This is a genomic window from Bradyrhizobium sp. 195 (assembly GCF_023101665.1).
Taxonomy (GTDB): Bacteria; Pseudomonadota; Alphaproteobacteria; order Rhizobiales; family Xanthobacteraceae; genus Bradyrhizobium.
In genome coordinates this window covers 1598932-1656417 of sequence record NZ_CP082161.1, presented here as the reverse complement: position 1 = coordinate 1656417, position 57486 = coordinate 1598932, and the positions used below count along the sequence as shown (strand labels likewise).

Sequence of the window (57486 nt, the reverse complement as noted above, 5' to 3'; positions counted from 1 at the left end):
CTTGCGACCGTCGCCGCCACACAGCGGATCGCAACATTGGGCTACATAGCGGAAGCTCTCGGTTCCGGCGAGCGTCCGCTCGGCGCTGCGCTGCTGGGCTGGGGACGGGTCGTCGGCCATGTGATCGGTGGCGCGGTCTGCCTCCAGCTGATCGAGATTGTCGGTTGGCGTCCGGCCTTGCTGGGCTTAGCGCTGCTGCTAGCCGTTTTCGCTGGATGGGTGTTCGCGATTCCTGAACCGCTCCATTGCATGAACCGAGTGCGCTCACCGCAGCGCCTGTCTATCTTCCCGATCCTTCTCAACAACGGCATGTGGACAACGGCTGCATTGATCGCGCCCGGCGTTATCGGGATCGCGCTGGCGTTTGCAATGGTGCAGTTGCGGCTCGTCGATCTCGGCTTTGCCGCGGCAGATATCGGATGGATCGGAGCGCCCTCGAACGTAGTCACGTATACTATCATCGCGCCAGTGACCAGCGCGATCCTGACCCGAATGGCGCCGAACCGGGGCGTGATCTGGGGTTGTGCAGTCCTGGCCATCGGTTTTGGAGCGCTTGCGATTATCGATCGCTATGTCGGCGTTCGCGTGAGCGCCGTCGCGAGCGTTGGGATCGTGTTCGCGGCCCTCGCAGTCCAGCATGTTACATTCACAAACTGGTTTCTCGCGCTCGCCCGGCCAGGCAAGGCGGGGACAGATGTCACGTTCCTGACTTCGGTGATGTCGGCGTTCGCATTGATAGGCTTCGCGGCGAGCGGGTTTATCGCGGCGAGATTTGGCTACAGGGTCACGCTGATATTGCCGGGTCTCGGCTATGCTCTCTCAGCCTTGCTCGCTGCGGCATTCATCCGCGCCGCCAATCTGACACCGCAGCGCGTGGCGAGAGACTGATGATCGGACTCACGCACTAACCAGTCTTCCTGAGTCAGAGCGTCGCGGTCGACAGCAATCATACATTTGAGGAAACTAGAGGCGGCCCGGCGATTGAGCACCTGGATTGCCCTCGAGATCATCCAACCTGCGCGGATTCGGATCGCTGGCGCTCTGATAGCCTTCCAGATTGCCTTGCAGAAACAAGAACTCGGTCTGTTTGATCGATGATTGCCTCATGGCCAGCATGAGATCCACATCCGAGTCGTCTTGTCTTGATGTTCACATTCATTACGACCGCAATACTGCTCATGATCCGTTCGGGCGTCCAGATGGCCCTTTAGGAACCGTACAGGCATGCATAGTCGAGGGACAGCGGCAGCTTTTTAACCCATTGCGGCGCGCTTTTGGACCATAGAGATGCACGCGCGTCGTTGATTGCGGAAGGTGTGCGCATAGCTTTGCTAGTTCGAACGCCGTCCGCCCACCATGACAAGCGGCGAATAATGGACGATTGTCTGGAGGGATACCTGTTGCCAGCTTAGGGCGCCGCGCGGCCGCCGGAAGACACTACGCTTGGGCTGTTCGTGCCAGCCTGATTTTACTTAGAACTTTGAAAGCTGGGCAGAGTAGCCGTGGCGCATCGGCCACGTCGAATCCACCAGCCCCCCCTCCAGAAGGAGCTCGTCGACCGGGTTTACAAGCTGGTCTTTTGATCGATTCATACCTGTAAGTTAGCATATATTCGAACCAGTAGCATTTTTAAACTCACGAGAAAAATCTACTGAAGCAAACCGATCAGCTCGAATCAAACAACCGATCTTCATTGGCGCCTACAGCCACGATCGGCGACTGAAAACCTCACGTCCTACGAACACCTGCAAATGCTGGACTCCCTAGCCGGACCGATTCTAACTTAACGCTCCAAAGCATGCCCGGGACCAAGCACGTAGTTGCCGTATACAACGTGCGCGCTAGGAGCAAGTGGCTTCGTCACATGGCAGGTCGAGCTTGCTCAATGCCTTGACGAACGATTGCCCATAGGATCGATTTTTGTCTTCACAGCAGTTTTCAGACGCAAACTGGCTTCGATACAATCATCGTCCATCAAGATGCTCACGCAGCATGGACATCAAAAATAAGATTGAGGCGGATCGCCACAATGACGGCTTGGATCCGGCTGGTCGCGCCCAGCTTTCGCATCGCGTTCTTAAGATGAAAGTTCACCGTATTCTCGCTGATTTGTAATATCCTCCCGATTTCCCATGACGATTTGCCCTCTGCCACCCACCGTAGACAATCTAGTTCCCGCTGTGATAGCGCAACTCTCATATTGCAGTTATCTTCCGCCGGGCGTGTGATCTCCACACAAGCGATGTGAAAGTGCCAGGCTAGTGCGTTGAGATGGCCTTTGGAATGTTGAGGATCGGCATCGTCGAACTGAGATGCAAACGACACGACCGATAATCGACCCAATGGCCCAAACAATGGTACACTCATGCCGTGCTTGAGACCGGCCTCTCTGGCCTCATCAAGTACGCGCCTTTCGTCGGGCTGTAGTTGATATTGGTCGGCGAGTTGATCCCACAGAAACGGCCGCGAAAGCGTCGGTGTCCGCCGGACCACCGGATCGATTTTGTGGTACTTTCGCTTAAAATAGCGTTCACACCATTCGGGCGGCCACTTAACGGCCACGGCGGGCGGCGGATACTCCGGTAGGCGAAGTGGCTCCGCGAAATTGAGCGCTCCGTAAGAGACTTCGCTGAAGCCTTCGTCGCTGGCACAGCTCACAAGAAGCTCGAAAAGCGATCGGAGGGATTGCGTTTGCGTCGCGCATTCGGTGAAGCTGAAAAGATCCATTTTGGGCGCCTCAGCGGGCTGACCCAAAAGGTCAGTATTGCGCCGCTCGATTGAGCTTGTTTTAAGCGGCGGCGAGTTCCAATCCGTCGCCGAGCTGCTCCGTGATCCCGAGCTCAACGAGCCCGGTGTCACCGCAGATGTTCGGCTTGCCGGCGAGCATGAAAAGACGTGGGCCACGGTCGTGCACGATCTACGGATCTGCATCGTCAGGCCGCAACTGATCTTCACCGCGCCGGCGCCCACGAGAGCCCGGTCGATGAGCAGCCCAACAGGCTCCTCGCGCAAGTTTGGCTCCTTGCATGAACAATGCGCGGCGTCTGGGTGCCCTAGTCGGACGCCTCCGAGGCGAACAATTCTTAAGGGTTGAGCGCGACCGGCCCTCGTGGTGCATGACGATGTTCGTCGGGGGGATACCCCGATATGCCGGCAGTCGGAAATTCTGCTTGCAGAGGGCACTTTGCATACGCATCTCCGGAAGCGAGAGAACCTGGGGATGAGAACAGCAAGTGTCGTACCAGTTGCACCGCTCCAAAAAATTGGGTTTAACGACAATGACTTGAGAGAATTGGGATACATGCCGCGGGCGCGTGCGTTGAAGAATTCGCGACATCAGGATGAAAGCCGACAGCGCCATTTGGCTTAATTGTTCGTGAGGATTGCCTGATTGGCTTTTTCTCTTGACGTGTGATCGGTGCCCCCTTGTGCAAGGCACCGCTGAATCGCTCATTATTGCGTGTCGCTTGCCAGGAACCTGAAAACAAGCGGAAAAGTTCCAGGACAGCGCATGCAGGCTATCTGACTCCTCTGTGAGCCGAATCCGCTCTGACCTACCAACACATGCAATTCTGAGGCACCGACAGGAGATGAGGCGCAGACGCTCGTCTGTCCACTTGCGCGCCGACGCTTCAATCCGTCACTGCGGCTGTTAGCGGCTTAGCGACGTTTCTCAGGACAGCGGCGCGGCAGTTGACAAACATCTGCTTCGTGTAATTCCCGCCGAAGTAATCCAGTACGAAGGTGCCGGTATAGTCCGGATCATCGCCCACGCTGCGGATTAGGCTGTCGAGAATCTCGCCGATTTCGGGAATGCGCTCGCAGTAACGGGCACGGAGAACACTAACAGCGTTCATCGAGTGAACTGCCTCGTCGGCAACCACCTCTCTCAGGCAACGAAGGAAGCTGCTGCCAAGTCCGGCATAGAACGCTCTATCCGCAGCATAGGCGCGGCAAGTACACATCTCATCAAATGCGATCATAACGATCAGAGTGAATTCGTCCTTCAAGTATTCATTGATTGCAGAAAAGCTATGCGATCGAGCTTCCAATCTGTCTCGAAGATCTTTTTCGGATTCACCAGCGACAAGCTCCATGATCCGGATGAAACTATCGGTGTGACGCTCTTCATCCGCGGCCCAGGCACTAATGAACGCCTCAGCTTCGTTGGTGGCGATCAGATTTCGGTTGAACAATTCTTGTTTTAAGTGCCTCGCGTCGTATTCAGTATACAACTCTGGCCACAACTTGTCCCGACGTGCGCGCACAGTCGATGGTCCGGCCGTGAACATCGCCGGCGTCAACTCATCGAAAAAGTCTTTTGGATTCCAGTTCCGTCGAATCGGCGCAATCATCCGACTGTCCTTCTCTGTGAGCGGCCTGGCAGACGGACGCTCGCAAAGCATACTTGCTCCACACCAAGTATGCTGTCGCCCCCTTGTTTTGGTAGGCAATTTCGAGACGCAGCTCATCAAACGGTTTGAAACTCGCGATCAGCAACAGAAGCTCATGGGGGACCGTCAACGTTTTGGAGTTCGCGTGTAGTGTAGGCTGCGGTATCCCATCGCTTTCTTTGCAAACCGCTCCCTTTGATTGGTAAGCCCCCGGTGAAGCTTTCAATTACCCATAACGTTGTCCACTCGAACTGATCCGCTGATCGGCGAAATCTTGAATCGAAAGAATCACTTGTGATTCCTTGCGAGCACCTGATTCGCGAGGGGGTGCTCTATGGGACTGACGTTGAGGGATCGATCGGCAAAAGGCGGTTTGCGATTTGTAGGCGGTGGATGTTGGATTGATCGAGAGATTAGTGGATGCCAGTTCAGGGACGCGCGGCTCGGCGACAGATTCCGCAAACTGCTTACGCAGATTGGAAGCGCCATGGGACAAAGTATTCCGCTCGTCTGCCAGGATTGGGCGAATACCAAGGCAGCCTATCGCTTCTTCTCTAATGACCGGGTCAGCGAAGCGGACATTCTGGCTGGCCACTTTCAATCGACGCGTGAGCGCACGATCGGCACCGGCGGTCCGGTTCTGGTGCTCCATGATACGACCGAGTTCAGCTATCAAAGAGAGAACTCAGACGCGATCGGGATCACGAAGAGCATAAACAGCGGCCGGGACAAGGCGGGCCGCCTGAGATCGCACACGGTTTGCGGCATCCTGATGCACTCGAGCCTGGCGGTGACGACTGAAGGGCTGCCGCTTGGACTGACAGCCGTCAAATTCTGGACCCGGAAGAAATTCAAGGGGACCGCTGCGCTCAAAAAGAAGATTAATCCGACGCGCGTTCCCATCGAGAAGAAGGAGAGCATTCGGTGGCTGGACAATGTCCGGCAATCCACGAAGCTGTTGGGCGATCCGGAACGATGCGTCCATGTCGGTGATCGCGAGAGCGACATCTATGAGCTGTTCTGCGCGGCTCAAGAAGCTGGAACGCACTTCGTGATCAGGACTTGCGTTGATCGTTTGGCTGGGGAAGGAGATCACACGATCGCTGACGAAATGGACGAGGTCGCCGTCAAAGGACTGCATTGCATCGATGTCAGAGACAACAACGGTGATCCCGACCAGGCCGTTCTTGAGATCAGGTATCGCAAGATTCGCGTCCTGCCACCGATCGGAAAGCAGAAGCGCTACCCGGCGCTGATCTTGACGGTGATCCATGCCGAAGAGCGCGTGACGCCGAAGAACAGAAAGAAAATCGAGTGGAAGCTGATCACAGATCTGCCTGTTAGCTCCCGCACCGGCGCCATTGAGAAGCTCGAATGGTATGCTTTGCGATGGAAGATCGAGGTGTTCCATAAGATCCTCAAATCGGGCTGCAAAGCTGAGGAGTCGAAGCTCAGGACCGCCCAGCGTCTGACCAATCTGATCTCGCTTTTTTGCATCCTGAGTTGGCGGGTCTTCTGGATGACGATGCTCAACCGTTCCGCTCCAGATGCACCGCCAACCCTCGCGTTGACCGCGACTGAAATCGGCGTACTCGATCGCCTCATCAACGACAAACCAAAAGCGAGACAAAAAACGCTCTCGCACTATCTGATCAAGATTGCCCGGCTCGGCGGCTATCTCGCCCGCGCCAGCGATCCGCCGCCCGGCAATACCGTCATGTGGCGCGGGTTGTCACGCCTCACCGACATCGCGCTGGGCGCCACGGGGGAATTTGTGGGTAATTGAAAGCCGGTGAAGGCCGCCTTCCCGGATCGTGCTCAAGCGTAAGATGCTTTGCTCATTAATTTGCAAACAAATGAGCAAACGTGACGACGGTAACGGTTCTATCCGGTCCAGAGCGGCGACGGCGATGGACCAGTGCCGAGAAGCTTCGGATCGTGGAGGAGAGCCTCGCGCCTGGGGCCAGTGTCGTCGAGGTTGCTCGGCGACATGATGTTCACCGCAATCTGGTCACGGCCTGGCGGCGGCTAACTAAGATGAACGATGCTTGCACTCACTGGCTTTGATGCGCGGCGGAGCACAACGAACACCACGCCCGAAATGGTTGCCCGCCTCCATACCACTCGACAGGCAAGCCTCTTGTGAGGGCTGCTGAACAACAGATCAAATTCGTTGGCGAATATGTAATAGGGCCTGGAAAGGCGAGCGCCAAATGCGTTGATGTCGCGCACTACGCACGGATGGAGCCCCATAATTCCATCGAACGAGAGCAATGCCGGCAGATTGATGATCTCGCGCGGCAGAGCGCGACGTTCCATTGACCTTTCAATCATGGCGAGAACTCCGCACAAGCTTCTTTGCTTCAGTTGCTGGTCCCGCCGAACCTCGTCAAACAAGATAGTTCGCGCACTCCGCCAAACAAGCAGTTCTGCTGTCTAACTACAGTTGACTCTAATTCTTCTATTAAAGCGAAGAACAGACGGTTCAACAAAAATTAGCGCGATACACGAAAACGCGCAGATCGACGCTGCCCAGGTGGATGAATTGAGAAACGCTTTTGCCAGCTGTTGGCCCGTAGCGGAAGTGCTCGCACGCACCTGCAAGGCCAGCATTTAAGAGCAAAGCGGACATCACACCCTGCCGCTCCAGCGCTCGAAAATCCTCACAAATGTGGAGCGCACCACAAGTAACTGCATCGGATGTGGAGCCCTCCACGTCGTCGGTCTACGCAAATCATGTTGCTGCGGCATACACTGGTTTCATGCGCAACCCCTTCCGAAAAGCTCTCATGCAGCAACTCGAAACCACCATCGTCTCGCTTGCGAAGCGCGGCGAACAGCTCGTCGCCAAGCGCGTCACGGCGCAGGCGGCGCTGGACCAGGCAATTCAGGCTCGCCGGGATACCCTCCTGTCGGCGGACCTCGAAGATCACCGGGAGCTCGACAAGCAGCAGGCTGCCGTGGTCGCGGCAACCTCGGATCTCGCGGGCATCGACGACGCCCTCGCCGTTCTCGCGCACCAGAAGGCGGAAGGCGAGCGTCAGCTCGCTGCGGAAAGCGAGCGTATTAAGCGTGCTACGGCAGCAGACAAGTTGGCAAAGCAGGTGACCGCCATCGAGGCTGCGTTGCCGGGCTATCTTGAGCAGTCGCGTGCTCTTACCGATGCCCTGTCCGAAAGCGGGCTTCCTCCAGAACACCATGGGCCAGATCGAAGTTGCCGCCAACTTCACCCTCGCGGAGCTGAAGGCGATGCCCGACGCGATCCGGCAGGGTCGGCAGGCGATCCCGCTGCACTCGTGCCTGCGAAGGTCGGGGTGGCTGAGCCGCCGCTCACCATGACAGGCTTTTGATGATGTCTGAAGGAACTCCGTCTGAGGAAGGCACCATACATCCTGCGACCTCTCTCGGCGCCGCGGGGGTCGCTGCTCACGTCGATGGTGGCGATAACGGCAGCGACCCCAATGCGGAGGTCGATGAATACGACAGGCTGCTCGCCAAAATCGGCCGCACTTACGACCAGGACTGCCGGGTCGCAATTCACGAGGCGGGCCATATCGTGGCTGCGCGCCTACAGGGCCACCCGCTGGGCGGCGCCACGGTGGACCCGGGTTCGGGCTTTGAAGGCGGCGTTTGGGGCGAGGGACACGAGGAAGCGTTCGCGGAAGGTCGCGGCGATGCCTCCGATGTTCGGGAAGCACTTGCCCCACTGATGCCCGAACCGGGCGAGGCCGTCAGTTCCGTTTCTGACGTATTCGCGAATGTGCAGAGCCATTGCATCGAGCTGGTAGCCGGTCGGGCCGCTGAGCGCATGCTGTTGGGTGACGACGACACTCCGTCTGCGGCCGATGATCTGCGGCAAGCCCGCGAGCTGGCGCTGCTCATTTGCAAGAGCGAAGAAGCAATGGCCGCGTTCCTCACATACTGCGAGATCGCGGCGCGCGATTTGCTGTTGCCCTATGGCGATCTTATGATGGTGCTGTCTACCGTCTTGCGCATCAAACGCACGCTGGACGCCGTCGAGATCGACGAGATTATTTTGGACGTGGAGACGCAAAAAGCGTTGGCGATGGAGCATCGGCGCCGCGCCGAATGGCGCAAGAGCGAGCTAGAGGCGGCTCGTTTCCGGGCCGAATGTGAACCGTTTCCGGCTGCACGGTTGCAAACTTGTTCTCATGATCAAGTGTCGTAATCAACGATGCTTGTGATCTGAAGGCGCGGCGGATGTAACTGGCCTGATGATCTTGAATGGCCCCGGCGTGCAATATCGTCGGGGCCTTATTCATGGTCCCAACGAACGGATCACGAACGCAGAGAGGTCCATCTAAGAACCAACATACCGAGCTCCGAGTTTACACAGGCGGGTAGGTTCGTAGAGATGGGTTATGCGTCATGGCGCGCATGCTGTTCATACGAAAAGCCTCGTTAAAGGCTCAGCTTGACCTACAAGCTCAACAGCTACGTGAGGAAGCGCGGTCATGCCCGCCAGGACACAATCGAGGCAGTCTGCTTAGGAAGGCCCGGCAGAACGAAATCACGTCTCAGATAGCCGAGTGGCTGACCTTGCCAAGATGGCAACCACCCAGGTAAGCCACTTCAGAATGGTCAAGATGGATTGGTGGCGGGGCAAATTGTGCCTATGCCAGTCGCTTTCGCGCTGGCGCTCTTTGATTGATCGACGCAGCTTTGCGGGCCGCTGCCGCAATTGCGCCGCCGTCAGCGCTAGTTCAGCCTTCCTCCGTTAGCCGGGCCACAGGTTGACAGCTCACGCGGTCGAGTACGTGGATCACCTCATCTCTGTCCAGAACGGCATGCAGGCGCTCCACCGTGTGTGCCGCATCGAATGAGTTGGAAATCACACACTCTCTGATGATATGCCGAGCATCCTGCACAGCTCGGAATAGCACTTCCAAGTCAGGATTGTTCATCGCCTACTCCAGTAAAAGCAATTGCGCACTGGGGACGCATGTTCCTGCGGCAGATCACGACATTAGTAGAACTGCCAATTCGGGAAAAAATGGAAACCTTCGACATGATCGCGAGTTGCAACCGGAATTTCAGGGCACGGGAGCGACAATGGATGATGAGATGCTTCCGACGGTCGCGGCTAGTAGAGCGTGGACGTTGTACCTAGCGGTGCAATGATGTTGATCCACTGGACGCACGTCGCTGCACGCTCGAACGATATCTATGGCAACGATGGCAAGCTGGGGAATGCAACCCAGAAGAGCTGACATGCCTAGACTTGGCGCATCTCTCTCTCGTTCCGGGCGACACTTGGTAAATACGATGGGGGAGCTGAGAAATTTCGTCAGGCGGGTTGTAACTACGAGTGCGCGACCTGACTTGGTTCTTGCGGCAATTGCCGGCCTTGTCTCTGGGATGGTCGTTCTGGCTCTGCGGTTTGTTTTCGGAGCGTGTCCCTGACGTGGCGTGATCGGACAACTCCTAGTCGCTTCTCAATCGTCGAACGACGCGAGAAGAAAAGCCCGCGCGGGACCGGCGGGCTTTGAGGGGCTACCACTTCTGACGACCAAACCAATCGTTGAGTTCTTTTTTGGCTTGATCCTTTTGGTAGCCGTAGCGCTGCTGGAGCTTTCCTTCAAGCTGGTCTTGCTTTCCGTCAATGGCGTCTAAGTCATCGTCCGTCAGCTTGCCCCACTGCTCCTTCACTTTGCCCTTTACCTGCTTCCAGTTTCCTTCGATGCGGTTCCAATCCATAGCTTCCTCCTCCGGTTGGGAGGACAATCCAACGCGCCGGCACGAGCCGAGTTCGAACGTGAAGCCGATTGTGTCGCACCGCATAGGACGACCTTCGAGGAAGCCCCCGAAAAGGAAGATGACTAAGCTCCCGGCGGAACGTCAGGAGCGATCTCGGAATGGCTGTCGCCAAGAGCCCGCTCAACCTCGGACGCGAGCACGGTCAAGTGCTCGGCAGGTTTCGCGAACAGCTCCCGCTTTTTCGGGTCCGTCGCCAGATTACGAATGAGGGCACATTCGGCGGCGTCGGTGCGGAGCTTCTCCAGCCGGACTGGCATGTCCTTCATCGGCGACCTCGCTGTTCCTTTGCTGGAACATTACAAATACCCTGCTTCCGACCACAAAGTGAACACGGCGATCATCTGATCGGGATTAGCGTGCGGGGCGTGGCGGACGTCCCGATCCGCCGGCCCATCGGACCGCCGGCCCGTAAGCGCGATTTTCCCCGCACGATGACGCCGGCGGTTTTGATGGATTGCCCTAGTATCGGGCGATACCGGGCCGTTCAGGCAGTGGCGGCTTTGTGGAAGTTGAAGGGCAGCAGGTCGGTAATATCGGCGTCGCCGGCGCGCTGAGGCGATTCGGTGAGGACGTGGCGCAACCACGCTAACGGCTCGACACGTGAGGCGCGGCAGGTCAGCATCAGGCTGTAGACGACGGCACTGGCCTTGGCTCCGTCCACGGTATCGCTGAACAACCAACTCTTCCTGCCAGTTGCAAAAACCCTGATGTCGCGCTCCAGAAGATTGTTGTCGATCGGCATGCTGCCGTCCCCGGTGTAGCGCGTCAGATATTCCCATTGGTTTCGGGTGTAGGATACGGCGTCGCCGAGCTTGCTGTCAGGCAAGACCTTCGGGGCCATGTCATCGAGCCATACCTTGAGAGCATTGAGGATGGGGACACTATGTTGCTGGCGGAAGCGGCGAATGCAGTCGGCCTGTGTTTCACCCTTCTCCGGTATTCCGTCCCGCGCCTGCCTTTCAACCCGGTAGAGCTGGTCGAAGAACCGCAGCGCCTGCTCGGGCGGACCGCCGCCCTTCTTCCTCGCCCTGAGGGCATCGACAAAGCGCCGCCGGGAGTGGGCCATGCAGCCGATGTGGGTGGCCAGTTCCAGCGTGCGCCATGCGGTATAGCCGTCACTCATCACGATGCCGCGGTAATCGCCGAGGAAGGCCTGCGGGTGGATTTGGCCGCGGCCCGGCTGATAATCCAGAAGAACGATGGGCTCGTGACTGCCCTTGCCGCTGCGATAAGCCCACATATACGATGTGCTGGTGGCCTTTTTGTCCTTCTCCTTGAGGACCTGAACCGTCGTCTCGTCGCCATGGATGAGAGGCTGCGATCTGAGCCGCAGCTTCAGGGCGTCATAGATGCGGGAGAGATGTTTCTCGCTCGAGCCGATCACCCAGCGACCCAAAGCGCCGCGGCTGACCGGAACACCGGCGCGTTCGAAGGCCTGCGCCAGGCGGTAGAGCGGCGTGCCATCGACATATTTATGAACCAGCGCGAACGCCAGCGTTGAGGCCGTGGCAACGCTGCCCGGCAGCGGCTGCGTCGGCATCGGCGCGGTCACGACAGGGGCGTTGATCCCGGTGCGATCGCAATGGCGGCACGCATATTTGAAGCGTACGTTCTGTAAAACCTTCGCCTTCACCTCGATATGAAGTTGCTCGGTGACAGCCTCGCCCATGCGATGCATCTGGCCACGGCAGCAAGGACACGCCTTCTGATCGTCGGGCAGGTCATACTCGACGCGCTCACGCGGCAGGTTCGCCGGCAGCGGCCTGCGGCCGCGCTTCTTTCCCGTTGTGTTTTCGACGGGTGGCAAGCCCGTGTCCGGAAGTTCGGCGATATTGTTCGTTTCACTGCCGGCGTCATCCTCATCGGCGGCCTGCTCGGCTTCATTGAAGAGACGATCGACGTGCTTTTCGCTGCGTGGCGCAAAACGATGCAGGCGTGCCAGCGCCAGTTCTTCCTCGAGTTTGACGACGCGGTCGGCGAGTTGATGGTTATCCGCCTGCAGCGCAGCAATGCGCGCCAACAGCACTTCAACACTCGGATCGCCGGTTCGATTCATCGGATTCTTGAATCTGAACCGTACCGACGCGTCAACCGCTCAACTCGAGAGCTCAGCCGGCAACCTGATATTGCCGCACCGGATGGCGGACCATCGCATCGATATCGATGCCGTCAAGGATCCAGTGCAATTGCTCGGTCGTCAGCGTGACGACCGCCTCCTGGCGGCGCGGCCATCGGAACTTGTCCTCGGTCAGCCGCTTCAGGACCAGCACAAAGCCGGACCGGTCGAAGAACAGCAACTTCATCCGGTCGCAACGGCGATTGCAGAACGCAAAAACCGCCGGAGTGAATGGATCGAGCGCCATCGTCTCCTGGACCAGGACCGCAAGGCTGTTGATGCCAGCCCGGAAGTCGATCGGCTCACGGTGCAGATAGACCTGCAGGTCACCGCCCAGTCTGAACATGGCCCAGTGCTCCGATGATCGCCGTCAATGCATCCACATCGCCGCATTCCAGCGCGAGCTTCACGCCGTTCGGCAGCGACACGCTCACTTTGGCCGGAGAACAAAAAGCTGGAGTCCCTTTGGGTTCCGAACCACGCATTTCATCGCAAGTCGCCGGCAAATCCACCGTCGCCACGCTGTCTTGCCGCGACAGGGCTCGATCGGCGGACCCCTCAAGCTGAACCGGGATGAACGCCGGGCGTGAGGACGGCGGCAGCGACCTGGTGGCGGTGTGCTTCTTGATCCACTTCCGAAGGAGGTTCGCGTTGACCCCATGTTCGAGTGCAAGCCTCGATACCGAAACCCCAGGCTCAAGGCAGGCCGTGACAAGACGCTCTTTCGATGCCGCCTCGTAGCGCCGGCGACCGTTCCGGCCAACAAGCCTGACCCGCAGTTTCTGATCATCCGCTGCCATCACAAGGTGTCCACCTATTTTGGTGGACACCTCATGCATCAGAGCACTCAAAAGCAAAAGGTGCGGAGAAATTCGCGCTTACGCCGGCCCCGCTGTCCTCTCCAACCGCCGCAAGGGGCCGGCTGGCCCCAGGCAGACTTTGCGCAACATCAAAAGCGAGATTGGCTACTCCGGATAAGCTGGACGTGTAGCCGAACAACCTCTTGTCAGGCTGCTGAGGTTATGAGGCCCCGGGCTCCAAGGCACACCGGGCCTCGCCCTAACTGCCGATCCGTCTCGTGCCATGGCGCACTGCGTGCGAGGTCTCCCTCGGGTCGAGGGGACAGGAAGCTGTACATGTCCCCCAAAGGGTACGCCGATGATCTCACCGCGACCGTGCGTTATGCGCCAGAGACAACTCGAGCAATTGCGGTCTGTCCCTTCGATTCTGATGTAACCATCCGCGTCGGTGATGATGCGGCCGAAAGCCATGCCTTCGAACGCGCCAAACGGATCGTTAAAAGCGACGGTACGAATTGGGGTCCAAAGGCGCTCAATGAAGAGATTGGTCGGCAACTCAGCGAAGCGGCAGATGGTGAATGGCCCGCTGCGTGTCGCATTGAAGTGATGCAACCGTGCGATGCGCTAAGGCTTGCGCACGAGATCAGCCGCGCTAGTGCGGCTCGCGACTGTCGGCTATCTCGCGCGCCGCCAGATTTAACTCCAGCTCTCTGAGATGTTCGATCAACTGCTCTAAGGTCGCGCCCACCGGGGCGCGATCTTTCTCGAAGTTCGCCAGAATTCGATCAGAAATTCATTGCTTCTCTTTGATAACGGTCGTGCTGCTGGTGCTGCTACCAACGGTACCTTCCTCGCAGACTTTGGTCTGCTTGATGCGGTCTTCAGCTTCGACGCGGCTCTTGAAGGCCATCGGACCGATCTGCGTCACGACTTCCTTGTCCGCCGGGCGCGTGGAGGTAATCGTGCAGTTGTGGCTAGGACCTTGCACGACGTAGAACTCATCAGCGAGTGTTGGGGCGGCGCATCCGACGATGAGCGCGCCAGTAAGAAGAAGGGATGCTTTCATTGTCACCTCACTGTTCAAATACTGCCCAATAAAGAGGGACTTACGGATAAACAGAAATCCAGCATGCTATTGCGCGCACGATTGCATTACCGCTTACCCAAATCCTCTTCGGTTCTGTAACTCACCCGAGATTTCGAGGTTCCGCGGTTTCTGGTACAAACACAGGCCAGCACCAGGTCGAATTGAAGTTGGAAGTGTAACGGGTGTCTGATGCGTAATTCCAGAGGGGCGGCCGCATGTCCGCGTTACCCCAACGGAGCCGCGCATCCACACATCGCGCCCTTGTTCGTCGTTAGGATCACCGGCATCGCCTTCGGATGGATCGGCGCGACTACCGCATTCGGCGTAGTCGTCAGAAAACCATAGACAAGATGCGGCCCGGGTATCTGGCTTGGACTCCGCCCGGCGCCGACAGTGCGGTCGCGATGTGTGTCTGTGTCCTAATTCCCACACTTGCGACCAAAAGCGCATCCGTTTGTCGCCTTTCGAACAGACGGGCCAAATCCACTCCGCTCCAACTTCACTATTGGAAGCAGTCATCGGTTGGGAGGCGAAATGGAACGTTCCCTATTAATTGAGATGACGCGCGACAAATATGTCGAGCGGTGCAAGCAGCGGGCTTTCGATCATCTCGACCGAGGGGATCTTAAGAACTCCGTCGCCTCGTTTGTCGGCAATATGAACGCGCGTCCCGATTGCGAATTGCCAAACTACTTGGCAACGCTTGGCGGTTCGCTTCTGACGGCGAACGATGCGCTCGGCTGGAGAAAGCTCATTGAAGGATCGAGGTGATGGTCCGATGATCAAGCCAGCCAGGGTCTGGGCCCGGTCAATTTGAAGGAACAACCCGAGCACATCGACCGGACACTGATGGATGAGCGCGGACCTTGGGGGGTTGGATGGCGCACTACCGAGCTTACCTTTTGGATCAGGACCGCCACGTTATAAGCGTGGCCAATTTGCAGTGTGCCGACGAGCAGGAAGCACGGGAACGTGCTCAGCAGCTAGTTGATGCCAACGACATCGAGCTATGGCAACTCGACCGGCGTATTGCGGTGTTTGAAGCCGTCACAAGCCGAACCTCGCACGCGGCAGGACAGGAAAGACCGCGGCGCCCTACAGACAAATGAAGCGTGCGTGAAAGTTCAGCGCGCGTCTCAGTCCTAGGCTTCGGTTGGTTACGGATCACAGGCGCAGGATAGCTGGGGAAGACGCCCGGCATGGGCTGCAAGTTGCCCACGTAGCGATTGACCACTTTGAAGAGCGCGAGGATGGCGGCTCGGTTGGTGGTGTGATTGAATATAGGTTGCACGTTTCCATAAGAACTTTGTGTGGCCGTCTCCGCGGTTCTCACCACATTGAATTTGCTTCTCTGAATTCGTCTCTTCCACGTTGCATGATGTCACCCTCAGCAAGAGCCAACTTTGCCCATAGGGTGTAGTTGTCTAGCGCTGCAATGCTTTCTTCCAGTGATAGGTTGTCGGTAAGTTCAGCGGTGATCGGCCTGCTGCCAACATCCTCCTGAAAGTTTGGCAGTAGCGCCCAACCGACTTGTATCCAGTTACGCGCCTCATCAGTCTTCGCCCCTAACCCATACAAATTATTTAGGCGACGCGGGCCTCTGCGGATTGAGACACAACTAAGGACACAGCAGGCCCATTTCGTTGATTTAACTTATCTTTTTCATTCGCGATCTCCCTGCGTAGGGCAACACCGGGGGGCACGTCGCCAGTGATGGTGTAGCTCAGTAGAGAAAGGCCGCCCGGACGCGCGCCACGGCCTGCACGAAGTTCTTGGCATGGATATCGGTCCCTCCGAAGCAGAGACGTTCTGGACGGCGTTTTTGAGCAAGCTCGCCCGCCGCAGCTGCGCCGTCAAGCTGGTCGTGACCGACGCCCATGAGGGCATCAAGGCCACCGTCGCCAAAGTGCTCAACGCCACCTGGCAGCGCTGCCGCGCGCACTTCATGCGCAACGCGCTGGCGCACGCGGCAAGAGCGGGCGGCGCGTCGTCTCCGCCTTCATCGCACCGCCTTCGCCCAGGACGACGCGGCGTCGGCCAGCGCCCAGTGTCGCCGGGTTTCCGCCGAATCTCCGGCTCAACTAAACCGCGCCGTGCTTCGATGCCCCGAAGGAAGCGACTCCATAATACCCCCCAGCGCGAACATCATTCCGATCCTCGCATTAAAGCTGGCTGAAGAGCTCGCCTCAAGTTCGGGGAACTGAGCCACCAATTTTCTGAGTATGCGACCGAGGCGTCTCCCGCCCTTAGAAAGCGTCGGTCGCGATGGTATGCCGCCGCTGCGGGGATCAGAATTTGGCGCACTGCGCCCTCCCCAAACCTTGAAGGCGCGCGTCCACAATGAATTCGCGCCCTAACTTGCTTAAGCCCGAACTCTCTAGATGCCATCGACTTCAGAAGCCTTCGCGCAGATCGCGCAGTCTCAAAACCGTGTCGACAAATGCAAGATCGATGATGCAGTCGTCGGCGCCTAGACCAGAGCACAGCTGTGCTTTCCATTTGCGCCATCACTCAAATGACCGGCGGAGCTTAGCAATGACTCTTGAGCACTCCGACACGGAACAGGTTTGCGGGCCCGGTCAACTACCAACCCTCGTAATTGATCTAGATGACGCAAGCATGTCACCTATCGATTGATCAAATCGGCCGGTCTACACGTTGGGCCGGTCATCACAAGGAATTGGCATGCAAGACCGATTACCATCTGTTCTCGCCAACGGCCCTGATCAATCCGCCGGTTCTTCACGTGCTGACATGCTGCGCGCCGAAATCTGCTGCCGCAGAGAGCTATCGTTCCTCATGGAAGCGCATGATGGTCTCTCCGCCGCAATCGCTGAGCGCGCAGGGTTCAAAGGCCTCTGGGCGTCCGGCCTGTCTGTTGCCTGCTCCCTGGGCTACCGCGATGCCAACGAAGCGTCGTGGAGCCAACTCGTAGACGTAGTCGAGCGGATCGTGGACTCGAGCGAACTACCTGTGCTCGTTGACGGAGATGGCGGCTTCGGGAATTTCAACAATGCGCGCCTCGTGACACGCAGGCTCCGTCAGCGTGGAGCAGCCGGCGTCGCGCTCGAGGACAGCTGCTTTCCGAAGATGAACTCGTTTGTTGGGCATCGGCACCCCCTCGCCGATATCGACGAATTCTCTGGCCGCCTCCGGGCAGTGAAGGACACAGTCGCGGACGACTTGATCTTGGTTGCAAGGATCGAGGCGTTGATCGCTGGGCATGAGATGGACGAAGCACTTTCGCGCGCTCACGCCTACGCCGACGTGGGAGCCGATGCGATCCTCATTCATTCGCGAGGGAGCACCGCGGACGAAATCCTTTCGTTCGCGCGCGCTTGGCAGAACAGATTGCCGGTCGTGATCGTTCCGACGAAATACTATCGAACACCAATCTCTGTATACCGCAAAGCCAGCATCTCAACGGTGATCTGGGCCAACCAGTCTATGCGAGCGGCAATAGCGGCAATGCGTCAAGTCTGCGGCCGCATCATCGCTGAGGAAAGCACCGCGAGCATTGAGCCGCACATTGCTACTCTCGAGGAAGTCTTCGAACTGTTCAAGTACGACGAACTCGCCCGTGCGGAAACGCGATATTTGCCGCCCGACGCTGAACTGCGCAAATAGGGTTTCGTCGACACAGGAGCGCATATTCGTTGTCGAGGACCTACTGTCCTGGACTTCCTAGCTGGCCAGGTTCGACTGCAATCTCAAATGCCTAATCATTGCACTGAGATGTCCTTAGATGGCGTAGCACGCCTCACTCAACCGAAATGCGCACTTTGCCATCTCGGCAGCTCGAGGCAGCGGATCCAGCGCCTCCCTTCTCTCTGGAGAAAGGACCGACGAGGACCATTTGTCTGCCTTCACGCTTGGGCCCCATTTTCAGATGGCTCCGGCAGACCTGATGTCGCTTCAACATGCCTAAGCTGGCGCCGAAGAAGTCGATGGGTGTTTCACCTTTGAGGCGCGACGAAAAAGGAACTAAACGGTGACCGATGCTCCCAAGAACGCCGTCATTCTCGCCGCTGGCTGCGGCTCTCGCCTGCGTCCTCTGACAGATCTGCGGCCGAAGTCGCTGGTCGAGGTCAACGGCACTTCGATTCTTCACAACGCTCTGCACAATCTGGAATCTGTCGGCGTGGAAGAGGTGACGATCGTGGTAGGTTACCGCAAAGACGCCATTCAATATGCCTGCGGTAGCCACTTTGGCGAACTCAAAATCAAATATGTCGAGTCGACGGTCTTCGACCGCACCGGAAGCGCCTATTCTTTGTGGCTGGCGCGCGACGCTCTCCTCTCCGGAGATTGCTTTCTTCTCGAGGGCGACGTCTTTTTCGAAGAGGATGCGCTGCGACACTTGATGGCCTGCCGGGGGACTGACGTCGCTGCAGTCGTTCCCTTCGATGATTCAATGGAAGGGTCGGCCGTTCTGTTGTCGCAGAACTGCTTCATCTCAGGTTTTCGATTGATGCAAACCGCGGCAAATCTTGTTGCGGATGGCCCAAAGCTTTTCAAGACGATGAACCTCCTACGGCTTTCGGCGCCGACACTCAAGGCAACGATCGTTCCGACGCTGGACGATATCATCGCCGCTGGAGCTAGGCAGACCTACACCGAAGAACTTTTGAGTTATCTGATAGAGAGGCGAGGCCTACAGCTCGCAGCGGCGCGATGCGATGGCCTCAGCTGGTACGAAATTGATAATGCTGACGATCTGGAGATTGCCGAGCGCATTTTCAAGGACCGAACGAATACCTACGCGGCGAGACGTGATTTGCAAACGAGGTGAGAGTTCAATGCTGAACACCTTTGGGATCCAGCGAACGCGATAACGATCACAGGTCTTCTCTTTTCCTCCGCCAGCCTGTTTTTAGCTCTCTCTGACCGCCTTGAGCTATCTGTGGCAGCAGCGCTTTGGGCTGTTCTATCGGACCACCTGGACGGGGTTGTGGCAGGTCGCACCAAAGGTCGCGATCCAGATGTCGCAAAAATGGGAGCGAGCCTCGACGGGTTTGCAGATATCGTCTATGGAGCCGTTGTGCCTGCGGTAGTTGTGGTACAAGTCAGCCAAGCTTCACAAGTCGCGCTTGCGATCGCAACCGCTCTACTGGTGACGGGAGCAATAAGGCTTAGCTACTTTGCGAACTTTGGCAGGTCGCGTGACGGACGCTTCTTGGGTGTCCCCTTGTCATACGACGTGCCGCTCCTGGCGCTTCTATTTCTTTTTAAGTCTCTTATTCCTGCCGAAGCATTTCCTGACGTCGTGAACATTGCCTTCTTGCTGCTCGCTATAGCGCATGTCGCGCCTTTTCGCGTGCCACCACTCAGCGCAACAATGTACACGGCAATAAGCATCTTCGCCGTCGCGTCATCGGTGGTTTTAGCCAGTCGCTCCTTTTGATTGCGGATGGAAGTATGATCCAGCGAATGGCCTTCTCGGGCTTGCAGGCTTCACTCCATGCAGGTCACATGATGACGTGTAGTCTCGCGAACCGCGGCGTGCCCCAGACTTGTTCGAGAACATTTCCGCACGGACCGGCACTGCTCGATACTTGTTCGCCGGGAGCTTGTCGAGAGATCGCGACCATCTTGCAATTTTCGTTTGTCCTGAAACGTTGAGCTAGTCGCACTCATGAACAGCGCAGCACAAATGGACGTATCCCTTAGGTCGGACGAGGTCTCTGACCTGGTCAACCGATTCCCCGGCGGCTATTGGAAATATGACATCAAGGACTTCGTCCTTCTGGTAAATCCGTATTTTCCACCGCAGGCGTTCCTTGACGAACTTAAGAACGCTCTACCGGGGCTTATTACTTGCTATCCCTCTCCTAATGCGCAGATGGTCCAGCTTCTTGCGGATGCGGTGAAGACGCCGGCGAATAATCTTGTCATTTGCAATGGCGTGGCTGAACTGATTCCCATCCTCCTTGGCCGACTGGGTATGAGGATTGCTGTCCCGGTCCCAACCTTCAATCCCTATGAAACCACCGCCTTGCCCGGGCGGTTGTCACGCTTTTTCCTGGCACCGCCAGATTTTGAACTCGATGTGCACCGCTATGCAGCATTTGCGCGTACAAATGGTGTCGACGGCGCAATCGTGATATCGCCGAATAATCCCACTTCGCGGATGGTTCCCTATGCGGATTTACTATATCTCGCTTCCGCGCTTCGAGCTCAACAGCAACTCCTAATGATCGATGAGTCATTTATCGAGTTTAGTGAGCTCGGGCGAAGTGCGAGCCTGGAAAATCACTTGCTCGAATTTCCCAATGTGATCGTTCTCAAAAGCCTGGGAAAGATTTACGGGACATGCGGTTTACGGATGGGGTATGCGGCATCAGCAAATGTACAGACGATGGACGAAATTAGAGCCGCCCTCCCCACGTGGAATGTCAATACGTTTGCTGAGTTTTTTCTAAGCAAGCTTCCTCACCTGGCGCACGCGGCAAAGCAGAGTTGGGTGAGGGTAGGCAGCGACAGGGACAAACTATACGCAGACCTGCGCCGCATCGACGGAATGAGAGTTCTGAAGCCCGACGCAAATTTCGTGTTCTGTGAACTCCCGCCCGATTGGCCGGATGGAGACGTGATCGCCTCAAAACTCTTAAAGGATAGACGGATATTGATCAGGCACAGTGGCGGCAAGACGCTTCAGAATGGCAAACGATTCTTGCGCATCGCAAGCCGCACTGAAGACGACAATAGGCTTTTGGCGGAAGCACTGAAAGACATCTCTGATTAGCGCAACCGACGCCGGTACTGAGCCTTCTCATGGCTGATCCAGAAGGAAGAAACTTTAGTTGGGCGGCCAGAGCTGCAATCACAGAAAACTCCATTACGCTTTTCTTCTATTTGGCCGTCGAGCGGAATCAAAGCAGATCAAGGCGCCGCGGCAACCACATCGTGGTTCTCTTCGCGCAGACGGCGACCACGATCTTCCAGCGCGGATCGGCTATGTACAGCACGGTGGCTGATCTTCATGCTTACCTAATCTGGTATGTGACACAAGAGCGCGTCCGCGCAGGCGGACCGAAGTCCGCCACGCTCGAGTAATAAGGCGCGAAAATTGCCTCATCGGGTCACATGCCCATCCTCAAGCCACGCACACTGAGTCTGGTGTCCAAGTGCGAGCGTCGTCCTCCCGGGGCAAGCCTCATCATTTCCGCCTTCGCGATGTTCGACCTCGCCCACCGGGCGTGGACCGTCTGAAAGCGGGTTCTCCCGATTCCCGGAACGACCGTATCTGCATTAAATCGTGCCCTCGCCTATTGGTGTTGCCATCTCGTTGTCGGCATGCCTCATGCCGCCAGCTCAAACTTCGGTTCCTTGTATATCTCTCGCCTCCGACAATCGATAATCCTTAGTAACTCCGCTGTCCCGTTGCGCCCCTTGGCCGACGCGATGCCGAGTTCGGCCAGGTGCCCGCGCAGTGCATTGCTCAACATTGGTACGCTGGCGCACCAGCGTAAGCGATGTTTTGCGGCCACCTTCCGGATGACGTGCTGATCTGCGAGTCTGCGGTTTGGTTTTGACCGTTGGGCTTAGAATGGACACAGTGCATAGTGCTATCATGGAGCCGGTCCGGCGGCTGGAAGTCTTCACTGGAGCTGGTCGGCGGCGGAAGTGGAGCGACGAGGACAAGGCACGGATTGTCGCGGAGATCGAGACGAGTGGGGAGTCAGTCTGTGCCGTGGCTCGGCGCCATGGTCTGTCGCCGCAGCAATTGTTTGGCTGGCGCCGTCTACTGAGAGAAGCTGCGGCCAGGCAATCTGAAGCGGAAGAATTGCAGTTTGTGCCGGCGGTGGTCGATGTGGACGCATCGACGCCCGCGCTTCGCCGGCGGCGCAAAGCACCGCGATGCAAGTCCGAGGCCGATGTCGGAATGATCGAAGTTGAGGTCGACGGGGTGACGATCCGGGCCAGCCGCGGCGCGGACGCCAACACGATCGCAGCCATCGTCCGGGCGCTGAAGGCGAGCCGTTGATCGGCCCAACGGGTCCGGTTCGGGTGATGGTGGCGACCAAGCCGGTCGACTTCCGCAAGGGCGCCGAAGGGTTAGCCACACTGGTGCGCGAGCGCATGCTGGCCGATCCGTTCTCGGGCACGGTCTATGTGTTCCGAGCCAAACGCGCGGACCGGATCAAGCTGATCTTCTGGGATGGAACGGGTCTGTGCCTGTTTGCGAAGCGCTTGGAGGACGGCATCTTCCGCTGGCCGAAGATCGAAGACGGCGTGATGCGTTTGTCGGCGGCTCAATTGTCGGGGCGGCGTGTCCATGAGGCACGGGAGACGGCAAAGCCAACGCAGCCCGGATAGCTGTTGGCAGCACTGCGGCGAAGTGAATCAGGGCGGTCGAGATCGTCGCAAAGTTCCGGCGAATATGATCTGATTTGTTGGTGCCGAGCGACGCCCTGCCTGATGACCTTCAGACGCTGAAAGCGATGCTGCTCGCCGAGCGCTGCGAGAGCGAACGGCTGCGTCAGATCATCAAGGAGCTGCAGCGACATCGCTTTGGCCGCCGGGCCGAGACGCTGCCCGAGGAGCAGATGCTGCTGGGTCTGGAAGACGTCGAGCAGGTCGGAGCATCCGGTGAGGCAGAGCAGGACGAAAGCGCGCCTGATGCCCGCGCGGCGCGGGCTCGCAAGCGCCGCATTAATCGTGGAGCACTGCCGCAGCATTTGCCGAGGATCGAGGTCGTCGTCGATGTCGACGACAGGACATGCCCCTGTTGCAAAGGCGAACTGCATCGGATCGGCGAGGATAGAAGCGAGCGGCTGGACATGGTGCCGGCGCAGTTCCGGGTGCTCGTCATCCGGCGGCCCAAATACGCCTGCCGATCGTGCGAAGACGGTGTCGTGCAGGCGCCTGCTCCGGCCCGGCTGATCGAGGGCGGATTGCCGACCGAGGCCACTATCGCCCAAGTGCTGGTATCCAAATATGCCGATCATCTGCCGCTGTACCGGCAGGCCCAGATTTACGCCCGCCAGGGCATCGATCTCGATCGTTCGACGTTGGCGGACTGGGTCGGCCATGCCGCCTGGCACCTGCGTCCGCTGCACGAGCGTCTGCTCGGCAAGCTCAGGCAGAGATCAAAACTGTTTGCCGACGAGACGACGATGCCGGTGCTCGATCCCGGCCGCGGCCGCACCAAGACCGGCCAGCTCTGGGCCTATGCCGCTGACGACCGGCCATGGGGCGGCGCCGATCCACCGGGCGTCGTCTATGTCTATGCACCCGACCGCAAGGCCGAGCGGCCGATCGCTCATCTCGACGGCTTCAAGGGGATCCTGCAGGTCGACGGCTATGCCGGCTACCGCAAGCTCGCCGAGCGCGGCGACGTCCAGCTGGCGTTCTGCTGGGCGCACATGCGGCGCAACTTCTATGAACTTGCCACCCCTGGCCCGGCGCCCATTGCGAGCGAGGCGCTCAAGCGCATTGCCGAGTTTTACGCCATCGAGAAGGACATCCGTGGTCGCAGCGCCGAGGAGCGGCGTCTCATCCGGCAGCAGAAAAGCCAGCCACTCGCCAACGCATTCGAGCAGTGGCTGCGCGCAAAACTCGGTCTGATCAGCCAGAAGGGCAAGCTTGCGGAGGCTATCCGCTATGCTCTCTCGCGCTGGGAGGGACTGACGCGCTTCATCGATGATGGCCGTATCGAGCTCGACAACAATGCCTTCGAACGCTCGATCCGTCCGATCGCGCTCAATCGGAAAAATGCGCTGTTCGCGGGCTCCGACGGTGGCGCCGAGCATTGGGCCGCTATCTCGTCTCTGATCGAAACGTGCAAGCTGAACGACGTCGACCCACTCGCTTACCTCACCGACGTCCTCACCAGGATCGTCAACAGCCATCCGAACAGCGAGATCGACCAGTTGCTTCCCTGGGCCTACCACCGTCAAGACTTCAAAGCCGTGGCCTGAAAACGACGCTTACGCACCAGTGATTGTCGGCTCCGGTGCAGTATCAAAACGGCCCGCCGGCGAACTGCGCCTTGCGGCAATGCCGCTTCCACCACCGCAGGCACGAACTGCGGCGCCTCGCTGGCAGCGTCCGCCCCGGCAGGTTGCCGTGCCTGGCGGCGCAACGTGAACAGCTGCTGCGGCGCAAGCCCATGCCGCCGCGCAACTTCCGACACCACCGCACCCGGGACAAGCGTCTCTTCAATCATCCGGGCCTTGTCGTCTGCCGAGAACCACCGGCGACGGCCCGTTCCCGTGATAACCTCAAGCCGGCGCGCCGTCGTTGCCTCCGGCTTAAGCGTATGGTCAAGCGTAGACACAACACGATCTCTCCGATTCAGAGATCGTCACACTCGCCGATCGTAATCTTCAGGAAAAGGTGCGGTCAAAACACCGCTTACTTCGCCGCCCCACCCGCTCCTTGAATATAAACGCTTGCGCCAGCGGGATCGAGCGACTGAGATTTCAGTCCTGCTACAAATCCCAGGCCATCAAAAGTCTCTCCTTCCCAAGCCCCATCAGACGTTTTACGCAACGCATCTACCGAGCCTCAGATCTTGGCTATCGGGCCCAACCGATCGCACAGTGCCAACGTGGCTTCCTTGTGTGGGATTGTCAGGGTTGAAGCCGGCAGGTTACGCCATACTTTGAGGCCCGGCACAAATGTCGGTAGATCGCCAGGTCGGACATGAAATGGAACGAAGACTGCCCCGCTCCCGCGGTCGGCCATGATCTCATTCATTGAATGCGGCGTTCTTACCTGAGCGATGGGATCGGCGATAATGCCATAGATCTTCGTGTTGCCGTCGATTACGCGCATGCGTCATACCTCCAACCATTGGCGCCGGACGTCCTCACGAGAGCGCAGCTCGTTGGGCGTACCTTCGTAACGATCTTGCCGTGGCCCATGATGGTTACGCGACCACTGATCTCTAGCGCGACCGTAAGCTTCTGCTCGACGAGAACAATACCGACGCCGCGGCGCTTCACGAAAGACCTGCTTCGCCGCCACAACCGCTTTGCCAGTTTGGGGCGATGACCGAAGGCGACGGTGATACCGTGACGGGCAAAGCAGCTGCAATTTGTTCGCCGACGTTGGCGTATTTCGTTGGATGCTTCAAGACGGTTCTCACAATTGATCCGGTTTGGTGCCGTCAAGGGGCGGCCGGAACTCCGGCGGCCTTCCTGCTTAGCGCAAAGTTTCTTGGTTGCCGCATAGGCTGAGCGATTGGCCCGCCTGCATCAGAGACTATGAACTGGATCATCTCCGCAATTTCCTGCGGCGGAATCATCCGCCGCAAAGAGACCAGCTTAAGCCATTGCCGCTCCATCTCGTCATACGGCAAGTTCTCCGCTTCTGCCTTCGCCGCAATGACGCGCTTTATTCGCTCGCCGTAGACGACCTCCGGCATGATGGCATTGACGCGCACGCCATCCGGACCGGCCTCAATCGCCAACGTTTTCATCAGTCCGACCAGTGCCCACTTTGATGCGGAATAACGAGTGCGGAGTGCGAAGCCGAGTCGCCCGGCTGTTAACGAGACAAAGATCACCGATCCGTCACGCTGCTTCCGTAAGTGGGGAACGACGACCTTGCAGGCGACGAAATGACTCTCAACGTTCATACGAAAGACATTGCTCCAGTCGGAAATATCCACGTCTTCGATACGCGCTGTTGGGCCCGAAATGCCGGATTATTCACAAGAGCGTCGACTCCGCTGAACGCTCAATCGCGCTTTCTAGAAGGCGCGTTTGCATAGCTGCCTTGCCCACATCGACGACATCACTGTAGTTTCCAGGGAACTCCTTGCGGAGGCGCTCGATGGATACCTTCCTCGGAAATGTCACAGGTCGCGACTTCGGCTCCAGCAGCGACCAATTGCCTGATCACGGCTTGTCCAATACCGCCCGCTCCGACCGTAATGATGACGCGCTTCCCTTTAACCGCAGTACGCGTGCTTCAAGCCTCCTCGCGAGCCGCCCACTCTTCCACTACGTGCGCGAATTGTTTAAGAACGAGCGCGTCTATCTTCACGTTGGCCAGTTCTACGCCCGCCCCGTCGTTCTTGTCGCCGCAACTTGACGTTGCAGTTGACGGTTCGTCGCGTAGCAGCGCCGACGCTTCAGGTGGCTTCGAAAACCTCGGCAGCGCACGTTTTGCCTTGAGCACACATCACCCACGATGACACCATGCATAACGATGGCCTCGCCGCTGGTTCCCTGTGCAGTACGATGAGAATGAAGCCTGGACGATTCTGTCGCGCCCTAAGTCCCGCGATAACGTATCCGGATAATCAGCGCCAATATGGAACCGTACGAATACCGCCCGGTTTCGGCGCTCGGCGGTGGTTTTATTGTCTCGGGTAAAGAGTCGTCCGTGAACAAGGCTCTAAGCGACTGAGCGGGAGTCTGTTTTTCGGATTTGGCGGCATTTGAGATTGCAGGGACTGGCGGCTTGAGACCCCTGAACCCTGCAATTTCGTTTTTGGATTCCCTTTGCTTTCGGACCATGATTCTGTGGTGCATCGGAGGGAACGATGCGGCCGAAGAAGCACAAGACGACGGGATCGAACGATCTGTTCCGAGCCAGGCTGGACCAGATCATCAACATGAAGCACGAGCTGGCACTGCTTGCGGGCAAGATCGATTGGGAGTGGATCGACGGTGAGATCGCGCCGCTCTACAGCGAGAACGGCCGGCCCGGGATCGAGACGCGCTTCATGATCGGGCTGTTGTTGCTCAAGCACATTTACGGGCTGTCCGATGAGGGTGTGTGCGAGCGCTGGATCCACGACCCGTATTTCCAGTTCTTTACCGGGGAAGAGTTTTTCCAGCACGTCTTTCCGCACGAGCGAAGCGACCTGAGCCATTGGCGCAAGCGGCTCGGCGACAAACTGGAGCTGCTGCTGGCCGAGAGCCTGCGGGTGGCGCACGAGGCTGGCGCGTTGCGCGGCCAAGACCTCAAGCGGGTCACGGTCGATACCACGGTGCAGCCGAAGGCCATCACCTTTCCGACCGATGCCAAGCTGCTGCATGCGGCCATAAAGGGGCTCAACCGCCTGGCGATCAGGCACGGCGTCAGGCTGCGGCAATCCTATGCTCGCATCGCCAAGGCCGCCGCGATGATGGCGGGCCGCTACGCCTATGCCAAACAGTTCAGGCGGCATCAGCGGCAGTTGCGTATCCTGCGCGGCCGGCTGGGCCGGATCATCCGCGACATCCGCCGCAAGATTGAGGGCCAGCCAGCACTGGAGGAAGCGTTCGCCCTCCCGCTTGGCCGGGCCACGCAGATCCGCTCGCAACAGCAGCGCCAGCGCGGCTGGAAGCTTTATTCCTTCCATGCCCCGGAGGTGGAATGCATCGGCAAAGGCAAGGCCGCCGCGCCTTACGAGTTCGGCGTGAAGGCCTCCATCGTCACCAACAACCGCCGGGCTCCCGATGGCCTGTTCGTGCTGCACGCCAGGGCGCTACCCGACAACCCCTACGACGGTCACACCTTGCGGGACGTCATCGACCGCACCGAGGCACTCACCGGCTGCGCGATCGAGCGGGCCTATGTCGACAAGGGCTACCGCGGCCACGACGCACAAAATCCCCGTCGTGTCTTCATCTCCGGCCAGAAGCGCGGCGTCTTCGGTGTCATCAAGCGCGAGCTGCGCCGTCGCTCCGCCATCGAGCCCATCATCGGACACCTCAAGGCCGAGGGCCACCTCGGCCGCTGCTACCTCAAAGGCCGCGCCGGCGATGCCGCCAACGTCGTCCTCTCAGCGGTCGGCCATAACTTCCGCCGAATCCTCGCATGGCTCAGGGATTTTTGGCGCCTCATCCTGACCGCACTCATCGCAGCTATCTGCGTTGAGTCAGCCCTCAAATCAGCTTCTTAACGGACGACCAAAGATGCGATCAGTTATGACGCCATAGTCTCCGCAATCGCCGTCCATCATGCAGAAACTCATCATACCTCCAGCCACTTCCGCCGAACATCATCGCGAGTGCGGAGTTCTTGCGGGCTGCCTTCGAAGACAATTGTCCCATGCCCCATGACAGTCACGCGATCACTGATTTTGAGCGCCACGGTAAGCTTTTGTTCGACGAGAACGACGCCGATACCGCGTCGTTTCATCTCCAAGATCAACCCTACAACCGCCTCAACAATCTTAGGTGCGAGCCCCTCTGTGGGCTCATCGATAAGAATGGCGTCGGGATTGCCCAGCAACGATCGGCACATCGTCAGCATCTGCTGCTCGCCGCCTGAGAGCGCGCCGGCGGCGACGTCGCGACGCGTCGCCAGGTTCGGAAAGATCGACCAAAACTCATCGGGGTGCCATGTGGCGACAGCATTTCGTCGGCGCTGGATCCCGAGCATCATATTCTCGCGGACCGTCAGGTTGTGAAACACGAGCCGCTCTTCGGGAACGTAGGACAGACCCGCGCGAACAATTTGATACGTCTTGAGATTATCGACAGAACAGCCATTGAGAATGACTTCGCCGGCGCTGGGCTTTACGATCCTCAGCAGCGCCTGCATCATCGTTGAGCGCCCGGATCCGTTACGACCGACGAGACTTACGATTTCAGCGCCGCTCAGATCGAAGTTGACCCCATTGAGGACGTTCATGCCATTGTAGCCCGCTCTGAGACCGTGCACGCTTAACATGCCGCCGCTTCCTGACCAAGATATGCTTCCTGCACTTCCGTGTTTCGTTTGACTTCCGCTGGCGTATCGCTGGCGATGATCTGGCCATGTACAAGCACAGACATGCGGTCGGCGAGCGAGAAGACCACGTCCAAATCGTGCTCCACGATCAGGAGCGTCCGCCCTTCTGTGACGGCCCGGATTAAAGACGTCGCATATTCCGCCTCTTCCCGCGACATACCTGCCGTCGGTTCATCGAGCAGTATGACCCGAGGGTCTGTCGCCAGGGTGAGCCCGAGCTCGAGAGCACGTTGATCGGAGTATGCCAAGTTGCCCGCCAGTTCGGATGCTACGCGCTCAAGCCGAACAAGGCGAAGCAGGCGGTCGGCCTCTTCATTCGCCTTTCTGAGCCGGTTGGCTGTGAAGAAAATATTGAAACGGATGCCGTAGCGGGCGAATGCACCGATGCGTAGGTTCTCAAAGGTCGTAAGACGCGGAAAGATGCTGGTAATCTGGAAGGACCTGGCTAGTCCTCGTCGATTGACCTCTGCAGGTTCGAGGCCATTTATGACGGTCCCGTCCAAAAGAATCGCGCCAGAGGTCGGCGCAAAAGCCGACGACAGGAGATTGAACATCGTAGATTTGCCAGCGCCGTTCGGGCCAATTAAGGCATGCCGCTCTCCTTGTCGTATATCGATGTTGACTCCTCGAATAATCTCGGTCGGTCCAAAGGACTTCCACACGTTGCGTGCAGCGAGCGCGATTCCCTCATAGCTGTTCGTCCCGATCACTGAAGACTGTCCCCGCTGTTGTTCATTGCAAACCATGTGACTTTTGCCCGTTTCGTCGCGACAATGACTCCGAAAAGGCAGAGGACCAACAACGCAATGGCCGCCGACCAGATTGGTTTGGATGTTGCACTGAATGTCCAATCGAAGAGGGTCAGCGTTCCATCCGGCGCGAGCTTGGCGATGGGTGATGTGCCCATCAACCGATTACCGATTTCGGCCATCCAGACGCTGCTCAGCACAAGCCCGACGCACGCACAAAGAAACATGGCGTAGTCCGCGACGAGCAAGCGCCAAGACGCGAGATTGAGCTTGGTATGACGTGAGATGATTCCGGCCAACCCCTCGGGGGCGAACATCACGACGGTGACGAAGATCGCGCCCATATATAAGAGCCAAAGCCGAGTGGCGTTTGATGCCAACTCCGCGAAAAGCGTCAGCCCCATGCCTCCCACAAGAGGTCCCAGGAAAACGTCTGCGCCGCCCAGGAAGGCGTGCATGACCGGCATTGCCGAATTGGCACCTCCGAATAGTTCGAAGCTGGCGCTTTCCATGCTGAATGCGATCAAGCCACCAGCAAGGCCCGACACCGCGGCGGAAAGCGAAAAGACGACCGATTTTACAGCGTGCGTCCGATAGCCCAAGAACTGGAGACGCTTCTCATTATCGCCAACCGCAACCGCGATCTGCCCGAGAGGCGTTGCTGGAAACCAGCGCAGCAGCAGCAGACCCAAAAGGCACCAAATCAGGACGACGATGTAAACCTCTCCGACAGTGCCGAATGTGATTCCGGCCCATGGCATCCGCATGGACGATAGCCCCGATTCTCCACCAAAGACGGCCTGCCATTTGGGAGCAATGGAAGACAGCAATTCGCCAACAGCCAGGGTGATCATGGCGAAATACGTGCCGCCGCGAATGGTAGCGAGATAACCGACTACAAGCCCGGCAAGCGCGCCCGCAAGCAGGCCCACGATCGGGATTAACGGCGTCGGAACGGCCAGACCGCCATGCTCGGATAGAGTGAGCGCGTGAATGACGGCAAAGGCGCCGATCGCATAGTAGGCGGCATGTCCGAACGACAGCAATCGCGCATGTGACCACAGCAGATTGAATGCAAGGGCGAACAGGCCCGCGACCATCATTTTGATCGCATAATTCAGAAACACCGGTGAAATAAAGAGGGGTAAAGTAAACAGGAGAACCGTGACGCCGATCATCAAGAGTAAACCGATACCCGGCGCTTTCCTTGCACGCGTCCGGTTGGTTTGCTCAATGTTCAAGTCTGTTACAGTCATGCTCAGGTCCTTTCACCCATGAGGCCGGCAGGACGCAGCAGAAGAACCAGCAGCATCAGCGCAAACGGCAGAGTTCCAGCGCTCGCCGAAAGTGGCACCGTCAATAAACCGCCGATGTCTTTTCCCCAGTTTCCAAGCCCAAAAAACGCGAGCGCGTCAGCTAGCGTTGTATCGATTCCAACAAGAAGCGTGGTCAAAATGCCGATCAGCAGCGAGGCTATAAAGGCGCCGCCCAAAGAACCTAAGCCTCCCACCACGACAACCACGAATACGATTGTTCCGATTTCGGACGCCATGGCCGGGCTGGTCGGATAGAAAGCGCCGGCGACTGCGCCTGCCAAACCAGCCATCCCCGCGCCAACGGCGAATACCAACAACATGACCAGTGGAACGTTATGACCCAGCGCTTCGACCATGGTTGGTTTGTGCACGGCAGCGCGCACCACCAACCCCACCCGAGTGAAACGAAGCATGAAGACCAGAACACCGAACAATCCTATTGAGACCAGCCCTATAAAGAGCCGATAGGCCGGGTACGCCAATGAACCGATGCAAAAGGCCGAAACACTGAGCACCTCCGGGACTTGATAGCTGACAGGGAAGTAGCCAAAGAAACACTTCACGACCTCATCAAAGACGAAAAGGAGACCGAAGGTCAGCAGCAGCTCGTGCGCGTGTCCATGTACATGGACCGATCGCAGCATGTATCGTTCAATGATCGCGCCAATCGCCGCAACGATCAAGCCGGCAACCGCGAGACCCGGAAAGAAGCCGACCCGCGTTGACAGAACGTACCCCGCATAAGCGCCAAGCATGTAGAATGAGCCGTGAGCAAAGTTGAGCACGCCCATCATGCCGAAGATCAAGGTCAGGCCCGCCGCGATCATAAAGAGCAACAAGCCATAAATAGTGCCGTTGAGCAGAGAGACGGCGAACATTTCCATTGGCACCTCCAAGAAGTTACGGCACAAAGTCGCTTGGTAACATCGAACGCGCTTGGTCAACCGGCGCGCACCGTGTCCGCAGCGAGTTGCGTCAGGATGGTCGCTGTAGCTTGCACGTACTTTGAGGCGGCGTGATCGCGTCCGGCCCCTCGATTTTGACCAACGGCTTGAAGCCGAACGGCGAATTCTCGACCTTGATCATAGCGTCACGTGAGACTTTCGTGATCGCGATTGGAAGCAGCGCTTGATGATCGTCGGCTCGCATGGTGATCTTTCCTGCCGGGCTGCCGAAGGTCACCTTCTCCATGGCTTCCGCAATCTTTTTCATGTCAATGGAGCCATTTGCCGGACCGAGCTTGAGAGCTTCACCCAGGAACAGCAGGGATAAGGCCGTGTGGGCTGCATTGTTCGCCAGCGTCGGTGCTTTGGTCCGTTCCAAGAAATCTTTTTGAAATGCGATGCCACGCTCGCCGTTAGCTTCAGCGTTGAAGACATCGAGAAAGATATGGCCCTCTGCGGCATCGCCTGCGCTCGTAATAATTCCCGGAACATCGAGGAACATCGTGATGAACTGGGCTTTCAACTTGGAATCAGCCGAAGCGCGCATAAGGCGGGCAAGATCCGTGCCCCAGTTGCCGGTAATCACGCTGTCCGCGTTTGTTGCTCCGATACGGGCGATATACGGAGTAAAGTCTTGGATGCGATTGACATCATGCAAGACAGCGTCAACAACCTTATAGCCGCCTTCGTTGGCGTGGCCTTTGATGGCCGCCTCCATGTCCCGGCCCCAGGAATAATCCTGGTTGATTGAGAAAACATTGGAAGCTCTGACTTTCCCGTCATGGATCGCCTTGGCGACCGCTCGAAGCCGCATTTCGGCGTCAAGCGCGAACTTGAAATGATAGAAGTGGCATTTCTCACCGGTAAGCTCACGTGCCTCCGCGGCCGAGTTTAGATAGATAACGGGTTGTTTCGAGTTGCGAAGATTGTACCGGCGCACGTCCTCGGTGATCTGGCCGGCAATTGCCGACGACGCGCCCTGAATGATAACGCTAACGCCGTCGCCGATGGCGGCTGTTACCTGCGCTGACGCGCCCGTCGGCGTGCCCTGATTGTCGTATGTCAAGAGTTGAATAGGCTGACCATTGTAGCCGCCGGCAGCATTCAAGCGGTCAATCGCGTATTGTGCGGCGGGTACATAGAGTGAGCCTGTGGCAGCCTGACTTCCTGACAGGCTCTCGATCACCGCCACTTTGAGCGCGGGACGGCTTTGCGCTGCGACCGAAGCCATTCCCAATCCGAGCGACAGGGCGGCGGCCGCGCCGATGCGCACGATCGTGCTGAAAGATCTTTCAGACATGGATATCCTTTCCGGATTAGACGTTGACACAAGAAGACGCAAAATATTCGACGCGGGAAACACAGCCCACGGTCTGCAATCATTGAGGCCCAAGACCTCGCCCCTCATTTTGTACGCCGGAAACCGCGGCTGCCGCCAACGCACGATGGCGATCGCAAACACGAAATGCTGAGTCAGAGCTCGCGCTGCCAAATCGACATGAAGGTCCGATCACGTCTCCCTCCCAGACAATGTGTTCTTGCGACCGCCTCGGACTTCGGGGACCGAGCGTCGGACGAGTTTGTTTCTACAAGGGGTCGACAAGCCGACCTCTCTCGGAATCAACTGTAACGAAACGATCTTCCCTTACTGACTTGAAAATCGCTTCGAGCGCGCCGATGCCCCTCACGACATCATCGATAGGAATCGGATACTCTGTCCGATTGAGAACGAATTTCGCGAAAGCTTCGAGCTCTGCGCGTTCGGTATCTACGGCATCGAACCGCGTCGTTTCCGTATCCTGGCCAACTGGCGCGAACGTAAGTTGCTGATAGCCGTGCATCTCGGCCCAGCCCGTCGTTCCGAATACCTGCAACCTCCAATTCCGCGCGGTTGCCGTCACAGTACTTAGGTAACCGGTACATCCGCTTGCAAATTCGATTTGGGCGTCAGTGGTATCGTCCATATCTATCTGGAGGAATTGCTTTCGTGACCTTGCTCTTACGCCTGCGATGGGACCAGCGAGACCAATCATCGCATCCAAGACGTGGATACCCATCAACGTCATGCCGCCGGCGGGAGTTTCGGACTGGTGCGCGCGCCAATCCTCGGGCGCGAAATGCAGGCCTTGTGGCGCCGAAAAATTGCCCTCGATGTGCAAGACACGCCCCAATCGACCGCAGCTTGAAGTGCAGACAGCTAGCAAGCCGACCACCGACAAATTCGGATCGTCAGACAACCTGGAGGCTACGACACTCCCGCCCGAACCTGAGCCAATCACGATATGATCGAACTCTGATTTCACGCGCGCTCCAAATCTTCGGCCTTGTGACCAGTCCAACCGTCTGCTCAATCGGATCATGTGATCCAAGGCTTGTCAATATGGATTATATGTTTCTATGGTCCTCAACCCGCGCGTTTGCGTCAGACTTCGGATAGGCCCCAACCGTAGAGGAGATGCGGAAACGAACAGGAGTTGCCTACCCCGTGCGTTTCCGAAGCGCAGGTGATCAGCGTTTCGTCCAGCACGATGCTCGTTCTAGAAGGCGGATCCCGCAGATCGCGCAAGTTCGGCACGGTGCCGACACCGACGATCATCAATCGGCGAGTTGCATCCATCTATAGGGGAGCACAACCTTTGAGCGTCCTTTCATTCGCGTCGGTACGCTCAACCGTGGCGCTCTAGACGCGCGCGCCCGAACGCTCGTCGACACCGATTGCGGAGATGCGGAACCTTCAACGTGCCGCCGGTAGTTAGGAGCAGTCGTTCGTAAGACAGTGCGCCCTCGTCTGAGCCCCGGCATGTCGCAAAATTGCTCCGAACAAGCTGAATGCAGTTTATCGATGGGTGGGCTCAGCAGTCGTCGCAGCAGTAGGCGATTGGTCGAAGCGGCGATCCGGAGCCGTGTTCAGCTCACTCGCACGCGACCGCGCAGTCGAGGCTTTGAAGTTGGTGCGGCTGGGAAGGGCTCGGCGATAGACATCCCTCGCAGCTCTCGGGCGGCCAGCAACAGCGCGTTGCGCGCGCTCGTTTTCTAACCGGATATCCTGCTCCTCGACGAGCCGCTGGGCGCGCTCGACCGCAAGCTGCGTGAGGCGTTGCAGATCGAGATGAATCAACTCCAGCGTACCCTCGGCGTCACGATCCTGGTGACGCACGATCAGGAGGAAGCGCTGTCGCTTTCCGATCGCATCATGGTGCTCGGAAATAGGACGCACGCAGCAGGTGGCGACGCCGGCCGAATCCTATCTGAAGCCCGCCAATCGTTTCGTTGCGGAGTTTCTGGGCATCGCTAATTTCATCGGACTGCAGGATGGCCGCAGTGGCGTAGTGCGCCCCGAGCGCATATGCCTCGCGGCCAACGGCGAGGGCAAGGCTGCGCGCGTCGTCGAGGCGATCTATCGGCCAGATGGTGCGCTATCATCTGGTCGAAGGAGGAGAGTCCCTGCTGCAGTGCCGTTCCTCGGTTCGACCTTCGCGAAGAACGAACGTGTGGTTGTTTCGTGGGATCCCGCCAACCTGTGGCCGGTGGCATAGTTCATATCGGAGGGATGGAGATGATCAATCGTGGTCGTGTTGTGGGCGCGGCTACGGTCGGACTGCCGGCTCGCACCTTTCACCAAGAAGACCGGGATTAAGGTAGTGCAGGAGAGCCCCAACTCGCTGGGAAGGCTGCACGCGCTGGTTGAGGCCGGCAGACCGACGTCGTATTGTCTACCGGTATCGCAGCGGCGCCAGCTCTGCCATGCCCTTCAGATGCTTCGGACTTTGAAAGAGAAATATCAATTGATCCCGGAGCTAAGTGGATCATTTGCTTCGACAACAAGCCGACCACTAGCGTTGCTAGAGTTATCGTTGCAGATCGCTATATTTGAGCTTTCTCGGCTGCCAGTATGGGATTAAGTTCGGTGCTTCGTTCTGCACGCGAAACGCACAGCGCACCGTTCCCTTAGTTTCCACTCGATGCTAAAAGGGGCCTGTGTCGTCTTAAGAATGTTTCGGACGTCCAATACGCCAGCCTTTGAACTCTCCGCCCGTAGCTTCATTCAGGTTAAAAAAACGGCTACTTTTCTGATGTCGTTCAATTCGTGCATTCGAACTCCATGGATTCAGGTTCTGACCGGCGTGTGTTTTCCTGATGCGACCGGATGAGCGCGCATCTTGATGCCGGCTGCTCATGCGTGCAGCGTTACGAACCTATCCTCTAATTTCTTCGGTAAGCTCCGGAACCGCCTGGTAGAGGTCGGCGACCAGGCCGTAATCGGCGACCTGGAAGATCGGCGCGTCCTCGTCCTTGTTGATCGCGACGATCACCTTGGAGTCCTTCATGCCGGCCAGATGCTGGATCGCGCCGGAGATGCCGACCGCGACATAGAGCTCGGGGGCCACCACCTTGCCGGTCTGACCGACCTGCCAGTCGTTCGGCGCATAGCCGGCGTCGACCGCCGCGCGCGAGGCACCGACGCCGGCGCCCAGCTTGTCGGCGAGCGGCTCGATGTACTTTGCGAAGTTCTCGCGACTTTGCATGGCGCGGCCACCGGAGACGATGATCTTGGCCGAGGTCAGCTCGGGGCGGTCGTTCTTCGCGACTTCCTCGCCGACGAAGGACGACAGGCCGGGATCGGCCGCTGCAGCCACGCTCTCGACGGGCGCGCTGCCGCCTTCACCCGCGGCGGCGAAGGTCGAGGTACGCACCGTGATGACCTTCTTGGCGTCCTTCGACTTCACCGTCTGGATGGCATTGCCGGCATAGATCGGACGCTCATAGGTGTCGGGCGCGACCACCTTGATGATCTCCGAAACCTGCATGACGTCGAGCAGGGCTGCGATGCGCGGCATCACGTTCTTGAAGCGCGAGGTCGCGGGCGCGACGATGGCGTCGTAGCCGGGCGCCAGCGAGACGATCAGCGCAGCCAGCGGCTCGGCGAGATCGTGCGCGTAAAGCGCGCCATCGGCGAGCAGCACCTTCTTCACACCTGCGAGCTTGGCGGCCGCATCTGCCGCGGCTTTGGCGTTCTCGCCGGCGACCAGCACCTCGACATCCGCGCCGAGCGCGGCGGCCGCGGTCAGCGCCTTGTTGGTCGCATCCTTCAGCGACGCGTTGTCGTGTTCGGCAATCAGAAGCGTCGTCATCAGAGCACCCCGGCTTCGTTCTTGAGTTTCGACACCAGCTCGGCGACGTCCTTGACCTTGACGCCCGCCTTGCGGCCCGCCGGTTCCGTCGTCTTGAGAACCTCGAGACGCGCGGTGGCGTCGACGCCGTAATCGGCGACGGTCTTCTCCGCGATCGGCTTCTTCTTGGCCTTCATGATGTTGGGCAGCGACGCGTAGCGCGGCTCGTTGAGACGCAGGTCGGTGGTGACGATCGCCGGTCCCTTCAGCTTGACGGTCTGGAGGCCGCCGTCGACTTCGCGGGTGACCTTGAAGTCAGAACCTTCGACCTCGAGCTTCGAGGCGAATGTCGCCTGCGACCAGCCGAGCAGCGCGGCCAGCATCTGGCCGGTCTGATTGCTGTCGTCGTCGATCGCCTGCTTGCCGAGAATAATCAGGCCCGGCTGCTCTTCGTCGGCGATCTTCTTGAGAATCTTCGCGACCGCCAGCGGCTCGACGGTACCGTCGGCCTTCACGAGGATGCCGCGGTCGGCACCCATCGCAAGACCGGTGCGGATCGTCTCCGACGCCTGCGCCGGTCCAATGGAGACCACCACGACCTCGGTGGCCTTGCCACCTTCTTTCAGGCGCAGGGCTTCCTCGACCGCGATTTCGTCGAACGGGTTCATCGACATCTTGACGTTGGCGAGTTCAACGCCTGATCCATCGCCCTTGACGCGGACCTTGACGTTGTAATCGACCACCCGCTTTACCGGCACCAAGACCTTCATCGATCCTCCTAACTTTCGCTTGTGCTTGCGATTCTGACCAGCAGTGCGAATTTCACACCAGCCGGGCCAGCTTTTCACTCTTACCATCGTTGAGGCAGAGCTTAAGCGGACCTCGGGCAAGATCCAGCGCAGCGCTGCTTTGGCCTGCCACCACGTCTACCCCGCGGGAGGACGGCGCCGCGTCATCTGCAGATTACGCCTGCGAGCGACCTCCTAGTCTGCCGAGGTCGAGACCAGAGCCTCACAGAGCGGTCCCTGCGATACATCGTCAATCAGGATCTCGGCGGTCATCAGCCTTCGCCGCGGATCGGCCTGAGATGGTGCAGTCGCACTGAGCACTATGTCGCCCCGCTCGCCAGACTCAAGCGTGATGCTTTCCACGCCTCCATGCGCGGTCCACCTAAATGCCGGTAGCAAGCGGGCGCTGAACACGGCCGTGCGCTCAAGGTTGTTACGAATCTTGATCGTGTAAGCGACTTCGCTGTTTGGGCGCGCTTTTGAGAGATATGGCAGCATTCGTGCCCAGAATAGGTCGATGAAATGGTTTGCAGGTTCATCGACGACATTGCGGAATGCGACCTCCTTGCGTTTGATGTAGTCCATGTACTCGGCGACCCTCGACCGATCCATGGGGATCAGCTCCCCGTGTCCGGGGCATACGAGATCAGGGTTCGCCGCCCGTATCACGCTCGCGCAGCGCCGATGCATTTCCAACTGAAAGCTGTTGCGCATGACCGTAGACTGGATGGCGATCTCCCGCTCAATCCCCCCGGCCTGAGGATTGAAGAGAAGCAGATTATCCCCACCAAAGACGATCCGCTTTCCATCGATCTTACCCAAGATAGCTGCGTGGTATTCTGTTTGACCTGGGGCGTGATAAATCTCGAAGTCGAATCCTCTCCAATGAAATGCCTCACCGTCACGTAGAAGCCGTTGCACTTCGATCGGTTTGTGGAAGCAGCAGGGCGTGCTTGTCCACGCAGCGGGATCAGAAATGACCTCGGCGACGCAATCGAGAGCCCAGCACTGCGTGTCGAACTGTCGTTGGAGGAACGGTATTCCGCAAACATGGTCGTCATGAATATGCGTGGGAACGACGAGTTCAATATCCCGTACCCCGTAGTCGTCGCGCAGCTGATCGATATGATGCTGAACGAAACGTAGAGCTTGATATCCACCGTGATCGTTGGAAAAATGGAGATGAGCGGAAGAAGTCAGTCCGTAGTCAATCAGCATTGCGTGGCCGCTTCCACTCAGCACGATGTAGAAATTGGAACAGGTGTAGGGGCCGGCCCACAGCAGATGCTCCGTAATCGGCTGGAGCTTGCTCTCGCGGATCGTCTGCAGGTCCTTTCCACTGGTACTCCAGCCCGAGGTAAAAAGCCTGCCTATCCGAGCAAGTGCCTCAAGCCTCGTTTCAAGCCTTCCAATGTCCCGGCTCACCTCACAAATGGGCGGACCATGCGATGGATAGGCGACATCGACATTTTCTTTTTTCAGGGCGAGGATCGACTGCATTGTAAATTCAATGCCGAGCAGGTCGCCATAACTATACTCCATTGCGTGAAGTTGATAGAGCTTCCCCCCGCTCGTCATCAGATCGCCGATAAACGCGACTTTCCCGCCGTCTACCTCTGCTATCAGGCTGATCATGCCGTATGTATGACCCTTGGCCGGTAGGATGCGGAACTCATACTCCTTCCACGCAAAGATGCCGTAATCTTCCAGGACTGCATCGACCGGAAGATTGGTCCCTAGTGAGAAGAACTGGTTGCTATCGTTGTAGTTGCCATAGAGTCGCTTGGTCTGCCAATGCGCCTCGACATTGTCGAACAGGTGACGCTCGAATTCCGGTACGGCAACTCGCGCCCCCGCCTTCTGAACAATAGGCGTTCCCCAACACTGATCCCTATGGTGATGGGTATGCAGAACCCAGTCGACTCGCTCGATACCGATGTCGGCAAGATGCTGCATAACGGCGCCGGACCCTGTATCGATCAACAGGCAGTCCGCGCCGCTTTTCAGGATGTAAACGTTACAAGTGTCTCGAAACTCAAAGAGGTTCTCGGAGTGTTTAATCAGAGACATTCAATGCTCTCCACGGATATATCAACGGCAGGAGGGGCCGAATTGCACACGGCTGGGTGCGACCGTCGCTTCGAAGCAAGCATATGCCTTGGTCAATCGGCATTGGCGCGGGGGCCGCCGCTGAAGACCGCAAGCTCCGCATCGTGAGAAGGAAGATTGCGAGTCGCGTACCGACTTGCTTGCCTTCGATCTATCACTAAAGTGTAGCTCCCGCCGCAGATGAGTTCTGGAATTGCGCACAAGAGTTGGCCTGGGTCGCTCTTGCAATTGATTGCACCAAATCTTTGGCGAAAAGATTGATGAGGGGCTCCATTACGGAAAAAGCCCCCTGGCCCGCTTGGCTGACTGTACGACACTCACGCCAATCGCCATGGCCGCCATGCGATTCGAGATGCGATCGCGCTTGGCGCGAGCGATGACTTGCTGAAACGAGCGTTCGAGAATTCGGTACAAACGATCGAATACCTCGGCTTCCTCCCAGAACAGCCGCTGCAGATCCTGTACCCATTCGAAATAGCTGACAATAACTCCTCCAGCATTACACAGGATATCGGGCAGCACGAAGATCTCGTCGCCCCGTTGCTGTAGGACGGCGTCGGCTTCCGGCGTAGTTGGACCGTTGGCGCCCTCGGCGAGGATGCGGCAATCAACTCGGGACGCGCTTTCGCCGGTGATGATCCGCTCGATCGCGGCCGGCACCAGAACATCGCACTTTCGGACCAACAGCTCGGACGGCTCAATGAGGGCCTGAGCGGAGAAGCCGGCAAGCTGCCCGTGTTTGGCCATATGGCGCTCCAACCCGGCAAGATCCAGGCCAGCGGGATCATGGTAAGCTGCGGTATGATCACTGACGCCGATGATCCTGACGCCTCTGTCGGCGAGGCAATAGGCCGTCACGGACCCAACATTGCCAAACCCCTGGATGATGGCTGTGGCGCTGTCCGCTCGGATCCCAAGATGGTCAAGCGCACGGCCGACGAGGTACGCTACCCCACGGCCGGTCGCTTCGCGGCGACCAAGCGTGCCTCCGGCTGAGACTGGCTTTCCGGTGACGATCTCGTTGATCGTCTTGCCCTGATACATGGAATAAGTATCCATGAACCACGCCATGACCTGCTCGTTGGTGCCTAGATCGGGGGCCATCACGTCGGTGTGCGGACCGACGAACGGGATCATCTCCTGCATGTAGCGCCGCGAGAGCGCCTCGAGTTCGCGCGGAGACAAGCCGTAAGGGTCGACGGTAATGCCTCCCTTGGCTCCCCCATAGGGAAGTCCCGCCAACGCACATTTCCAACTCATCCAGACCGCCAAGGCGGCGACTTCGCCGATGTCCACCGATGGCGCAAAGCGCGTTCCGCCCTTGGTCGGCCCCAACGTGAGGTGGTGCTGCACTCGGTAGCCCTGAAAGACTTCGGTGCGACCGTCGTCTCTGTGGATCGGACAGGATACGGCTACGGCTCGCTTCGGGTAGAGTAATCGGTCCCGGTCCATCTCTTGGATTTGCAGGTGATCGGCGACCTGCGCAAATTGCTGCCGGGCCATGTCGAATACGGGACCACTATAGATTGATCTGCTCATTACCGGTCGTCCAATTTGATCTACGTACGGAGCCGAGAGCTCCTCGGGCGAAAAACGGCCGCCCCAAACAAGGGCGGCCAGTGATGATCCGTCGCGGGAGGAAATTGCGACGCACATCAAAAGATCGCCCCCAAAGAAATCGCCCAAAACGAACTCGAGTCGGCGGCTGCTTTACAGCAGCGCCGAGCGATAACCGTCTTCACATTGTGCGATCCGCCGGTATTCCCCTGTGGCTAGTGTTCTCGGTGCCTTGATTTGGTCGAGACGATCGACTTGCGGTCTGCTGAAATCTCGACGCCATAGACGGCCAGAGCAGCTTCTGGTGAAACGAGTTCATCACGGATGTCGCGCAGGACTGCACCCGGATCCCGCTTGTGAGGATCGCCCCAACCGCCTCCCGCGGACGATTCGATGACGATGCGAAACGGCTTGACTTGCTGGACTCCGTATTGCGGGCAATAGAACTCCTCCCCCGTCGCCAAATCGAAGCCTTTCAGTGAGCCTTTGGCGCCCCAAAGCCCGCCATTGACGCCTGCGCCCGTCGGTTTACGAGCGCCCTCACTGCGTAGCGCGTGCTCTCCGCCGATCAAGACGTCAGCAACATAGTCGACCCCTGTCCCGCCCCGATATTGGCCGGCGCCCGCAGAATCGGTGCGCATCTGATAACGATGGATGCGGATCGGATAACTCTGCTCATAGGTTTCCACATTAGGAATGAACATTCCGCCTAGTGTCATCTGATGGCTGCTCGTCGGGAAACCATCGCGCCCGTTCACCGCTCCGCCGCCTGCACTGCCGTGCCAATGGTAGAGGACGAAGACCTCGCCCGTCGCCTTCTTTCCGGCCGAGCTGCTATGGACGGACTTGCCCCAGCCCGCACATGCGCGACTTGGCTCCGCCTGTGCTAACGCACGCCAACAAGCGTTCATGATATCAATCGCTGGAAAAACGGTATTCATCGTCATTGGAGCCGGCGGCAAGGCATTTACGATCGTGCCTTCCGGAGCAATGATTTTTACGCAACGATAGACACCTTCATTATGTGGAATATCGGGATCCAAGAATGAGGAAAGAGCGCAGTAGACGGACGAGTGCGTGTTGGCGATGCCGCTGTTCTTGAATCCTTTGATTTGCGGCGAAGTGCCGGTGAAATCGAACGCGATACGGTCGCCTGCGATGGTCACCTTCACTCGCGTCTCAACATCGACGCTTTCGAAGCAGTCCGTGTCGCTAACGTCGAAACCTTCCCAGGTGCCGTTCGGAAGCGCCAAGATCGCTTGGCGCATTCTCCGTTCTCCATAATCCAGAAGAGACGTCAGATATGACGTTCCCGTCTCGACACCGAGCTGACCGACGATCTCGGCCATCCGATGGGCGCCGACGCGCGTGGAACCCAGCATCGCTCCGAGATCACCCTCCATCAGATCCGGGCAACGAGAATTCAACAGCAGCATTCTCCAGAGGTCGTCTCGACGCTTGCCTCGTTCTATAAGTTTGAGAACAGGCAGCCGAATTCCCTCGTGAAAAATCTCGGTAGCAGCCGAATTGTAGGTCCCAGCAGCGCCGCCTCCAATATCGGATTGATGAGCACGGTTGCTGCAGAATCCTACCAACTCGCCACCGAAAAATGCCGGACGGATGAGAGTCCAATCGGGCAGATGGTTGCCGCCGGCAACATACGGATCGCTGAGTATGAAGACGTCGCCATCCTCGATCTGGTCCGCAAAATCCCTAAGAACGGCGCGAACGGCGAAACCGCCGCCGCCGGAGTGAACCGGCAGTCCGTCTGCCTGCGCGACCGTCTCTCCCGTTGCATTGCTTATGAAGCAAGAAAAGTCGTGGCTCTGGCTAAAAATGGGGCTGCGCGCCGTGCGGGTCATAATTGCGCCCATCTGCACACTGATGTGGTCAAGCTGCTTCTGCAGAATGGCCAACAGAACAGGATCGTTAGTCGCCGCAGTGCTCATGGTTTCACCTATCATTCTTGCGCCAACTGGCGGACGAGCCCATCTGCATCTACATTCAGCTCGCCATTCGGTCCGCCGGCCACAACCTCGCCAGTCACAGCCCTTGCTCCTTCATCGCCTTATGCTCGAGCGCCGGCGTGAGCGATGGACACGTGATAATTACCCGCTTCAGTCATCGTGACCCGATCGCCTGGGCCGACGAAGATCGTGGTGGTGGCCTCCTCGATCACCGCAGGGCCAACCAGTCGCTGACGCGGCGTAAGGATTGTGCCGTCATAGACAGGGATAGTGGCAAATCCAGTCTCTCTATCGATCCACACGTGCCGTCGGGACTGCGGCACCGGATCTTCAGCAGCTGGGCGAGCGCCAGTGATCTCGAGCGGATCCAGCCTGCCAATCGCCGCAACGCGCAGGTTTACGATCTCAATTGCCCCACCGGCCTGCACGTATCCAAATAGACGCTCATAAGCGGTCTCAAAGTTGGCGCGAACGATTGCCGGATCGGTCGAAGGACATTCAATAGCAACTGTCCATTGTTGGCCGAAGTAGCGCAGATCGTAGCCACGCCGGAGAACTGCGCGAGTCCCCTTGAAGCCTTCCCGTGTCAGGATTTCGCCGGCCGCCGCCTCAATCTGTTGGAACCCGTGCTCAAGCGCGTCTCGTGACGAAGCGGTCTTGCTGTCAAGGTCCTGCAGCCAACTTCGCAGATGGTCATGGCGAAGATCCGAATTGCACATGCCGAAGGCGCAGAACACGCCCGCAAGACGCGGCACGTACAAGCTTGAACTACCAAGCAGTCGAGCTGCCGCTGAGCCATGCAGAGGCCCCGCGCCACCGGCCGCCACAAGCGTAAAACTCCTCGGATTGTAGCCCTTCTCGAGAGAAGAACGTTCCACCGCGTGAAGGATGTTGCGTTCAACCAGCTGGAGGATGCCGGCGGCGGCGTCTTCCACGCTTAGCTTCAAAGGCTGAGCGATATGGATTTCAATCGACTTCTTCGCCTTGTCAAGATCCAACGTAATGGCGCCCCCGGCGTACGGACCGGGCTTAAGTCGACCCAACACCAGCTGGGCATCCGTCACCGTTGGACGTTCACCGCCGCGGCTGTAGCAGGCGGGGCCTGGCATCGAACCAGCACCTTCTGGCCCAGCTTTCAGAAGGCCGGCGCCGTCTACCGAGGCGATGGTCCCGCCTCCCGCGCCGACCGTGTGAATGTCGACCGCGGGAATATTCAGATGGTAGCCGTCCAGCACGATCTGGTCGGTCATACTGACCTCACCGCGCTGCATCAGGGTGACATCACAGCTTGTGCCGCCGACCTCTATTGAGATCAAATGGTCCGAATCAGCATCCTTTCCGAAGAACCTAAGCGACCCAACGCCGGCTGCAGGACCTGACAAGACCAGATTTACTGGCGCATGGCCAATCTCGTCGACTGAGATTGCACCGCCGTTCGACTGGATCATCAGCAGCTTGCGCGCCAGCCCCAATGCAGTCAGTCGCTCGGCCAAGCGTTTTAGATAAGGAACAACCCGCGGGGCCACGTATGCATTGACGACGGTCGTCGAGGTTCTTTCGTACTCCCCGATTATTGGAGCGATCTCCGACGATGCGGTCACCCATACTTCGGGAAGGAGCTTCTGCAGTTCGGCCTTCGCGGCCCGCTCATGTGCGGGATTTACATAGGCATGCAGAAAGCAAATCGCGACCGCCTCTACCCCTTCCTCCGCAAAGACGCGCGCAGCTGCCGCGACGGATGCGGGATCAAATGGAATCCGGACCGTACCATCAGCCTCTATCCGCTCAGTGACCGGCAGCCGAAGATATCGAGGAACGAGGACTTGCGGAAACGGCCGACGGTGATCCCAAACGTCTTCTCGGATTGACCGACGGATCTCCAAAGAGTCACGAAAACCATCGGTCACCAACAATCCGACCTTCGCTCCTTTCTTTTCCAGAAGCGTGTTCGTGGCAACGGTTGAGCCATGAACGAACAAGCCTGTGTTTGCGAGAAAGGCCTTAACGCTACTATTCAGAGATCGAGCAGCCAGCTCAACTGTCGCGAGGACCCCCTCCGTGGGATTTGTGGGAACTGATGGCGACTTGAATGCCTCTACCCTCCCTCGAGCGTCAACGAGAACAAGATCGGTAAAGGTGCCACCAACATCAACTCCAACTCGAAAAGGCGCAACTAACATTGAGTGGGTTCCATAAAGCAATCCCGATTCTAGCCTTGGCCGCCAAAGTGTTGCATTTGCGCTTGCGGCCGCCGATCAGCTTCCAGCGACGCTTTCATGCCCCGCCACTTCCTTGGCAACGACAGCGACCAACTTGTCCGCGATAAGGGAGATCTCAGCCTCCGTCATAGGGGTCGATAGCGCGCCGGAGCAGTTCGGGGTGAGCAAGATGCCTTGATCCAGCATCGCAAACTGTATCCGGCGAACGAGTTGAGCTTTCTCTGGGTTGGCATAGGCCGTCCTGTAGCCGGTGACATTAGTGGCCCCCAAATGAAGCCTGAAAAGCGACCCCATTCCCGTAAGGGTGGCCTCGACACCAGTTGCAGAGAAGCCGTCTCCTACCTTACTGCGGAGTCGATCGCCCAATCCGTTCAGCCGCTTGATAGCTGACTGCGAGTAGTGCGTAAGAGATGCGAGCCCCGCCGCCATGCTCAGCGGATTGCCACTGAATGTGCCCCCCATCGAGACTTTCGGTTTGCCCTCGGCGTGATTGAAGACCGACATTCGATCGGCAGATCCAGAGACGGCTCCGATAGGCAAACCTCCGCCAATGATCTTTGCGGTCGCGGTCAGATCCGGTTCAAGGCCGAAAGATCGGGACGCTCCATCGAATGAAAGACGGAAGCTGATGACCTCGTCCGCGATCAGCAAAATTCCATCACGCTGACAGGCCTCGCGCAAAACAGCCGTCGTCTCTCTCGACATTGGCACCGTTCCCGCCCGAGAGGCGAGAGGATCGAAAACGATTGCGGCCAGAGATCGCCCCTCGCGGCGAAGAATGTCGGCGCAACGCTGAGGGTCATCGTAGGGCAACACGACCGTTTCGCGCAGAACCGACTCTGGCGCCCCCACACTAGACCGCACCGAAGCGGGATTGCCGTTCTCATCATTCCAGTTGGCTGGCGTCGGGTCGAGACTGACCTCCATCCAGTCGTAGGCGCCGTGATAGCAACCCTCGAATTTTGCGACCCTCTCTCTTCCAGTGATGGCGCGCGCCCCCTTTAGTGCAGCAAGCACTGCCTCTGTTCCGGAGTTACAGAAGCGCGTCTGCCCCATCCTTGGATTGCGAGCAGCCAGCGCCTCGGCAAGCAAGATCTCGCCCTCAGTCGGCAACCCGAATGCCGTACCTCCGGCCATCGCGCGGCGCACCGCATCAAGGATCGGGGGAAACGCATGACCGTGAATAAGCGAAAAGAAGTTGTTAGCACAATCGAGTATTCGCCGCCCGTCTATGTCAAAGACCCAGCATCCCTCACCACGCGCAGCATAGGGAGGGTGCGGCTTGAACCATTGAGCGGCGCGCATTGATCCGCCCGGCACGACCCTGGCTTCGCGTAAATAGGCGGCGGCAGACCGCGACTGTGCTTGAGACGCAAGCACCCCTGCGCCAACTCCTCGACCTGGACCCGTCATTCGCACTCTCCGGAAAATCAGATGAGCCAATGAACAACATGATCCATGTTTATGTCAAGTGGATCATCTGATCCACAAGCAACAAAAATCGACCTACTGCAGCGCCGAAGCCCCACCGCTCGAAGTGATCCGCGGGTTGGGCTAACGCTTTTTCCGTTGATATTTTGCCGCCGGTTTTCGCAAAACCGCGGGCGCCGGACGCCGGCGCTTGATAAGTTTTCCAGAGAGGAGATATTCGCCAGATGCGTGCAAGAACCGCTCGTTTTCGCGAATCCTGGTTTGCGCAGGCTCACCTAGACGGCCGATTGCTAAGGCGGCGAGAAGATTGGCTATGGCAATTGCCCCGAGGTTCGACTCTGGAAATGCCTGTCCGGACGTTTGCGCGACAAAATGCAGACCTTCAAGCTCGCTCACAGGCGCAGCGAAGCTATCGGTAATTGAGATTATGTGCCCCCCCGATTGCGCGGCCTTCTCAGCGAGGCGATGAACTACCCGATTGAAGGGTGCAAAAGTTACCGCCACAAACGCATCGCCGGGCAAGAGGTCCTCTAGAAGACTTTCGGGTGCTCCTCCCGGGCTGTCTAACAGGATCACGTTTGGCCGCGCCTTTCGTAAGGCATATGCCAATGTGTAAGCTGGAGTGAATGTAGTCCTTCTGCCACAAACAAATATCTTTGGCGCATTCGCCAGAAGACCGACTGCTTCGGTGACCTTCTCCTCGGACAGATGCGCACGAGCTCGCCTTACAACATCGAGCTCCGCTGCGAAAAACGATTCGATGATGTCATTCAATCGGGCGCCTTCGCCCATTTTATGGATTAACGATCTTGCGGCTTGTTCGTTGCGGGTTGTGGACAGGCGATCCCTCTGCTGACGATCGCGCATCGTGTCGATGAAACGCTGCCGCAGGTCGCCGTAGCCGGGCAATCCCATGCGCTGGGCCAGCCGGACGAGGCTCACGGGCGGTACGTTTGCCCGCCGAGCCATCTCCCGCATCGAGTGGAAGGCCGCTTCATCCGGATTGTTGATGAGATAATGAGCCGCCTCGACGGCCTGACCGGACAAATCGACGCAAATTTCCTTGATTTCCTCAATCAGATCCACTGAACCCACGCGGCATCTCCTATCCCGCCAATCCAACTGACCGGGAGGCATACTCTAGCGATGCCTTTCGGATATGGCCATCCGTCTCTTGTCACACCACGTAGACGCGCGGAACACTCTTCAGCGTAAGGCAGTTACGCCGGGATCATCAGTTTGGCTGTTTGGCGCAATCACCTCTGCAAGCTAACGGCCCCGCTCATTCAAGAGAGACGTCCGAATCGCCAAGAAGATCGACACGCTTAAGCCGGTTTCTCAGCTCCCCCAAACCTGTCGCGCGTACGATAAGCTCGTCACCTTCGACCAGGAAGATTGGCGGAGTGCGAGCAAAGCCTACGCCGCTTGGTGTGCCCGTTAGCAGTACGTCTCCAGGCCTCAATGTCATCCCGAATGAGAGCTCCGCAATCAGCTTTTCCAGCGGAAAAGCCATCTGGGAAACCAGAGCGTCCTGGCGAACTTCTCCATTCAACAGGCATTGAAGTCTCACTGTACCGAGATCCACTTCGTCAGGGGTCACGAGGTATGGGCCGATTGGCATTGTCCCATCGATGCTCTTGCCCTTGAGCCACTGTCCGCCGTGCCGGCGCTGCAAGTCCCGCTGCGAAACATCATTTGCCAGGCAATAGCCGAAGATGTGGGCCGCAGCCTCGCGCTCGGGGATGCTGCGGCCGGCCTTTCCGATGACCACGGCCAATTCTGCTTCGTAGTCCCATTTCGTCGAGATTCTCGGGTCGAATGCGATGGGATCGCGCGGTCCGATAACGGTATCGGGACCCTTCGTGAAGAAAGTTGGCGTCTTCGGCAGCTCTTTGATCTCCTGGCTGGCGCGCTTCTCTTTGCCTTCGTTAAAGTGATCCAGATAGTTCCATCCCGTGCAAAGGATATCACGGCGAAAGCGCCGAATGGGAGGAAGGAGGGGCAGATCCGCGAGTGGCACGTGCTCAGCTTCCTTCTCGCCGACCAGTCGTTCTATTTCGACCAGCGCTTCGGGCCCACCTTCTACGATTGGCAAGAGATCGCCAAATTCTTTCGGCAGCAGGATGGCTGTTTCGCCCGATACCACTGCGATGCGCGCTGCATCGCGATGAACTACACACACAAGCTTCATCTGCTGATCTCTTTCAGAGGGTCACGTTTGCAGCCGCATCAATACGGTGCGTGCCCAGCACCTTCCCGGGATTCATGATGTTACCAGGATCGAAAGCTCTCTTAATCTGAGCCATCATTTGTAGGTCAACATCGCTTTTAAAGTGCTCGAGCTCCTCGATGTGCATCAGTCCAACCCCGTGTTCGGCGCTGATGCTGCCGTCCAGGTCAACACTTGCTTCATGAACAATGAAGTTGGCGCGTGCAGCCGCCGCTTCCCGTTTCTCGTCAGAGTCATAGAACCCTCTATCGAACACAATAATGACGTGGATATTCCCGTCCCCCACATGACCGGCATAGTATACGTCGGCGGCTTTGAATTCCTGCTTGAGCCGCTCGTCCACTTGTTCGATAAAGACCGATATCTTCGAAATGGGAACGGACGTGTCGTTGGCGACAGAGAAGCCCTTTCGCATGTTCGCTTCAGAGATCGAATGCCTCAGCCTCCATAGACGCTCGGCTTTTTTGGAATCTGAGGCAATCACAGCGTCACGAACCAACCCTCGCTCGACCGCCCCAGCTAGAACTTGCTCAAATAGCTCGTTTGGATTCCAACTAATGCTGCTGTCGGCAAGCTCGATCAGGACATACCATGGCGAGGAAAGCGGCATCGGCGACGACTCTTCGTGGTGCGCGAGAACATTCTCGAGCTGTCCCTTGGACATGATTTCGAACGCCTCGACCTTGCCTCCTGCGCCATGCGCAAAAACCCTCAGAAGGTCGACCGCCGCCTGTATGCTTGGCAGTGACACCATCGCCGTTCCGCTATTCGTCGGCTGCGGAAAGAGCTTAAGCGCTGCGGCAGTTACGATCCCCAACGTTCCCTCCGCTCCAATGAAGAGCTGCTTGAGATCGTATCCTGAATTGTCTTTCCGTAGAACCTTCAGACCATTCCAGATTTGGCCGTCCGGCAAGACTACCTCCAAACCCAACACGAGGTCTCGCATATTTCCGTAGCGCAAGACATTTATGCCACCAGCGTTTGTCGAAACCAGGCCGCCAACTTGACAACTACCGACACTACCAAGCAGCATTGGAAACAGCTTGCCAGCCCGCTCTAAAGTCTCTCGAAGAGTCGCCAATATGCATCCGGCTTCAACGATGACCGAATTGTTTAGATCGTCTATCTCTCTAACCCGGTTCAGTTTTGAAACGTTGAGGATCATTGAAGGACGATCGTCGAGGGGGACAGCGCCTCCGGTCATTCCGGTATTTCCCGCCTGTGGAACTATTGCTATCCCGAGACTGCAACACAACTTAACTAGTTCCGAAACCTGCTCCACAGTTGTAGGCAAGGCTACGGCCAACGCTTCGCCCCTGTAACGGCGGCGCCAATCGATGAAGTAGCTAGCCGTCTGGGAAGGCGACGCAAGAATTCCCTTAATTCCGGTAATCTGAGTTGCGGCCGAAACCAGCCGTTGACGCATCTCGCTTATGTCGGACATGGCCTTAAGCATTCTCCAGTCGTTGCGGCATGAGCTTATGAACCATTTGGTTCTACATTTTGTCAACAGGCTCACTCGTTCCATTTTTACTTGACATGGTTGGCGGTTAATTGCGACGCTGAACCATGGTGTTGCATCGGCGCTGCTGCGTCGATTACTGCAGCCGATTAGACACCCATATTTGGAAGAAAAGGCGTGCACAGGTGATCTCCGGTCCACTGGGGCTGGCGGAGGTGAATGGAGGTGTGGAACCGAGGATTAAGAAATCGTTGGAAGGCGCGACTGGCGCCACCTATCGGGGAGTCACCTATCGCGATGCATGATGCCGAGGGACCGACGCGACTGAGCTTCCGCGCCTATTGGCGGCAGGACAACTGCAATCCAGCGCTGCGTTCACCTCGACCTGCTTCGCGAGCGCTTCCGGACCTCGGCCGCCCCGGATCGGACTGTGCAGCATTTCGTCGGGCTTTGGCAAAGGCAGGGTCGGGTGCCATGAAGCGCTCGATCATCGGCGCGACCAGTCTGGCGGGCTCGACCGGCGTCGCGCCACCGTTCCGCGTCAGAGTATCGGCATAGCTTTTGAGATCCCAGAAGACCGCCGCCGGCAACTCGACGGTGAGCTTGACCGGCTTGTCGTCTTCGAGCGGCCCAAGCTTGAGTTTTGTCACCGTGTTCGGGTAGCCAGCACCAAATCGCGCGTGACTATTACGCGGACCGGGAAACCCGGCCGGTTGGTCAGCATCCACTGAATGTTAAGCTGGCGTTGCACGATCTGCTGGCCAGTCTGGCTGATGATGTTGGACGCGCTGCTGCGGATTGCTTGAACGAGGTTGTTCTCGTTCTGGCTCGTGCCCGCCTCGGCTCCGACGCTGAGCATGGTCGAATCGAGCGCAGGCTTGAACAGCACGCCCAGTGGTCGATCTCGTCCTCAAGCCCGGCATAACCGCCGGTGTCGGCGCCGGGTTGGCGCTCTAGAGCGTGCTGGCATTAAATTCGATAGCCTGATTTTTGAGGTGGTTGGCGCACTCCTCGGAGGTGAAGGCATCGAGTGCATGGCCGATTGCGGCGCAGACACGGTTCGTGCGGCAGCTTTGCGGAGCAGGTGCTTGAGCTTGGCGAAACCTGTTCGATCGGGTTCAAGTCGGGCGAGTATTTTCGGCAGGAAGAGGAGTTTGGCGCCGACTGAACGGATGAGCTGGCGAACTGCTTTGCTCCTGTGGCTGCCGAGCTTGTCCAATCGAAGGATGGGCAGAAGAATCTTCTCGACATAGGTGCGAAAGCTCCCGCCATCGAACGGCCCCTCGATAAACCTTGGCGCATCGATCCGGTCATGGCGCAGGGCGGCCAGGAGGGTCCATGGTCTTCCAGCGGCCGTGAGGAACCTTGGCGTGAAGTCTGCGCCGGCGCGGCGCCCAGAAGGCATTCTGCATGGGCTTGCCCGGCGCGATGTAGTGCCATGCCACGCGGCTCTGATCTGCCCATGTCAGGGTGGCGTTGCTGGTGAGCTCGCTGCCGTTGTCGCTGACCACCATCTTCGGCTTGCCGCGCCCAATCATCAGCCGGTCCAGCTCCCGCGCCACCCGGGTGCCCGAGAGCGAGGTGTCGGCCACCAGCGCCAGGCACTCGCGGGTGCAGTCGTCGACCACGGTGTGAGGATAGGAAGCGGCGACCATCGGTGAGCTGATCCGATACGAAGTCGAGTGACCAGCTGTCGGTCGGCGCCGTCGGCATCGTCATCGGCGCCCGGGTCCCGATCGCCCGCTTGCGGCCGCCACGACGACGCACCGCAAGCTTCTCTTCCTGGTAGAGCCGGAACAGCTTCTTGTGGTTGATCACATAGCCCTCCCGCTTGAGCAGAACGTGGAGGCGCCGATAGCCAAAGCGGCGGCGCTCCTGGGCGATCACCCTCATCCGTCGGCGAAGGCCGGCATCGTCCGCCCGGGTCGTCTGGTATCTCATGGTCATGCGACAGCAGCCGATGGCTTTACACGCCCGCCGTTTGCTCATCCCCGAAGGCGTCTCGGAGATGGGCGACAGCTTTCCGCTTGGCCGCGGGCGTCACCATTTCCTTCCCACGAGGTCCTTCAAGGCGGCGTTGTCCAGCATGGCGTCGGCCAGCAACCGTTTCAGCCGCGTGTTCTCATCCTCCAGCGTCTTCAGCCGCTTGGCCTCCGAGACCTCCAGCCCGCCGAACTTGGCCTTCCATTTGGAGATGCTGGCGTCGCTGACGCCATGCTTGCGGCACAGATCGGCGACCGACACGCCGGCCTCATGCTCCTTCAAGATCCCGTTGATCTGCTCTTCCGAAAAGCGGCTGCGCTTCATGCTCTGGTCCTTGTCGTGGGCCAGAACGAACTTCAAACTGGATTAAACCCGCGGGGCAAGGTCACCTGTTCTCGCCCTAGCATTACATTGCCTTTTTTGCGGGCTTCTGAATCCATGGGTAACCATGATTCGAATGTCGTGGACGCGGGCCGCGTCGGTTGAGGAGACGCTTGCGTTGTGGGCGGCGTCGCTTCGAGAGGTCAAGCAGCGGATACGTCCGTTGTTCACGCAAGAGCGTGTGGCGACGAATGCAGGCCTGTTCCTGGAAGGTCTGCTCGGAGATGAGCAGCGCAAGACCGGTTGGATGGGCGCGGAGGCGGCTGGCGATCCCGGCCCATGGCGGCAGCAGGCGATCCTGGGTCGCGGGGATTGGGACGCTGAGGCCCTGCGCGACGTCGTCCGGGACTATGTCATCGAGCACTTGGCGGATGACGATGCGGTGCTGGTGATCGACGAGACCGGCTTTCTCAAGCAGGGTAAGGCCTCGTGCGGAGTGGCGCGGCAATACACTGGTTCGGCAGGGAAGATCACGAACTGCCAGATCGGCGTCTTCGCTACCTACGTTTCGCGTCATGGTCATGCGTTCATCGATCGCGCGTTGTATCTTCCGAAGGAATGGACCGACGATCCAGATCGTCTGGAAGACGCATACGTGCCTGCCGATGTCGGCTTTGCGACCAAACCAAAGCTTGCGACGAGAATGATCGCACGTGCGATAGCCGCGTCTGTACCATTCAAGTGGGTTGCCGGTGACACCGTCTACGGTGTTGGCGATATCGAACAGCAGCTACGGCGGGCAGGCAAAGGCTATGTGCTCGGGGTCAGCAGCTCTCATGTCTTCCGATCCTGGGGCAAGCGACCGCCGGTCGCCGGCAAGGCCGAAGACATCGCCCGGACGCGGCGCCCGTCCGACTGGAAGCGCTTGTCGGCGGGAGCCGGAATCAAAGGACCGCGGCTGCATGACTGGTGTTATCTCGAACTGGCCGATCTCGAGGTCGAGCAGTTCAACAGCGCAAATGATGGTTTATGGACGCGCGGTCTGCTGATCCGTCGCCATATCGCCGATGGCGATCTCGCCTTCTTCACCACCTGGTGCCCAGCGGGAACATCAATTGAAATGCTGGTCGCGGTCGAAGGCCATCGATGGGCGATCGAGGACAGCTTTGAAACCGCGAAAAACGAGTTCGGGCTCGATCACAACGAGAGCAGGTCCTGGCATGGCTGGCATCGCCACGTGTCCCTGGTGATGCTCGCCTTCGCCATGATGGCGGCGATCCGCCATCGCGCCAATCCGCCACCGCCCAAAAAAACCAAACGCCGCCCCGCGGCAAAAGCCAAAGCACACCCACGCCGCCGCTGATCCGTTGGTCACTCCAGGAAATCCGCCGCATCGCCACCAGGCTTGCTCGAAAGCGGATCCAACCCGCGCATGTCATTGCATGGTCATTCTGGCGCAGAGCTCACCAGGCTGCCGCTCAGCGCGCTCACTTCAAATCAAAAAGACAACTGTAATGCTAGTACTCGGAATCAGAGCTGAGTGATACGGCGGCCTTTGAAACGGCGTTGACGGACCTTTTTCTTGGTCCAGCCAAAGGGCTCGGCTTTGTCGTTGTAGGCGTTGACGTAGGCATCGATGTGTTCCTGAAGCTGGTTGATGTTTGTGAAGGAGGTGCCGCTAAGTGACTGCCCCTGCAACATCGAGAACCAGACCTCGACCTGATTGAGCGAGGACGCGCTTGTCGGCGTGAAGTGAAATTGCACGTTGGGGTGGGCCTTGAGCCAGGGCTCGTTCTTCTTGTGGGTGTTGAGGTTGTCGAGGATGACGTGAAGCTTTCGGCCCCGAAAGGCCGCGGCGACACTGTTCATGAAGTCGAGAAACTCGACGCGGCGACGGCGTTTTGAATGCGTCGCGTTGATCTTTCCGGTGGCGACTTCAAGCGCCGCAAACAGTGTTGTCGTGCCATGTCGCTTGTAATCGTGGCTCTGGCGTCAAGGCGCGGCCATTGGGCAACTTCAGGCAACCCTGCGCTCGCTCCAAGGCTTGGATCGAGGGCTTCTCGTCCACGCATAGCACAATGGCCTTCGCGGGCGGGGCGACGTAGAGGCCGACAACATCGGCGGCTTTGGCCGTAAAGTTCGGGTCGTTGCTCTCGCACCAAGACTTGCGAGCCGCGAGGTCAATCTTGTGGCTGCGCAGGAACCGCCAAACATATTGGACGTCAACATCGCCGAGCGCCTCGGCCAGCAGAGGGCCGGTCCAGCGCGCAAACCGTTGCGGGGCCGGCTTATCCAGCAGCTTCAGAATCCGCTTGTCGGTGACCTTCGTATAGATCGGCTGCTTGCCGGGCCGCGGCTTGTCTTGCAGCCCTTCAAGGCCATGATCGGAATAGCGGTGCCGCCAAAGGCTGACCATCCGAGGCTGGACCCCGACTTCTTTGGCGATCGAGCAGGTGCTGCGTCCATCCGCCGCCAACAGAACGATCCGCGCTCGCTTCAAATCGCGCTGCAACGTCAGCGGCGATCGACAACACGCCTCAAGTACCTTGCGATCTTTCCGCGAAAGGTGGACTTCTCTTGCTTCGGGATCATTCATATCTTGAATCACGACTCACGATCCAAGAAAAGTGGGTACTAGCTCGCTTGGATCCCCTTATCGGGCTCCTAGCCGAAGGGGGCTAGGTCGTGTGGACAATTACCTTAACCAGAGCAGGGTTGCGGCGATAGTTACGATGGCAAAGTAATTTCGTGCGGTCTTTTCGTAACGGGTCGCGACACGCCGGAACCGCTTGAGTTTCGAGAAGCAGCATTCGATCAGGTGACGCTCGGCATAGAGTGGTTTGTTGAGCGGATATTTGATTGCCCGCGAGGGGTTGTTCGGAATGACGGCTTGAGCGCCCTTTGCGGCGATGGAAGATCGCAGCGCATCGGAATCGTAGGCTGCATCGCCCATTACGACCTCGGCTGGAAGCCCCTCGATGAGCGGCTGGGCCTGAGGCGCATCACCGGCTTGCCCCACTGTTAGGAAGAAACGGACCGGGCAACCCAAGCCGCGGACAGCCATATGGATTTTTGTCGTCAGGCCGCCGCGCGAACGTCCGATGGCCTGATTTTGAGTCCCCCTTTTGCGCCGCTGGCGTGCTGGTGGGCGCGGACGATGGTGGAGTCAACGATCAAGTACTCAAAGTCCGGATCATCTGCGAGCGCTTCGAACATGCGCAGCCAAACCCCCTTTGCGCTCCACCGGCTGAAGCGCCGAAACGCGCTGTTCCACTCGCCGAACGCTTCGGGCAGATCACGCCACGGCGAACCGGTCCGCACGATCCATAAAACGCCCTCGACGAACATGCGGTTGTCGCGGCCCGTCGAGCCACGCTGGTCCGGCCGACCGATGATCAAGCCGGAGATACGATTCCATTGCGCATCGCTCAGGACGAGCCGTTCCATGACACCCAAGGCTTCCTCCTAAAAGAAAGCCTTGAATCACATTCAATCCGATTTGAGAATCCCAAGAGTCCACACGACCTAGGAGATCTATCAACGGCCCTCTCCCTAAGCGTAGCCCGCGCACAGATCAGCTCAATCGCGCGAGAGAAGCCCCGCTTTGTTGCTATCGGATGCGCTGGTAGACCCACCCACACACGATTGTGTGAACGAATTGAGTGGTCGCTTGAGACCGAGATTCTCTCTTAGAGTCTGTCCCGAGTATTTGGATCTGAATTTTCCTCGTCGCCGCAATTCCGGGACAACAAGCTCAATGAAATCCTTGAGGCCATCGGGAAGCGTCGCCAGACACAAATTGAAACCATCGGCTGCACGTTCGTCAAATGTGTCCACCATAGCTTGAGCAATTTCGTCGGGCGTCCCAACAACCATCAAATGTCCTGAACTGTCAGATATATAGCCTATCAGCTGTCTCCAAGTATATTTTCGGCGAGCGGCTAGTTCCAGGAGTAGCTTCTGTCGACTTTGGAATAAATTCGATTGCGGCAGCATGTCGGGCACGAGCGAATCAAGGTCGACCGAACGCAGGTCCTTGACGAAACCTAACCATCGCTCAGCGACTCCGGTTAGAACGTCGATATGCATAAGGGAATGAAGCCTTTCAAGCTTATCCGACGCTTCCTGCTTGGTCCGCCCGACGATCGGGACAAGACCGGGCATAACTAATACCTGATTGTCTTCTCGCCCAAATGTGTGCGCTTTCTCCTTGAGAGCCGTGTAGTACCTCTTTCCGTTCTCGCAACAAGGCTCCGCGGTGAAAATGACCTCTCCAATTTCTGCAGCGAATGCCATTCCGATGTCGGACGCACCAGCTTGAACCAACACGGGATATCCTTGCGGCGGTCTTGCAGTGTTCAGTGGACCTCTTACTGAAAAGCACGGGCCTTGGTGGTCGAGCGTATGCAGCTTGTTCGTATCGACAAAGACCCCGCTTTGCTTAT

Annotated in this window: 52 protein-coding genes and 6 pseudogenes (2 of these 58 cut by a window edge); 19 read left to right on the top strand and 39 right to left on the bottom strand. The window is 58.2% G+C overall.

The features are described from left to right. Positions 1-888, top strand: partial view of an MFS transporter gene (locus IVB26_RS07775; RefSeq protein WP_247971162.1) — the 3' portion only. The gene continues 330 nt to the left of window position 1, outside the view; the window shows 888 of its 1218 coding nt (coding positions 331-1218); the start codon falls outside the window, past its left edge; it ends in the stop codon at positions 886-888. 75 nt (positions 889-963) lie between these two features. On the opposite strand, the gene IVB26_RS07770 is transcribed toward IVB26_RS07775, so the two are convergent. From IVB26_RS07770 to IVB26_RS07760, 3 genes are all read right to left on the bottom strand, one after another. Beyond that, positions 964-1116, bottom strand: a complete 153-nt coding sequence (locus IVB26_RS07770; RefSeq protein WP_247971161.1) for a hypothetical protein — start codon at positions 1114-1116, stop codon at positions 964-966. 867 nt (positions 1117-1983) lie between these two features. Beyond that, positions 1984-2727 (bottom strand): LuxR family transcriptional regulator, encoded by a 744-nt coding sequence (locus tag IVB26_RS07765; RefSeq protein WP_247973103.1) that lies wholly within the window; start codon positions 2725-2727, stop codon positions 1984-1986. Positions 2728-3632: 905 nt separating this feature from the next. Next, positions 3633-4355 (bottom strand): hypothetical protein, encoded by a 723-nt coding sequence (locus IVB26_RS07760; RefSeq protein ID WP_247971160.1) that lies wholly within the window; start codon positions 4353-4355, stop codon positions 3633-3635. A gap of 373 nt (positions 4356-4728) precedes the next feature. Between IVB26_RS07760 and IVB26_RS07755 the strand changes: the two genes are divergently transcribed. Together IVB26_RS07755 and IVB26_RS43175 are read left to right on the top strand one after the other, a co-directional pair. Continuing rightward, positions 4729-6180, top strand: a complete 1452-nt coding sequence (locus IVB26_RS07755) for an IS4 family transposase (protein WP_247971159.1) — start codon at positions 4729-4731, stop codon at positions 6178-6180. Positions 6181-6260: 80 nt separating this feature from the next. After that, positions 6261-6461 (top strand): transposase, encoded by a 201-nt coding sequence (locus tag IVB26_RS43175; RefSeq protein WP_346732869.1) that lies wholly within the window; start codon positions 6261-6263, stop codon positions 6459-6461. Here the strand turns inward: IVB26_RS43175 and IVB26_RS07745 are convergent. Beyond that, positions 6423-6728, bottom strand: coding sequence for a PilZ domain-containing protein (locus IVB26_RS07745; RefSeq protein WP_247973411.1), 306 nt, complete (start codon positions 6726-6728; stop codon positions 6423-6425). The two genes, IVB26_RS43175 and IVB26_RS07745, sit on opposite strands and share 39 nt — an antisense overlap. A 455-nt stretch (positions 6729-7183) precedes the next feature. Here IVB26_RS07745 and IVB26_RS07740 point away from each other — a divergent pair, with 455 nt between their 5' ends. Next, complete coding sequence (locus tag IVB26_RS07740; protein ID WP_247971158.1) at positions 7184-7744, top strand: hypothetical protein; 561 nt, start codon at positions 7184-7186, stop codon at positions 7742-7744. Further along, positions 7744-8583, top strand: a complete 840-nt coding sequence (locus IVB26_RS07735; RefSeq protein ID WP_247971157.1) for a hypothetical protein — start codon at positions 7744-7746, stop codon at positions 8581-8583. The genes IVB26_RS07740 and IVB26_RS07735 overlap by 1 nt, the downstream gene beginning before the upstream one ends. Positions 8584-9118: 535 nt before the next feature. Here IVB26_RS07735 and IVB26_RS07725 read toward each other — a convergent pair. The 6 genes from IVB26_RS07725 to tnpA (IVB26_RS07700) all read right to left on the bottom strand — a co-directional run bounded on the left by IVB26_RS07725 (position 9119) and on the right by tnpA (IVB26_RS07700) (position 13088). After that, on the bottom strand, positions 9119-9319 hold the full coding sequence (locus IVB26_RS07725; protein WP_247971155.1) for a hypothetical protein: 201 nt from the start codon (positions 9317-9319) through the stop codon (positions 9119-9121). Between the two features lie 589 nt (positions 9320-9908). Further along, positions 9909-10112 (bottom strand): CsbD family protein, encoded by a 204-nt coding sequence (locus tag IVB26_RS07720; RefSeq protein ID WP_247382607.1) that lies wholly within the window; start codon positions 10110-10112, stop codon positions 9909-9911. A 122-nt stretch (positions 10113-10234) separates the two neighbouring features. After that, a complete protein-coding gene (locus IVB26_RS07715) occupies positions 10235-10438 on the bottom strand; it encodes a hypothetical protein (RefSeq protein ID WP_247971154.1) in 204 nt (67 codons plus the stop codon). Positions 10439-10656: 218 nt separating this feature from the next. Continuing rightward, the gene (tnpC, locus tag IVB26_RS07710; RefSeq protein ID WP_247971077.1) at positions 10657-12228 is read right to left on the bottom strand and encodes an IS66 family transposase; all 1572 of its coding nucleotides are present in this window, start codon (positions 12226-12228) and stop codon (positions 10657-10659) included. 52 nt (positions 12229-12280) lie between these two features. Continuing rightward, on the bottom strand, positions 12281-12634 hold the full coding sequence (gene tnpB, locus IVB26_RS07705) for an IS66 family insertion sequence element accessory protein TnpB (protein WP_137483046.1): 354 nt from the start codon (positions 12632-12634) through the stop codon (positions 12281-12283). Next, positions 12615-13088 carry an IS66-like element accessory protein TnpA gene (tnpA, locus tag IVB26_RS07700; RefSeq protein ID WP_247973088.1) on the bottom strand — a complete coding sequence of 158 codons (474 nt, stop codon included), beginning with the start codon at positions 13086-13088 and terminating at the stop codon, positions 12615-12617. Before tnpA (IVB26_RS07700) ends, tnpB (IVB26_RS07705) begins: the two co-directional genes overlap by 20 nt. A 336-nt stretch (positions 13089-13424) precedes the next feature. On the opposite strand from tnpA (IVB26_RS07700), the gene IVB26_RS07695 reads away from it, so the two are divergent. Continuing rightward, on the top strand, positions 13425-13802 hold the full coding sequence (locus tag IVB26_RS07695) for a hypothetical protein (protein WP_247971153.1): 378 nt from the start codon (positions 13425-13427) through the stop codon (positions 13800-13802). A 79-nt stretch (positions 13803-13881) separates the two neighbouring features. On the opposite strand, the gene IVB26_RS07690 is transcribed toward IVB26_RS07695, so the two are convergent. Next, a complete protein-coding gene (locus tag IVB26_RS07690; protein WP_247428357.1) occupies positions 13882-14154 on the bottom strand; it encodes a hypothetical protein in 273 nt (90 codons plus the stop codon). Positions 14155-14709: 555 nt separating this feature from the next. Here IVB26_RS07690 and IVB26_RS07680 point away from each other — a divergent pair. After that, positions 14710-14946 carry a hypothetical protein gene (locus IVB26_RS07680; protein ID WP_247971152.1) on the top strand — a complete coding sequence of 79 codons (237 nt, stop codon included), beginning with the start codon at positions 14710-14712 and terminating at the stop codon, positions 14944-14946. Positions 14947-15316: 370 nt separating this feature from the next. On the opposite strand, the pseudogene IVB26_RS07675 reads toward IVB26_RS07680, so the two are convergent. Continuing rightward, positions 15317-15474, bottom strand: a pseudogene (locus tag IVB26_RS07675) (SOS response-associated peptidase); the annotation flags it as partial. Between the two features lie 457 nt (positions 15475-15931). Here IVB26_RS07675 and IVB26_RS07670 point away from each other — a divergent pair. From IVB26_RS07670 to tnpC (IVB26_RS07630), 9 genes and pseudogenes are all read left to right on the top strand, one after another. After that, positions 15932-16238: pseudogene (locus tag IVB26_RS07670) on the top strand (transposase); the annotation flags it as partial. Between the two features lie 691 nt (positions 16239-16929). Continuing rightward, on the top strand, positions 16930-17802 hold the full coding sequence (gene aepX / locus IVB26_RS07665) for a phosphoenolpyruvate mutase (protein WP_247973101.1): 873 nt from the start codon (positions 16930-16932) through the stop codon (positions 17800-17802). A 364-nt stretch (positions 17803-18166) separates the two neighbouring features. Beyond that, on the top strand, positions 18167-18967 hold the full coding sequence (locus tag IVB26_RS07660; RefSeq protein WP_247971151.1) for a phosphocholine cytidylyltransferase family protein: 801 nt from the start codon (positions 18167-18169) through the stop codon (positions 18965-18967). A 39-nt stretch (positions 18968-19006) separates the two neighbouring features. After that, complete coding sequence (locus IVB26_RS07655) at positions 19007-19579, top strand: CDP-alcohol phosphatidyltransferase family protein (protein ID WP_247973100.1); 573 nt, start codon at positions 19007-19009, stop codon at positions 19577-19579. Positions 19580-19810: 231 nt separating this feature from the next. Further along, the gene (locus tag IVB26_RS07650) at positions 19811-20920 is read left to right on the top strand and encodes a pyridoxal phosphate-dependent aminotransferase (RefSeq protein WP_247971150.1); all 1110 of its coding nucleotides are present in this window, start codon (positions 19811-19813) and stop codon (positions 20918-20920) included. A 29-nt stretch (positions 20921-20949) separates the two neighbouring features. Then, the gene (locus IVB26_RS07645) at positions 20950-21231 is read left to right on the top strand and encodes a hypothetical protein (RefSeq protein ID WP_247971149.1); all 282 of its coding nucleotides are present in this window, start codon (positions 20950-20952) and stop codon (positions 21229-21231) included. A 517-nt stretch (positions 21232-21748) separates the two neighbouring features. After that, complete coding sequence (tnpA, locus tag IVB26_RS07640; protein WP_247971104.1) at positions 21749-22162, top strand: IS66-like element accessory protein TnpA; 414 nt, start codon at positions 21749-21751, stop codon at positions 22160-22162. Further along, complete coding sequence (gene tnpB / locus IVB26_RS07635; protein WP_247971148.1) at positions 22159-22494, top strand: IS66 family insertion sequence element accessory protein TnpB; 336 nt, start codon at positions 22159-22161, stop codon at positions 22492-22494. The genes tnpA (IVB26_RS07640) and tnpB (IVB26_RS07635) overlap by 4 nt, the downstream gene beginning before the upstream one ends. Before the next feature lie 125 nt (positions 22495-22619). Further along, positions 22620-24098, top strand: a complete 1479-nt coding sequence (tnpC, locus tag IVB26_RS07630; protein ID WP_247973099.1) for an IS66 family transposase — start codon at positions 22620-22622, stop codon at positions 24096-24098. Here the strand turns inward: tnpC (IVB26_RS07630) and IVB26_RS07625 are convergent. The 4 genes from IVB26_RS07625 to IVB26_RS42930 all read right to left on the bottom strand — a co-directional run bounded on the left by IVB26_RS07625 (position 24074) and on the right by IVB26_RS42930 (position 26028). After that, a complete protein-coding gene (locus IVB26_RS07625; protein WP_247971147.1) occupies positions 24074-24346 on the bottom strand; it encodes a transposase in 273 nt (90 codons plus the stop codon). The two genes, tnpC (IVB26_RS07630) and IVB26_RS07625, sit on opposite strands and share 25 nt — an antisense overlap. 341 nt (positions 24347-24687) lie before the next feature. Beyond that, positions 24688-24957, bottom strand: a complete 270-nt coding sequence (locus IVB26_RS07620; RefSeq protein ID WP_247971146.1) for a hypothetical protein — start codon at positions 24955-24957, stop codon at positions 24688-24690. A gap of 334 nt (positions 24958-25291) precedes the next feature. Further along, positions 25292-25795 (bottom strand): SDR family oxidoreductase, encoded by a 504-nt coding sequence (locus IVB26_RS07615; RefSeq protein ID WP_253075752.1) that lies wholly within the window; start codon positions 25793-25795, stop codon positions 25292-25294. Positions 25796-25920: 125 nt separating this feature from the next. Continuing rightward, positions 25921-26028 carry a hypothetical protein gene (locus IVB26_RS42930; RefSeq protein ID WP_253075751.1) on the bottom strand — a complete coding sequence of 36 codons (108 nt, stop codon included), beginning with the start codon at positions 26026-26028 and terminating at the stop codon, positions 25921-25923. 646 nt (positions 26029-26674) lie between these two features. On the opposite strand from IVB26_RS42930, the gene IVB26_RS07605 reads away from it, so the two are divergent. Then, positions 26675-28021: an IS5 family transposase gene (locus tag IVB26_RS07605; RefSeq protein WP_247971089.1), complete on the top strand. Its 1347-nt coding sequence runs from the start codon at positions 26675-26677 to the stop codon at positions 28019-28021. A 71-nt stretch (positions 28022-28092) separates the two neighbouring features. Here the strand turns inward: IVB26_RS07605 and IVB26_RS07600 are convergent, their stop codons facing one another. The 6 genes from IVB26_RS07600 to IVB26_RS07575 form a co-directional block, all read right to left on the bottom strand. Next, a complete protein-coding gene (locus IVB26_RS07600) occupies positions 28093-28794 on the bottom strand; it encodes an ABC transporter ATP-binding protein (RefSeq protein ID WP_247971145.1) in 702 nt (233 codons plus the stop codon). Then, positions 28788-29561: an ABC transporter ATP-binding protein gene (locus IVB26_RS07595; RefSeq protein ID WP_247973098.1), complete on the bottom strand. Its 774-nt coding sequence runs from the start codon at positions 29559-29561 to the stop codon at positions 28788-28790. Before IVB26_RS07595 ends, IVB26_RS07600 begins: the two co-directional genes overlap by 7 nt. Next, complete coding sequence (locus IVB26_RS07590; RefSeq protein WP_247971144.1) at positions 29561-30859, bottom strand: branched-chain amino acid ABC transporter permease; 1299 nt, start codon at positions 30857-30859, stop codon at positions 29561-29563. Before IVB26_RS07590 ends, IVB26_RS07595 begins: the two co-directional genes overlap by 1 nt. Before the next feature lie 2 nt (positions 30860-30861). Further along, positions 30862-31803, bottom strand: a complete 942-nt coding sequence (locus IVB26_RS07585) for a branched-chain amino acid ABC transporter permease (RefSeq protein ID WP_247971143.1) — start codon at positions 31801-31803, stop codon at positions 30862-30864. Positions 31804-31894: 91 nt separating this feature from the next. Then, on the bottom strand, positions 31895-33163 hold the full coding sequence (locus IVB26_RS07580; protein ID WP_247971142.1) for an ABC transporter substrate-binding protein: 1269 nt from the start codon (positions 33161-33163) through the stop codon (positions 31895-31897). A gap of 286 nt (positions 33164-33449) precedes the next feature. Beyond that, the gene (locus IVB26_RS07575; protein ID WP_247971141.1) at positions 33450-34166 is read right to left on the bottom strand and encodes a Gfo/Idh/MocA family protein; all 717 of its coding nucleotides are present in this window, start codon (positions 34164-34166) and stop codon (positions 33450-33452) included. A gap of 921 nt (positions 34167-35087) precedes the next feature. Between IVB26_RS07575 and IVB26_RS43170 the strand changes: the two genes are divergently transcribed. Continuing rightward, on the top strand, positions 35088-35399 hold the full coding sequence (locus IVB26_RS43170; protein WP_346732868.1) for an ATP-binding cassette domain-containing protein: 312 nt from the start codon (positions 35088-35090) through the stop codon (positions 35397-35399). 660 nt (positions 35400-36059) lie between these two features. Here IVB26_RS43170 and IVB26_RS07565 read toward each other — a convergent pair. From IVB26_RS07565 to IVB26_RS07505, 14 genes and pseudogenes are all read right to left on the bottom strand, one after another. Continuing rightward, entirely contained in the window at positions 36060-36995 is a 936-nt protein-coding gene (locus IVB26_RS07565) for an electron transfer flavoprotein subunit alpha/FixB family protein (RefSeq protein ID WP_247971140.1), read from the bottom strand. Beyond that, positions 36995-37744, bottom strand: a complete 750-nt coding sequence (locus IVB26_RS07560) for an electron transfer flavoprotein subunit beta/FixA family protein (RefSeq protein WP_247971139.1) — start codon at positions 37742-37744, stop codon at positions 36995-36997. Before IVB26_RS07560 ends, IVB26_RS07565 begins: the two co-directional genes overlap by 1 nt. 213 nt (positions 37745-37957) lie before the next feature. Then, complete coding sequence (locus IVB26_RS07555; RefSeq protein WP_247971138.1) at positions 37958-39832, bottom strand: MBL fold metallo-hydrolase; 1875 nt, start codon at positions 39830-39832, stop codon at positions 37958-37960. Positions 39833-40144: 312 nt separating this feature from the next. Further along, positions 40145-41410, bottom strand: coding sequence for a Glu/Leu/Phe/Val family dehydrogenase (locus IVB26_RS07550; RefSeq protein WP_247973097.1), 1266 nt, complete (start codon positions 41408-41410; stop codon positions 40145-40147). A 233-nt stretch (positions 41411-41643) separates the two neighbouring features. Then, complete coding sequence (locus IVB26_RS07545) at positions 41644-43392, bottom strand: hydantoinase B/oxoprolinase family protein (protein WP_247971137.1); 1749 nt, start codon at positions 43390-43392, stop codon at positions 41644-41646. Between the two features lie 104 nt (positions 43393-43496). Then, complete coding sequence (locus IVB26_RS07540) at positions 43497-45575, bottom strand: hydantoinase/oxoprolinase family protein (protein WP_247973096.1); 2079 nt, start codon at positions 45573-45575, stop codon at positions 43497-43499. A 75-nt stretch (positions 45576-45650) separates the two neighbouring features. Continuing rightward, a complete protein-coding gene (locus IVB26_RS07535) occupies positions 45651-46919 on the bottom strand; it encodes an aspartate aminotransferase family protein (RefSeq protein WP_247971136.1) in 1269 nt (422 codons plus the stop codon). Positions 46920-47168: 249 nt separating this feature from the next. Beyond that, positions 47169-48140, bottom strand: a complete 972-nt coding sequence (locus tag IVB26_RS07530; protein WP_247971135.1) for a MurR/RpiR family transcriptional regulator — start codon at positions 48138-48140, stop codon at positions 47169-47171. A 187-nt stretch (positions 48141-48327) separates the two neighbouring features. Then, positions 48328-49236 (bottom strand): fumarylacetoacetate hydrolase family protein, encoded by a 909-nt coding sequence (locus tag IVB26_RS07525; protein WP_247971134.1) that lies wholly within the window; start codon positions 49234-49236, stop codon positions 48328-48330. A gap of 13 nt (positions 49237-49249) precedes the next feature. Next, positions 49250-50719, bottom strand: coding sequence for an FAD-binding oxidoreductase (locus IVB26_RS07520; protein WP_247971133.1), 1470 nt, complete (start codon positions 50717-50719; stop codon positions 49250-49252). 356 nt (positions 50720-51075) lie between these two features. After that, positions 51076-51387, bottom strand: coding sequence for a DUF2274 domain-containing protein (locus IVB26_RS07515; RefSeq protein WP_247971132.1), 312 nt, complete (start codon positions 51385-51387; stop codon positions 51076-51078). Beyond that, positions 51384-51694: pseudogene (locus IVB26_RS07510) on the bottom strand (TrbI/VirB10 family protein); the annotation flags it as partial. The gene IVB26_RS07515 and the pseudogene IVB26_RS07510, both read right to left, overlap by 4 nt. After that, positions 51648-52142 (bottom strand): transposase, encoded by a 495-nt coding sequence (locus IVB26_RS43465; RefSeq protein ID WP_458309338.1) that lies wholly within the window; start codon positions 52140-52142, stop codon positions 51648-51650. The pseudogene IVB26_RS07510 and the gene IVB26_RS43465, both read right to left, overlap by 47 nt. Further along, positions 52135-53044 (bottom strand): annotated as a pseudogene (locus IVB26_RS07505) (IS3 family transposase); the annotation flags it as partial. The gene IVB26_RS43465 and the pseudogene IVB26_RS07505, both read right to left, overlap by 8 nt. 124 nt (positions 53045-53168) lie before the next feature. Between IVB26_RS07505 and IVB26_RS07500 the strand changes: the two are divergent. After that, complete coding sequence (locus IVB26_RS07500) at positions 53169-54404, top strand: IS701 family transposase (RefSeq protein ID WP_247971131.1); 1236 nt, start codon at positions 53169-53171, stop codon at positions 54402-54404. A 167-nt stretch (positions 54405-54571) separates the two neighbouring features. Here IVB26_RS07500 and IVB26_RS07495 read toward each other — a convergent pair. The 3 genes and pseudogenes from IVB26_RS07495 to IVB26_RS07485 all read right to left on the bottom strand — a co-directional run. Next, positions 54572-55637: pseudogene (locus IVB26_RS07495) on the bottom strand (IS630 family transposase). A 99-nt stretch (positions 55638-55736) separates the two neighbouring features. Continuing rightward, positions 55737-56488: pseudogene (locus IVB26_RS07490) on the bottom strand (IS5 family transposase). A 132-nt stretch (positions 56489-56620) separates the two neighbouring features. After that, positions 56621-57486 carry the 3' portion of an LLM class flavin-dependent oxidoreductase gene (locus IVB26_RS07485; protein WP_247971130.1) on the bottom strand. It continues 532 nt past the right edge of the window, so only the last 866 of its 1398 coding nucleotides appear in the window; its start codon lies beyond the right edge, outside the window; it ends in the stop codon at positions 56621-56623.

Excerpts from the sequence above, each read along its gene's own strand:
- IVB26_RS07770 (WP_247971161.1), bottom strand. The coding sequence starts at position 1,116 with ATGCTGGCCATGAGGCAATCATCGATCAAACAGACCGAGTTCTTGTTT.
- IVB26_RS07765 (WP_247973103.1), bottom strand. The coding sequence starts at position 2,727 with ATGGATCTTTTCAGCTTCACCGAATGCGCGACGCAAACGCAATCCCTC.
- IVB26_RS07760 (WP_247971160.1), bottom strand. The coding sequence starts at position 4,355 with ATGATTGCGCCGATTCGACGGAACTGGAATCCAAAAGACTTTTTCGAT.
- IVB26_RS07755 (WP_247971159.1), top strand. The coding sequence starts at position 4,729 with ATGGGACTGACGTTGAGGGATCGATCGGCAAAAGGCGGTTTGCGATTT.
- IVB26_RS07745 (WP_247973411.1), bottom strand. The coding sequence starts at position 6,728 with ATGATTGAAAGGTCAATGGAACGTCGCGCTCTGCCGCGCGAGATCATC.
- IVB26_RS07740 (WP_247971158.1), top strand. The coding sequence starts at position 7,184 with ATGCAGCAACTCGAAACCACCATCGTCTCGCTTGCGAAGCGCGGCGAA.
- IVB26_RS07735 (WP_247971157.1), top strand. The coding sequence starts at position 7,744 with ATGATGTCTGAAGGAACTCCGTCTGAGGAAGGCACCATACATCCTGCG.
- IVB26_RS07725 (WP_247971155.1), bottom strand. The coding sequence starts at position 9,319 with ATGAACAATCCTGACTTGGAAGTGCTATTCCGAGCTGTGCAGGATGCT.
- IVB26_RS07720 (WP_247382607.1), bottom strand. The coding sequence starts at position 10,112 with ATGGATTGGAACCGCATCGAAGGAAACTGGAAGCAGGTAAAGGGCAAA.
- IVB26_RS07715 (WP_247971154.1), bottom strand. The coding sequence starts at position 10,438 with ATGAAGGACATGCCAGTCCGGCTGGAGAAGCTCCGCACCGACGCCGCC.
- tnpC (WP_247971077.1), bottom strand. The coding sequence starts at position 12,228 with ATGAATCGAACCGGCGATCCGAGTGTTGAAGTGCTGTTGGCGCGCATT.
- tnpB (WP_137483046.1), bottom strand. The coding sequence starts at position 12,634 with ATGTTCAGACTGGGCGGTGACCTGCAGGTCTATCTGCACCGTGAGCCG.
- tnpA (WP_247973088.1), bottom strand. The coding sequence starts at position 13,088 with ATGGCAGCGGATGATCAGAAACTGCGGGTCAGGCTTGTTGGCCGGAAC.
- IVB26_RS07695 (WP_247971153.1), top strand. The coding sequence starts at position 13,425 with ATGTCCCCCAAAGGGTACGCCGATGATCTCACCGCGACCGTGCGTTAT.
- IVB26_RS07690 (WP_247428357.1), bottom strand. The coding sequence starts at position 14,154 with ATGAAAGCATCCCTTCTTCTTACTGGCGCGCTCATCGTCGGATGCGCC.
- IVB26_RS07680 (WP_247971152.1), top strand. The coding sequence starts at position 14,710 with ATGGAACGTTCCCTATTAATTGAGATGACGCGCGACAAATATGTCGAG.
- aepX (WP_247973101.1), top strand. The coding sequence starts at position 16,930 with ATGCTGCGCGCCGAAATCTGCTGCCGCAGAGAGCTATCGTTCCTCATG.
- IVB26_RS07650 (WP_247971150.1), top strand. The coding sequence starts at position 19,811 with ATGAACAGCGCAGCACAAATGGACGTATCCCTTAGGTCGGACGAGGTC.
- IVB26_RS07645 (WP_247971149.1), top strand. The coding sequence starts at position 20,950 with ATGGCTGATCCAGAAGGAAGAAACTTTAGTTGGGCGGCCAGAGCTGCA.
- tnpA (WP_247971104.1), top strand. The coding sequence starts at position 21,749 with ATGGAGCCGGTCCGGCGGCTGGAAGTCTTCACTGGAGCTGGTCGGCGG.
- tnpC (WP_247973099.1), top strand. The coding sequence starts at position 22,620 with ATGCTGCTCGCCGAGCGCTGCGAGAGCGAACGGCTGCGTCAGATCATC.
- IVB26_RS07625 (WP_247971147.1), bottom strand. The coding sequence starts at position 24,346 with ATGATTGAAGAGACGCTTGTCCCGGGTGCGGTGGTGTCGGAAGTTGCG.
- IVB26_RS07620 (WP_247971146.1), bottom strand. The coding sequence starts at position 24,957 with ATGCGCGTAATCGACGGCAACACGAAGATCTATGGCATTATCGCCGAT.
- IVB26_RS07605 (WP_247971089.1), top strand. The coding sequence starts at position 26,675 with ATGCGGCCGAAGAAGCACAAGACGACGGGATCGAACGATCTGTTCCGA.
- IVB26_RS07600 (WP_247971145.1), bottom strand. The coding sequence starts at position 28,794 with ATGTTAAGCGTGCACGGTCTCAGAGCGGGCTACAATGGCATGAACGTC.
- IVB26_RS07590 (WP_247971144.1), bottom strand. The coding sequence starts at position 30,859 with ATGACTGTAACAGACTTGAACATTGAGCAAACCAACCGGACGCGTGCA.
- IVB26_RS07585 (WP_247971143.1), bottom strand. The coding sequence starts at position 31,803 with ATGGAAATGTTCGCCGTCTCTCTGCTCAACGGCACTATTTATGGCTTG.
- IVB26_RS07580 (WP_247971142.1), bottom strand. The coding sequence starts at position 33,163 with ATGTCTGAAAGATCTTTCAGCACGATCGTGCGCATCGGCGCGGCCGCC.
- IVB26_RS07565 (WP_247971140.1), bottom strand. The coding sequence starts at position 36,995 with ATGACGACGCTTCTGATTGCCGAACACGACAACGCGTCGCTGAAGGAT.
- IVB26_RS07560 (WP_247971139.1), bottom strand. The coding sequence starts at position 37,744 with ATGAAGGTCTTGGTGCCGGTAAAGCGGGTGGTCGATTACAACGTCAAG.
- IVB26_RS07555 (WP_247971138.1), bottom strand. The coding sequence starts at position 39,832 with ATGTCTCTGATTAAACACTCCGAGAACCTCTTTGAGTTTCGAGACACT.
- IVB26_RS07550 (WP_247973097.1), bottom strand. The coding sequence starts at position 41,410 with ATGAGCAGATCAATCTATAGTGGTCCCGTATTCGACATGGCCCGGCAG.
- IVB26_RS07545 (WP_247971137.1), bottom strand. The coding sequence starts at position 43,392 with ATGATAGGTGAAACCATGAGCACTGCGGCGACTAACGATCCTGTTCTG.
- IVB26_RS07540 (WP_247973096.1), bottom strand. The coding sequence starts at position 45,575 with ATGTTAGTTGCGCCTTTTCGAGTTGGAGTTGATGTTGGTGGCACCTTT.
- IVB26_RS07535 (WP_247971136.1), bottom strand. The coding sequence starts at position 46,919 with ATGCGCGCCGCTCAATGGTTCAAGCCGCACCCTCCCTATGCTGCGCGT.
- IVB26_RS07525 (WP_247971134.1), bottom strand. The coding sequence starts at position 49,236 with ATGAAGCTTGTGTGTGTAGTTCATCGCGATGCAGCGCGCATCGCAGTG.
- IVB26_RS07520 (WP_247971133.1), bottom strand. The coding sequence starts at position 50,719 with ATGTCCGACATAAGCGAGATGCGTCAACGGCTGGTTTCGGCCGCAACT.
- IVB26_RS43465 (WP_458309338.1), bottom strand. The coding sequence starts at position 52,142 with ATGCCTTCTGGGCGCCGCGCCGGCGCAGACTTCACGCCAAGGTTCCTC.
- IVB26_RS07500 (WP_247971131.1), top strand. The coding sequence starts at position 53,169 with ATGATTCGAATGTCGTGGACGCGGGCCGCGTCGGTTGAGGAGACGCTT.